This is a genomic window from Acidisphaera sp. L21, assembly GCF_009765685.1.
Taxonomy (GTDB): domain Bacteria; phylum Pseudomonadota; class Alphaproteobacteria; order Acetobacterales; family Acetobacteraceae; genus LMUY01.
Genome location: NZ_LMUY01000043.1, coordinates 1 through 55426, shown reverse-complemented (window position 1 = coordinate 55426; position 55426 = coordinate 1). Strand labels below are relative to the sequence as shown.

Annotated in this window: 56 protein-coding genes and 1 tRNA gene; 24 read left to right on the top strand and 33 right to left on the bottom strand. The window is 61.8% G+C overall.

The features are described 5' to 3' along the window. The first annotated feature begins 55 nt into the window (after positions 1-55). From araD to GSQ76_RS09565, 3 genes are read left to right on the top strand one after another with little or no spacing between them, the layout of a single operon-like run. A complete protein-coding gene (gene araD / locus GSQ76_RS09575; RefSeq protein ID WP_158743689.1) occupies positions 56-1813 on the top strand; it encodes an L-arabinonate dehydratase in 1758 nt (585 codons plus the stop codon). Positions 1814-1823: 10 nt separating this feature from the next. Continuing rightward, positions 1824-2543, top strand: coding sequence for a ribonuclease activity regulator RraA (locus GSQ76_RS09570; RefSeq protein WP_158743688.1), 720 nt, complete (start codon positions 1824-1826; stop codon positions 2541-2543). After that, positions 2519-3286: a GntR family transcriptional regulator gene (locus GSQ76_RS09565; RefSeq protein WP_158743687.1), complete on the top strand. Its 768-nt coding sequence runs from the start codon at positions 2519-2521 to the stop codon at positions 3284-3286. The genes GSQ76_RS09570 and GSQ76_RS09565 overlap by 25 nt, the downstream gene beginning before the upstream one ends. Positions 3287-3294: 8 nt before the next feature. Here GSQ76_RS09565 and GSQ76_RS09560 read toward each other — a convergent pair whose 3' ends face one another. From GSQ76_RS09560 to GSQ76_RS09545, 4 genes are all read right to left on the bottom strand, one after another. Further along, positions 3295-4092 carry an anti-sigma factor gene (locus tag GSQ76_RS09560; protein WP_158743686.1) on the bottom strand — a complete coding sequence of 266 codons (798 nt, stop codon included), beginning with the start codon at positions 4090-4092 and terminating at the stop codon, positions 3295-3297. Next, on the bottom strand, positions 4089-4598 hold the full coding sequence (locus GSQ76_RS09555) for an RNA polymerase sigma factor (protein ID WP_158743685.1): 510 nt from the start codon (positions 4596-4598) through the stop codon (positions 4089-4091). Before GSQ76_RS09555 ends, GSQ76_RS09560 begins: the two co-directional genes overlap by 4 nt. A 16-nt stretch (positions 4599-4614) precedes the next feature. Beyond that, on the bottom strand, positions 4615-5004 hold the full coding sequence (locus GSQ76_RS09550) for a hypothetical protein (RefSeq protein WP_158743684.1): 390 nt from the start codon (positions 5002-5004) through the stop codon (positions 4615-4617). An 82-nt stretch (positions 5005-5086) separates the two neighbouring features. Beyond that, positions 5087-6517, bottom strand: a complete 1431-nt coding sequence (locus GSQ76_RS09545; RefSeq protein ID WP_158743683.1) for a PLP-dependent aminotransferase family protein — start codon at positions 6515-6517, stop codon at positions 5087-5089. 97 nt (positions 6518-6614) lie between these two features. On the opposite strand from GSQ76_RS09545, the gene GSQ76_RS09540 reads away from it, so the two are divergent. From GSQ76_RS09540 to GSQ76_RS09530, 3 genes are all read left to right on the top strand, one after another. Then, positions 6615-7271 carry a pyridoxamine 5'-phosphate oxidase family protein gene (locus tag GSQ76_RS09540; RefSeq protein ID WP_158743682.1) on the top strand — a complete coding sequence of 219 codons (657 nt, stop codon included), beginning with the start codon at positions 6615-6617 and terminating at the stop codon, positions 7269-7271. Next, positions 7268-8101 (top strand): isocitrate lyase/phosphoenolpyruvate mutase family protein, encoded by an 834-nt coding sequence (locus tag GSQ76_RS09535; protein WP_158743681.1) that lies wholly within the window; start codon positions 7268-7270, stop codon positions 8099-8101. Before GSQ76_RS09540 ends, GSQ76_RS09535 begins: the two co-directional genes overlap by 4 nt. Before the next feature lie 70 nt (positions 8102-8171). Further along, positions 8172-8477, top strand: coding sequence for an NIPSNAP family protein (locus tag GSQ76_RS09530; protein WP_158743680.1), 306 nt, complete (start codon positions 8172-8174; stop codon positions 8475-8477). Position 8478: 1 nt separating this feature from the next. Here GSQ76_RS09530 and GSQ76_RS09525 read toward each other — a convergent pair whose 3' ends face one another. Further along, positions 8479-9195 carry a helix-turn-helix transcriptional regulator gene (locus GSQ76_RS09525; RefSeq protein WP_158743679.1) on the bottom strand — a complete coding sequence of 239 codons (717 nt, stop codon included), beginning with the start codon at positions 9193-9195 and terminating at the stop codon, positions 8479-8481. A 27-nt stretch (positions 9196-9222) separates the two neighbouring features. Next, positions 9223-10473, bottom strand: a complete 1251-nt coding sequence (locus GSQ76_RS09520) for an MFS transporter (protein ID WP_158743678.1) — start codon at positions 10471-10473, stop codon at positions 9223-9225. 165 nt (positions 10474-10638) lie between these two features. Here GSQ76_RS09520 and ada point away from each other — a divergent pair, with 165 nt between their 5' ends. Then, positions 10639-11703, top strand: a complete 1065-nt coding sequence (ada, locus tag GSQ76_RS09515; RefSeq protein ID WP_254070322.1) for a bifunctional DNA-binding transcriptional regulator/O6-methylguanine-DNA methyltransferase Ada — start codon at positions 10639-10641, stop codon at positions 11701-11703. Here the strand turns inward: ada and GSQ76_RS09510 are convergent. From GSQ76_RS09510 to GSQ76_RS09500, 3 genes are all read right to left on the bottom strand, one after another. Beyond that, positions 11700-12128 carry a GNAT family N-acetyltransferase gene (locus GSQ76_RS09510; protein ID WP_216850974.1) on the bottom strand — a complete coding sequence of 143 codons (429 nt, stop codon included), beginning with the start codon at positions 12126-12128 and terminating at the stop codon, positions 11700-11702. The two genes, ada and GSQ76_RS09510, sit on opposite strands and share 4 nt — an antisense overlap. Positions 12129-12336: 208 nt before the next feature. Further along, positions 12337-13038 carry an SDR family NAD(P)-dependent oxidoreductase gene (locus tag GSQ76_RS09505; RefSeq protein ID WP_158743676.1) on the bottom strand — a complete coding sequence of 234 codons (702 nt, stop codon included), beginning with the start codon at positions 13036-13038 and terminating at the stop codon, positions 12337-12339. Next, the gene (locus GSQ76_RS09500; RefSeq protein WP_158743675.1) at positions 13038-13400 is read right to left on the bottom strand and encodes a hypothetical protein; all 363 of its coding nucleotides are present in this window, start codon (positions 13398-13400) and stop codon (positions 13038-13040) included. Before GSQ76_RS09500 ends, GSQ76_RS09505 begins: the two co-directional genes overlap by 1 nt. Positions 13401-13524: 124 nt before the next feature. On the opposite strand from GSQ76_RS09500, the gene GSQ76_RS09495 reads away from it, so the two are divergent. The 3 genes from GSQ76_RS09495 (at position 13525) to GSQ76_RS09485 (ending at position 16612) form a co-directional block, all read left to right on the top strand. Then, a complete protein-coding gene (locus GSQ76_RS09495; protein ID WP_158743674.1) occupies positions 13525-13938 on the top strand; it encodes a response regulator in 414 nt (137 codons plus the stop codon). A gap of 205 nt (positions 13939-14143) precedes the next feature. After that, complete coding sequence (locus tag GSQ76_RS09490; protein ID WP_158743673.1) at positions 14144-15277, top strand: helix-turn-helix transcriptional regulator; 1134 nt, start codon at positions 14144-14146, stop codon at positions 15275-15277. Between the two features lie 57 nt (positions 15278-15334). Continuing rightward, entirely contained in the window at positions 15335-16612 is a 1278-nt protein-coding gene (locus tag GSQ76_RS09485) for a cation:proton antiporter (RefSeq protein ID WP_158743672.1), read from the top strand. Positions 16613-16672: 60 nt separating this feature from the next. Here the strand turns inward: GSQ76_RS09485 and GSQ76_RS09480 are convergent, their stop codons facing one another. Continuing rightward, positions 16673-18058 (bottom strand): methyl-accepting chemotaxis protein, encoded by a 1386-nt coding sequence (locus GSQ76_RS09480; protein ID WP_158743671.1) that lies wholly within the window; start codon positions 18056-18058, stop codon positions 16673-16675. 86 nt (positions 18059-18144) lie between these two features. Next, on the bottom strand, positions 18145-18924 hold the full coding sequence (gene tam, locus GSQ76_RS09475; protein ID WP_158743670.1) for a trans-aconitate 2-methyltransferase: 780 nt from the start codon (positions 18922-18924) through the stop codon (positions 18145-18147). 95 nt (positions 18925-19019) lie between these two features. Here tam and GSQ76_RS09470 point away from each other — a divergent pair, with 95 nt between their 5' ends. Together GSQ76_RS09470 and GSQ76_RS09465 are read left to right on the top strand one after the other, a co-directional pair. Beyond that, on the top strand, positions 19020-19967 hold the full coding sequence (locus GSQ76_RS09470) for a LysR substrate-binding domain-containing protein (protein ID WP_158743669.1): 948 nt from the start codon (positions 19020-19022) through the stop codon (positions 19965-19967). A gap of 140 nt (positions 19968-20107) precedes the next feature. Further along, a complete protein-coding gene (locus GSQ76_RS09465) occupies positions 20108-20497 on the top strand; it encodes a hypothetical protein (protein ID WP_158743668.1) in 390 nt (129 codons plus the stop codon). Between the two features lie 7 nt (positions 20498-20504). Here GSQ76_RS09465 and GSQ76_RS09460 read toward each other — a convergent pair whose 3' ends face one another. Continuing rightward, positions 20505-20699, bottom strand: coding sequence for a hypothetical protein (locus GSQ76_RS09460; protein WP_158743667.1), 195 nt, complete (start codon positions 20697-20699; stop codon positions 20505-20507). Positions 20700-21344: 645 nt separating this feature from the next. Then, positions 21345-23270, bottom strand: a complete 1926-nt coding sequence (locus GSQ76_RS09455) for an SPFH domain-containing protein (RefSeq protein WP_158743666.1) — start codon at positions 23268-23270, stop codon at positions 21345-21347. Between the two features lie 302 nt (positions 23271-23572). Here GSQ76_RS09455 and GSQ76_RS09450 point away from each other — a divergent pair, with 302 nt between their 5' ends. After that, positions 23573-23782, top strand: coding sequence for a hypothetical protein (locus GSQ76_RS09450; protein WP_158743665.1), 210 nt, complete (start codon positions 23573-23575; stop codon positions 23780-23782). 105 nt (positions 23783-23887) lie between these two features. Here GSQ76_RS09450 and GSQ76_RS09445 read toward each other — a convergent pair whose 3' ends face one another. After that, a complete protein-coding gene (locus GSQ76_RS09445; RefSeq protein WP_158743664.1) occupies positions 23888-24085 on the bottom strand; it encodes a hypothetical protein in 198 nt (65 codons plus the stop codon). Between the two features lie 146 nt (positions 24086-24231). Between GSQ76_RS09445 and GSQ76_RS09440 the strand changes: the two genes are divergently transcribed. The 3 genes from GSQ76_RS09440 (at position 24232) to GSQ76_RS09430 (ending at position 25365) form a co-directional block, all read left to right on the top strand. Continuing rightward, positions 24232-24558 (top strand): hypothetical protein, encoded by a 327-nt coding sequence (locus GSQ76_RS09440; RefSeq protein WP_158743663.1) that lies wholly within the window; start codon positions 24232-24234, stop codon positions 24556-24558. A gap of 100 nt (positions 24559-24658) precedes the next feature. After that, a complete protein-coding gene (locus tag GSQ76_RS09435; protein ID WP_158743662.1) occupies positions 24659-25069 on the top strand; it encodes a carboxymuconolactone decarboxylase family protein in 411 nt (136 codons plus the stop codon). A gap of 65 nt (positions 25070-25134) precedes the next feature. Next, complete coding sequence (locus GSQ76_RS09430; RefSeq protein WP_158743661.1) at positions 25135-25365, top strand: hypothetical protein; 231 nt, start codon at positions 25135-25137, stop codon at positions 25363-25365. A gap of 15 nt (positions 25366-25380) precedes the next feature. Here GSQ76_RS09430 and GSQ76_RS09425 read toward each other — a convergent pair whose 3' ends face one another. Next, entirely contained in the window at positions 25381-28656 is a 3276-nt protein-coding gene (locus GSQ76_RS09425; RefSeq protein WP_158743660.1) for a Hint domain-containing protein, read from the bottom strand. Between the two features lie 210 nt (positions 28657-28866). Between GSQ76_RS09425 and GSQ76_RS09420 the strand changes: the two genes are divergently transcribed. Then, positions 28867-29133 (top strand): hypothetical protein, encoded by a 267-nt coding sequence (locus GSQ76_RS09420; RefSeq protein WP_158743659.1) that lies wholly within the window; start codon positions 28867-28869, stop codon positions 29131-29133. On the opposite strand, the gene GSQ76_RS09415 is transcribed toward GSQ76_RS09420, so the two are convergent. Beyond that, positions 29110-30297, bottom strand: coding sequence for an acyltransferase (locus GSQ76_RS09415; RefSeq protein WP_158743658.1), 1188 nt, complete (start codon positions 30295-30297; stop codon positions 29110-29112). The two genes, GSQ76_RS09420 and GSQ76_RS09415, sit on opposite strands and share 24 nt — an antisense overlap. Positions 30298-31848: 1551 nt before the next feature. Next, positions 31849-32115 (bottom strand): hypothetical protein, encoded by a 267-nt coding sequence (locus GSQ76_RS09410; RefSeq protein ID WP_158743657.1) that lies wholly within the window; start codon positions 32113-32115, stop codon positions 31849-31851. A gap of 90 nt (positions 32116-32205) precedes the next feature. On the opposite strand from GSQ76_RS09410, the gene GSQ76_RS09405 reads away from it, so the two are divergent. Next, entirely contained in the window at positions 32206-32391 is a 186-nt protein-coding gene (locus GSQ76_RS09405; protein ID WP_158743656.1) for a hypothetical protein, read from the top strand. Between the two features lie 867 nt (positions 32392-33258). Here the strand turns inward: GSQ76_RS09405 and GSQ76_RS09400 are convergent. The 5 genes from GSQ76_RS09400 to GSQ76_RS09380 all read right to left on the bottom strand — a co-directional run bounded on the left by GSQ76_RS09400 (position 33259) and on the right by GSQ76_RS09380 (position 35471). Next, on the bottom strand, positions 33259-33831 hold the full coding sequence (locus GSQ76_RS09400) for a hypothetical protein (protein ID WP_158743655.1): 573 nt from the start codon (positions 33829-33831) through the stop codon (positions 33259-33261). 34 nt (positions 33832-33865) lie between these two features. Next, positions 33866-34237 carry a hypothetical protein gene (locus tag GSQ76_RS09395; protein ID WP_158743654.1) on the bottom strand — a complete coding sequence of 124 codons (372 nt, stop codon included), beginning with the start codon at positions 34235-34237 and terminating at the stop codon, positions 33866-33868. Beyond that, positions 34227-34490: a hypothetical protein gene (locus tag GSQ76_RS09390; RefSeq protein WP_158743653.1), complete on the bottom strand. Its 264-nt coding sequence runs from the start codon at positions 34488-34490 to the stop codon at positions 34227-34229. Before GSQ76_RS09390 ends, GSQ76_RS09395 begins: the two co-directional genes overlap by 11 nt. A gap of 350 nt (positions 34491-34840) precedes the next feature. Beyond that, on the bottom strand, positions 34841-35017 hold the full coding sequence (locus tag GSQ76_RS09385; protein WP_158743652.1) for a hypothetical protein: 177 nt from the start codon (positions 35015-35017) through the stop codon (positions 34841-34843). Positions 35018-35222: 205 nt separating this feature from the next. After that, the gene (locus tag GSQ76_RS09380; RefSeq protein ID WP_158743651.1) at positions 35223-35471 is read right to left on the bottom strand and encodes a hypothetical protein; all 249 of its coding nucleotides are present in this window, start codon (positions 35469-35471) and stop codon (positions 35223-35225) included. Positions 35472-36416: 945 nt separating this feature from the next. On the opposite strand from GSQ76_RS09380, the gene GSQ76_RS32610 reads away from it, so the two are divergent. Further along, a complete protein-coding gene (locus GSQ76_RS32610; protein ID WP_158743650.1) occupies positions 36417-36914 on the top strand; it encodes a topoisomerase DNA-binding C4 zinc finger domain-containing protein in 498 nt (165 codons plus the stop codon). Between the two features lie 687 nt (positions 36915-37601). Here GSQ76_RS32610 and GSQ76_RS09370 read toward each other — a convergent pair. The 4 genes from GSQ76_RS09370 to GSQ76_RS09355 form a co-directional block, all read right to left on the bottom strand. Next, positions 37602-37967, bottom strand: coding sequence for a hypothetical protein (locus GSQ76_RS09370; RefSeq protein WP_158743649.1), 366 nt, complete (start codon positions 37965-37967; stop codon positions 37602-37604). A gap of 160 nt (positions 37968-38127) precedes the next feature. Then, positions 38128-38778: a helix-turn-helix transcriptional regulator gene (locus GSQ76_RS09365; protein ID WP_158743648.1), complete on the bottom strand. Its 651-nt coding sequence runs from the start codon at positions 38776-38778 to the stop codon at positions 38128-38130. Between the two features lie 214 nt (positions 38779-38992). Continuing rightward, entirely contained in the window at positions 38993-40534 is a 1542-nt protein-coding gene (locus GSQ76_RS09360) for a hypothetical protein (protein ID WP_158743647.1), read from the bottom strand. A gap of 154 nt (positions 40535-40688) precedes the next feature. Then, positions 40689-41006, bottom strand: a complete 318-nt coding sequence (locus GSQ76_RS09355) for a hypothetical protein (RefSeq protein WP_158743646.1) — start codon at positions 41004-41006, stop codon at positions 40689-40691. A 263-nt stretch (positions 41007-41269) separates the two neighbouring features. Here GSQ76_RS09355 and GSQ76_RS09350 point away from each other — a divergent pair, with 263 nt between their 5' ends. Then, entirely contained in the window at positions 41270-41632 is a 363-nt protein-coding gene (locus tag GSQ76_RS09350; protein ID WP_158743645.1) for a hypothetical protein, read from the top strand. 111 nt (positions 41633-41743) lie between these two features. Here the strand turns inward: GSQ76_RS09350 and GSQ76_RS09345 are convergent, their stop codons facing one another. The 3 genes from GSQ76_RS09345 to GSQ76_RS32605 form a co-directional block, all read right to left on the bottom strand. Beyond that, the gene (locus GSQ76_RS09345) at positions 41744-42916 is read right to left on the bottom strand and encodes an MBL fold metallo-hydrolase (protein WP_158743644.1); all 1173 of its coding nucleotides are present in this window, start codon (positions 42914-42916) and stop codon (positions 41744-41746) included. Positions 42917-43445: 529 nt separating this feature from the next. Continuing rightward, entirely contained in the window at positions 43446-44114 is a 669-nt protein-coding gene (locus GSQ76_RS09340; protein ID WP_158743643.1) for a hypothetical protein, read from the bottom strand. 594 nt (positions 44115-44708) lie between these two features. Continuing rightward, complete coding sequence (locus tag GSQ76_RS32605; RefSeq protein WP_158743642.1) at positions 44709-45068, bottom strand: ASCH domain-containing protein; 360 nt, start codon at positions 45066-45068, stop codon at positions 44709-44711. Between the two features lie 426 nt (positions 45069-45494). Here GSQ76_RS32605 and GSQ76_RS32600 point away from each other — a divergent pair, with 426 nt between their 5' ends. Both GSQ76_RS32600 and GSQ76_RS09325 read left to right on the top strand, forming a co-directional pair. Then, positions 45495-45674, top strand: a complete 180-nt coding sequence (locus tag GSQ76_RS32600; protein ID WP_158743641.1) for a helix-turn-helix transcriptional regulator — start codon at positions 45495-45497, stop codon at positions 45672-45674. 377 nt (positions 45675-46051) lie between these two features. Continuing rightward, positions 46052-47539 carry a methyl-accepting chemotaxis protein gene (locus GSQ76_RS09325; protein WP_158743640.1) on the top strand — a complete coding sequence of 496 codons (1488 nt, stop codon included), beginning with the start codon at positions 46052-46054 and terminating at the stop codon, positions 47537-47539. A 139-nt stretch (positions 47540-47678) separates the two neighbouring features. On the opposite strand, the gene GSQ76_RS09320 is transcribed toward GSQ76_RS09325, so the two are convergent. Then, positions 47679-50636 carry a carbohydrate-binding domain-containing protein gene (locus GSQ76_RS09320; protein WP_158743639.1) on the bottom strand — a complete coding sequence of 986 codons (2958 nt, stop codon included), beginning with the start codon at positions 50634-50636 and terminating at the stop codon, positions 47679-47681. Between the two features lie 612 nt (positions 50637-51248). Here GSQ76_RS09320 and GSQ76_RS09315 point away from each other — a divergent pair. Together GSQ76_RS09315 and GSQ76_RS09310 are read left to right on the top strand one after the other, a co-directional pair. Further along, positions 51249-51908 (top strand): recombinase family protein, encoded by a 660-nt coding sequence (locus GSQ76_RS09315; RefSeq protein ID WP_158743638.1) that lies wholly within the window; start codon positions 51249-51251, stop codon positions 51906-51908. A 31-nt stretch (positions 51909-51939) separates the two neighbouring features. Further along, positions 51940-52557 carry a hypothetical protein gene (locus tag GSQ76_RS09310; RefSeq protein ID WP_158743637.1) on the top strand — a complete coding sequence of 206 codons (618 nt, stop codon included), beginning with the start codon at positions 51940-51942 and terminating at the stop codon, positions 52555-52557. Between the two features lie 28 nt (positions 52558-52585). Here GSQ76_RS09310 and GSQ76_RS09305 read toward each other — a convergent pair whose 3' ends face one another. The 3 genes from GSQ76_RS09305 to GSQ76_RS09295 form a co-directional block, all read right to left on the bottom strand. Next, positions 52586-54292 carry a site-specific integrase gene (locus tag GSQ76_RS09305; RefSeq protein WP_335904894.1) on the bottom strand — a complete coding sequence of 569 codons (1707 nt, stop codon included), beginning with the start codon at positions 54290-54292 and terminating at the stop codon, positions 52586-52588. 85 nt (positions 54293-54377) lie between these two features. Continuing rightward, a tRNA-Tyr gene (locus GSQ76_RS09300) sits at positions 54378-54464 on the bottom strand. A 36-nt stretch (positions 54465-54500) separates the two neighbouring features. Then, a partial coding sequence (locus GSQ76_RS09295) for an enoyl-CoA hydratase-related protein (RefSeq protein WP_335904893.1) occupies positions 54501-55426 on the bottom strand: 926 nt, incomplete at its 5' end.

Sequence of the window (55426 nt, the reverse complement as noted above, 5' to 3'; positions counted from 1 at the left end):
TGTAGGACCAGTGAAAGACCGCGCCAACGGCGCCGCAGAGTCGAGGAAACAAACGATGGCAGATCAATCCCCCCCATCCGCCGGCCGCAAAACGCCGGAGACCTTGCGCAGCCGCCGCTGGTTCGGCCCGGCCGACCTCCGCTCCTTCGGCCACCGTTCCCGCGCCATGCAGATGGGCTACGCGCCGGAGGAATGGACCGGCAAACCCGTGATCGCCATCCTCAACACCTGGTCGGACCTGCAGCCCTGCCACAGCCACTTCAAAACCCGGGTCGAGGACGTCAAGCGCGGCATCCTGATGGCCGGCGGTTTCCCCGTGGAACTCCCCGCCCTCTCCGTCTCCGAAAGTTTCGTCAAGCCCACCACCATGATGTACCGCAACATGCTAGCCATGGAGACGGAGGAGCTTCTGCGCTCCCACCCCGTCGACGGCGCCGTGCTGATGGGCGGCTGCGACAAGACCACGCCGGGCCTGCTGCTAGGCGCCACCAGCATGAACATCCCCGTCATCTTCATGCCCGCTGGCCCGATGCTGCGCGGCAACTGGGGCGGCAAGATCCTGGGCTCCGGCTCTGATAGCTGGAAATACTGGGACGAACTGCGCGCCGGTAAAATCACCGAGGAAGACTGGCTCGGCGTCGAGGGCGGCATAGCCCGGTCCTACGGCACCTGCATGACCATGGGCACCGCCTCCACCATGACCGCCATCGCCGAGGCCGTCGGCATGGTGCTACCCGGCGGCTCGTCCATCCCCGCCGCCGACGCGGGTCACATCCGCTTGGCCTCCGAATGCGGCCGCCGCATCGTCGAAATGGTGTGGGAAGACCTGACCCCGCAGAAGATCCAGACCAAGCCAGCCTTCGAAAACGCGATCGCCGTCGCCATGGCCATGGGCTGTTCCACCAACGCCATCATCCACCTCATCGCCATGGCCCGCCGCGCCGGGCAGGAGATCGGGCTGGAGGATTTCGAGCGTTACAGCCGCCGCGTCCCCGTCATCGGCAACGTGCGCCCCACAGGCTCCACCTATCTGATGGAAGATTTCTTCTACGCCGGCGGCATTCGCGCGTTGATGGGCAACATTCGCGACCATTTGCATCTCGACTGCCTCACCGTCAGCGGCCGCACCATCGGCGAGAACATCGCCGGCGCCAAAGTCTACAACGAGGACGTCATTCGTACTACCTCAAACCCCATCTACGGCGAAGGCTCCCTCGCCGTGCTCACCGGCAACCTCGCCCCCGACGGCTGCGTCATCAAACCCGCCGCCATGGACCAGCGCTTCCTCAAACACTCCGGCCCGGCCGTGGTGTTCGACGATTACCCCTCCCTGAAAAAAGCCGTCGACGACGAAACCTGGGACATCACCCCCGACCACGTCCTGGTCCTGCGCAACGCCGGCCCCCAGGGCGGCCCCGGCATGCCCGAATGGGGCATGCTGCCAATGCCCAAGGCTCTGCTGAAACAAGGCCATCGCGACATGCTGCGGATGAGCGATGCGCGTATGAGCGGCACCAGCTACGGCGCCTGCATCCTGCACGTCGCCCCCGAATCCTACATTGGCGGCCCGCTGGCCCTGCTGCGCACCGGCGACATCGTCACCATGGACGTCGACGCCCGCACCATCCGCATGGAGGTGTCGGACGAAGAACTCGCCACTCGCCGCGCCGCCTGGATCCCGCCGGAAAAGCGCTTTGAACGGGGCTACGGCTTCATGTTCACCAAGCACATTCAGCAAGCCGACGAAGGCTGCGATTTCGACTTCCTCCGCACCGATTTCGGCGCGCCGGTCACCGAACCAGTCATCTATTAGGACTAGCCAAATGACCTTGAAGACAGAAACCCGCGACAAGCTGAAGCGCGTCAGCACCGCAACCCTCGCCACCGCCCTCTACAAGCGCGGCTTCCGCAACCAGATGATCCAGGGCGTGCAAGCGCTCTCCCCACCCAAAGCCGATTCCATGGTGGGGGAGGCGTATACGCTGCGCTACATCCCCGCCCGCGAAGACCTCAACGACATGAGCGTATTCCGCAACCACGCCCATCCCCAGCGCAAGGCGGTCGAGGAATGTCCGCCCGGCGCCGTCATGGTGATCGACAGCCGCAAGGACGCCCGCGCTGCCTCCGCCGGCGGCATCCTGGTCACGCGGCTCATGGCCCGCGGCGTCGCCGGCATCGTCACCGATGGTGGCTTCCGTGATTCGGCAGAGATCGCCGGGCTGGACATCGCGTCCTACCACAACCGGCCCAGCGCCCCCACCAACCTCACGCTGCACCAGGCGATCGACATCAACGTGCCGATCGGCTGCGGCGACGCCCCGGTCTTCCCGGGCGACGTCATCGTCGGCGATGCCGATGGCTGCATCGTCCTGCCCGCGCACCTGGCGGACGACCTCGCTGCCGAGGCCACCGAAATGACCGCCTACGAGGATTTCGTCACCGAACGCGTCCGTGCCGGCCACCCCACGCGCGGCCTGTATCCGCCGACGGACGAAGCCAATCTGGATCTGTTCAAGACATGGCGCGAGAAGAACGGCCGCTGACCGAGCCTCGCATCGCGGCTGCCCGGCGGCGCACCACCGTCGCCATGGAGGTGCGTAACCATCTCCGCGACTCCATCGTCGCCGGGCGTATGCTGCCGGGCCACCCGCTCTCCGAGAACGAGGTCGCGGCCAGGCTGGGCCTCAGCCGCACCCCAGTGCGAGAGGCATTCATCAAGCTAGAGGAAGAGGGCCTCATCGCCATCTATCCCCAATACGGCAGCTTCGTCGCCCCCATCCGCGTGGCCGACATCTACGACGGCCAATTCGTCCGCGAATCCCTGGAATGCGCCGCCCTGGCCAAGCTGGTGGAAATCCTGCAACCCGCCGACGCCACCGCCTTGGAGGCGGCCGTCGCCACCCAGCGCCGGCATTTGATGGGCGAGCCCGACCCGTTCTTCGAAGCCGACGAACATTTCCACGCCGCCCTCATGCAGATGGCCGGCCACGAACGCGCCTGGTCCGTCGTCGAAACCGCCAAGCGCCAGCACGACCGCGTTCGCCGCCTGACGGTTCACGACCCGCTGAAGCGCCGCGCCGTGTTCAAGGAGCATAGCGAGATCGTGGACGGCATCCTCCGCCGCGACCCGGCAGCCGCACTGGACGCGATGCGCCGCCATTTGCGCGGCGTGTTCGTCTCGGTGGAGGCCGTGATGCAGCGCCACCCCGAATTCTTCGCCCTCACCGCCGAGAGCGCCGCAGCCCTTCCCAAACGCCCCGCCAAGCCACGGCGCGCCGTGGCATAAGCCTATTCCTAATGCGTCAGCATCGTCCCGCTCGGGTCCAGTTGGCGATACGTCGCCTCGGCCAGCGTCAATAACACCGGCCGCTCCACCGCCGCGACCAGTGCGAAACTCAGCGCGTCGTCATTCCAGGAAAACGCCGCGTATCCATTGGATTGCAGGAAGGCAAATCGTGCCGGCCCAGCTTTGCCGGCCTTCACGAACAGCGTCAGCCGGCCGCCCGCGCCATCCTGGAACATGAATTGCGCCGCTGCTTCTCCCGCCTCCGGGATCAGCCGCCCGCCCATCAATTCGTATCCCTGCGCCGACAAATCCGGCACCTTCAGCGTGTGCCCGACCCGGCGCGACAGCCATTGCACCAGATGCGCCTCCTGCGCCGCGGCGACCTCCACCGGATGCGCCTTTTCCACGACGAACACGCGATGTGCCTCGATCGCATCCACGGCCGTCGAGGCCTGGCCGGCTTGGCGAACCGGCGCGTTCCACCCCCGCGCCTCCCACCCGGCGCCTACCCCAATCGCCAGCAGCAACACCGACGCCGCAACCGCGCTCAGGCTGCGCCGCAACCGCGCCCGTCGCCGGCCTATCAATGTCGCAACGCGCAGCCGCGATGGAAGAGGCTGCTCCGCAATCGGCGCCAACCGCTCGCGCAGGGCGTGGCGCAGCGCCAGGTCGGCATCGACGCGCGCCTGCAACGCCGGGGCGTTCGCCAGTGTTGCCCCGACAGCGTCCCGCCGTGCCACCGACAGCCGGCCATCGACATAGGCTTCGATGTCGTCCTCGCCGATGGGGCGCCCGTCCTCGCTCACTTCACCCTCCGCAACATCACGCGTTCACCGCCCTCCACCAGGCGCCGCAATTGGGCCCGTGCCCGGCTCAATCGCGACATGATCGTGCCCTCGGGCACGCCGAACACGGCGGCCGCCTCTGCGTAGGACAGGTCTTCAACACCCACCAGCAATAGCAGCGATCGTTGGTCCTCCCCCAAACTATCCAGCGCGGCCAGCGCGTCGCGGGCCATCAGCCGACGCTCGCCATTGGCGTCCTGGCCCTCATGCCCATGCGCCTCGGCCAGTTCCACGTGACGGCCCTGCCGGGTGCGGCGGCGTATGTCGTTCAGGAACAAATTGCGCAGGATTGTCATCAGCCAGGCGCGCGTGCTGGCGTCCCGCCGCCGCAAATGCCAGCGCCCGATGGCCCGTTCCAGGCAATCCTGCACCAAATCGTCTGCCGCCTCCTGATTGCGCACCAGCGCCCAGGCATACCGGCGCAGCGCCGGTATGTGGGGTTCTAGCGCCGCTGATAGATCGGTCACGGAGGCGGCTGGATCGTTACGGCTTGGCCAGATGCCACGCGCCGTTCAGGAAGCCATCACCCTTGCTGTCGGCCGGCATGGTGTCCTTGGCGAAGGTATACAGCGGCTTGTCCTTATACGCCCACTGCTTGCTGCCGTCGTCGCGGGTGATGACGCTCCAACCGCCGGATGCCGTGGCAGAGGCCGTGGCCATCATCGCCGGCCAATTCCCTTGGCACGGGCCGTTGCAGACGGACTTGCCCGCGCTGTCTTTGTCGAACGTGTACAGCGACATGCCCTTGGCATCCACGAAGGCTGGCCCCTTGGCGGTGGTCGCCACCGTGGCGGGCGCCGCGCCCTGGGCCATCGCGCAGCCACCCATGGCAAGGCTCAGAAACCCGGCAAGTAAGACGAGATTTTTCGGCATCGGTGTCTCCCATGCAAATCGGCGCTGATGTTGCGCGCCATCATCAAGACACTGCCCGCAGTGGTTCATTCCATCCTTGCTGCTAATTCCTCGCCAGCGCCAGCGCGGCGCGCAACCGACGCACCGCCGCATTCATCTCCGCCACTGGCAACGCTGCATACCCCAACAGCAAGCCATGACACGCCGGCGCGCTCGCGTAACAGACCGACAGAGCACTGGGTGCCAAATTCATCGAGGCCGCCGCGCGCACCGCCGCCGCGTCATCGAACTCACCTAGCGGCCGCGCTACCAAATGCATGCCGCCAGGATCCGCCACGATCGTCAGCCTATCGGCGCAATGCGTCCGCATCGCCTCGATCATGGCCGCCTGCCGTTCCGCGTAAATTCGACGCGTCCGTCGCAAATGCGCGGCGAAATGCCCCTCCGCAATGAACCGCGCCAGCGCGCCCTGGCCCAGCATCGACGCGCCGCCCCCCGCAAGCGCAACCTCTGCCGGCCCAGCCAGCGCCCGTGGCAGCACCAGGTAACTCAGCCGCAACGCCGGAAACAGCAGTTTCGAGAAGCTGCCCACGAACGCCACCCGTCCGCTCCGATCCAACGCCCGCAATGGCGACAACGGCCGGCCGGAATAGCGGTATTCACCGTCGTAATCATCCTCCACGATCCACCCGCCCGTCCGCTCCGCCCAGGCTAGCAGCGCCAGGCGCCGCTGCAGGCTCAGCACGATGCCCAGCGGGAAATGATGCGCCGGCGCCACCACCGCCAGCCGCGCACCCGGCGCCAAGGCCATCGCGCGATCCGGCACGAACCCGGCCTCGTCCACCGCCACCGCCACCGCGCGCACCCCCGCCGCTTCCAACGCCAACCGAATGCCGGGATAACCCGGTTCCTCCATCCACGCCTGCTCCCCCGGCGCCAACAGCAGCCGGGCCAGCAATGTCACGCTCTCGCGGATCCCCGTGGTCACCACCACCTCCGCCGGGTCGCAGCGAAACCCGCGCAACGCCCCCAAATGGTCCGCAATCGCCGCGCGCAACCCGGGATGCCCGAACGGATGCGGCATGCCCGCGATTGCCCAGGACGGCCGCCGCCACTCCGCTTCCAGCAATTTGGCCCAAAGCGGGAAGGGAAAATCCCGGTCCGGCTGCCCAATCCGCAACGCCGCATCTGGACCGGCCCGCATCGTGGCCGCTTGCCTCGGCGGCCCCTGGATCGCCGGTGCCGGTGCGGCCAGCATCTCGTCCGGCAAATCCGCCGCGACCGACATGCCGGAGCCAGGGCGGGCCACGATGTAGCCCTCGGCAATCAACTGCTCCAGAGCCAGCAGCACCGTGCCGCGGGCGCAGGCCAACTCGACCGCCATCAGCCGAGACGACGGCAGCTTCATGCCCCCCGCCAACCGCCGCTCCAAGATCGCCCGGCGCAACTCCGCCCCGATCTGCCGATGCAGCGGTTCCCGCCCGGTTGCGTCCAGCGCCAGGCCCAGCGGGGCGGCCTTGCTCGGGTTGCGCATCGAACTGGTCCAGTCATTTTCTACCGAACCGGTTCTTTCGCCTGAGCCGGATAGAGTCAATCCTCCACCCCGCCAAACCAGATTAAGGATCATGACCATGGACGTAGCCCCCAGCGACCGCACCCGGGTTCGCCGTATGCCGAAGCGTGGGGCCTACGACCGCGCAGCCATCGATGCGATCCTCGACGCCGGGCTGCTGTGCCATGTCGGCTACGTCGTCGAAGGCCAGCCCTATGTCACCCCAACGGCGCATTGGCGCGACGGCGACTACGTCTACTGGCACGGCTCCTCCGCCAGCCGCATGCTGCGTACCCTGGTGGGCGGGGTGGAGGTGTGCGTCACCGTCAGCATGCTGGACGGCCTGGTCCTGGCCCGCTCGGGCTTCCACCACTCGATGAACTACCGCGCCGTCATGGCCCTTGGTCGCGCCGAATTGGTGGAAGGCGACCACAAACTCCACGCCCTCAAGATGTTCAGCGACCGCCTCGTCCCTGGCCGCTGGGAAACCCTGCGCCCACCCACCACGCAGGAACTGAAGGCGACCACGATCCTGCGCCTGGAACTGACGGAGGCGTCGGCCAAAATCCGCACCGGCCAACCCGTCGACGACGACGAAGATTATGCGCTTCCGGTTTGGGCCGGCGTTCTGCCACTCTCCGTCATCGCTGGCGCCCCGATTCCGGACCCGCGCCTGGCCCCCGGCACGCCGCTGCCGGCCAACATCGCCCAGTTCACGCCCGAAGGAGTGACATGACCACCATCTACGACAAGGCCGAACGCTTCGCCGCGCTGCATCGGGAGGGGTGTTTCGTCATCGCCAACGCCTGGGATGCGGGCAGCGCGCGCATCCTGGCCGGGCAGGGGTTCTCCGCCATCGCCACCACCTCCGCCGGCCTCGCTTTCATGCTGGGCCGCCGCGACGGTCGCGCCAGCGTGTCCCAGGCGGAGGCGCTGGCCAATGCGGGCGACATCGCCGGGTCAACGGATTGTCCTACGTCGGCCGATCTGGAGGACGGCTACGGCGCCTCCCCGGAGGATTGTGCCGCGACAGTGCGTCTGGCCGCGAACGCTGGCCTGTGCGGCTGCACGATCGAGGATACGACCGCCGACCCGGCCGCCCCGATCCACGTGTTCGACACCGCCGTCGCCCGCATCCGCGCCGCCGCCCGCGCCGCCCGCTCGGTCACGCACCCGTTCATCCTCACGGCGCGCGCGGAAAACTTCCTGCACGGCCGCCCCGACCTCGATGACACGATCCGTCGCCTGGTCGCCTTCGCCGAGGCGGGTGCCGATTGCCTGTACGCCCCCGCTCTCCCCGACATGGACGCCATCCGCGCCGTCGTTGCCGCAGTGTCGCCAAAGCCGGTGAACGTGCTGTCCGGCCCACGCGACGGGCTGGTGCCGCTCTCCACCCTAGCCGCCGCTGGCGTACGCCGCATCAGCGTCGGCGGCGCATTGGCGCGCGCGGCGTATGGCCAGGTGATGGCCGCTGGGCATTTGCTGCGCGATGGCGACCTCCCCGGCGCCCTATACGGCGTCGCCTCCCACGCAGCGGTGGAAACCGCGATCGTTGCCGGCGAATAGTTCGGCCGCCGCCGAAGCGTGGCGCTCCTGGTTGGGCCTATGCCCATGCATCCAACCAGGAGGATGCGCCGTGATCACCTGCTTCATCCGCTACGAAATCGACCCGTTCAAGAAGCCCGCGTTCGAGGAATATGCGCGCAATTGGGGCCAGGCGATCCCACGTTGCGGCGCCGACCTCATCGGCTATTTCGCCCCGCACGAGGGCTCCGCCACCACCGCATACGGCATCTACAACATTGAAAACCTCGCCGCCTACGAGGCGTATCGCGAGCGCCTGAAACACGACCCGCTCGGTCGGCAAAACTACGAGTTCGCCCAGCGCGAGCAATTCATCCGCAAGGAAGATCGGATTTTCCTACGTCTCGCTTCGGGCTGATCTAACCCGGCCAGCGCAGGTCGAATGCTTGTAGCAGTTTGGCCTGCCCAGCCGGGCTCACCCGGATGGCGCGCGTGCCGTCTACCCGGCGCACCCAGCCCCGATCCAGCCAGCACGCGCACAGCGCCGCACCCACCGCCCCGGCGATGTGCGGGCGACGTTCGCTCCAATCCAGGCAAGGGCGGCAGAACACCGGGCCGCCGCCACGCTTGGCCGCGCGCGCGGTGGCAGCATCCAGATCGACCCCCATGCCGCGAAGAAACGTCACGCCCGCCGCCGTCAGTGCGCCACATTCATCGGCGAATTCCAACTCGCCGCGCTCGATCATCCGGTCCGCCATGGCAACGGCCAGTTCCCCGGCCAAATGGTCGTAACACGTGCGCGCCCGCTTCATCGCTTGGTCCCGCGGCCCGGTCGACACCCGCCGCGGGGCGGACGCCACGCCGGACGCCACCGACATCATACTCTCCAGCAATTGCGCCACCGCCGCCGAGGCCAGCCGGTGATAGCGATGCCGCCCCTGCCGCTCCTGCGCCAGCAACCCGGCCTGCGTCAGCCGCGCCAAATGCCCGCTGGCAGTCTGCGGCGTCACCCCCGCTACCCGAGCCAACTCCCCCGCCGTCAGCGCCCGCCCATCCAGCAGTGCCGTCAGCATGCAAGCGCGCGCCGGGTCGCCCACCAGGGCCCCAGCTTCGGCAAGTGCAGCGATATTGGTCATGGTCTGGTTCCTCGGCAGGCGCCCAGTCTACGCCGGACTGCGCTCCGATGCTTCGGCCAACGCCGAACTATCCGGCAACCGCGCCAGATGCGGTATGGGGGAGGCGGCGATCACCAGCGCCTGCACCCCGAACCCCACCGCCGCCAGCGCCAGGCACGCCACGGGACCAGCCACCGATCCCACCCAACCGCCCAACGCCGCGCCGATTGGCCGGGCGCCGAACGTCGCCATCATGATCAGCGCCGACACCCGCCCCAGCATGCCCGGCGGCGTCACCGCCTGGCGCAGCGTGGTCTGCCCGATCGTCCACAAAATCGGCCCGGCGCCAAACAGGAACAGCGCCACCGCCGGCACACCCCAACCCGGCACCCAGGGCGATGCCAACATCACCAGCGCCGCAATGACGGACACGACCGGCCCCGCCGCGATCAGCGTGCCGAACCGCACCCGCCGGCCCAGCCACGGCGCCCCCATTGCCCCCGCCAACATCCCCACGCCGTAACATCCCAGAGTGATCCCCACGGCGGCGGAGGACAGGCCCAGCGTGGTCAGCGCATACGGCATGTACACCGCCTGCAGCACGAACCACGCGATGTTCCAGCCCACCGCCGTCAGCAAGATCGGCCGCAGCAGCGGATGCCCCCAGGCAAATTGCGCCCCCTCCCGCAGATCATGCAGCACACCCTTGCGTGGGGTCGCCGGTCGGGCCGGTTCGCGCAGCCCCGACAGCAGCAGCGCCGCCAACAACGACAGCGCCGCCGCCGCCGCGAAGGTAGCCGGCACCCCGGCCCACCCGACCAGCGCCCCTGCCGCCGCCGGCCCGGCGGTGAACGCCATGCTGCGCACCAGTTCCAGCCGCCCATTCGCCAGTGTCAGCGCCCCTTGCGGCACCAGCGCCGGCACCAGCGACGGCGCCGCCACGCTGTAGGCCACGGTGCCCGTCGCCGCGACACACCCCAGTACCGCCAGCCAGCCCAACGACACATGGCCTGACATCGCTAACAGGGGAATCGCCATCAACGCCGCCGCGCGCGCCAGTTCCGCCCCGGTCATCAACCGCCGTCGGGCCGTGCGATCGGCCAGCATCCCCAGCGGCAGCGACAACACCAGGAACGGCAATGTCTGCACCGCCGCCAGCATCCCGGTCTCGCCCGGGCCGGCCCCCAGCGCCAGCACCGCCAGCATCGGCGTGGCCGCCAGTGCGATCTGGTCGGCCGACTGCGCCGCCAAATTGGACCAGGCGAGGCGACGAAACGCAGCAGGCAGGGTGGCATTCATGCGACACGACTCCAACGACCCCCCCAAGCTGCCGGCCTCGCCCGATGCCAACACTCCGCATCTTGCTCCCCAAACCCGCGCCCCCCATTTCGATTGCGGCGCAAGACCCGGAGTGTCCGTTCGATGCTTGCCCGGCATGGTCCGATGCCTGAGAAGGAGCACGCCATGAACGCCATCGCCCCCGCCACATTCGACACCGAAGCCGACCGCTGGACCGCGCTCCGCAACCGCGACAAGCGTGCGGACGGCCGGTTCCTCTACGCCGTCGCCACCACCGGCGTGTACTGCCACCCCTCCTGCGCCGCCCGCCCGGCCCGGCCCGAAAACGTGAGCTTCCACGCCGACCGCAGCGCCGCCGAGGCCGCCGGCTTCCGCCCCTGCAAACGCTGCAAGCCCGACCAGCCGCCCCGCGCCGAACGCGAAGCCGCCCTGGTCGCCGACGCCTGTCGCAGCATCGAACAGGCGGAGGAACCCCCGGCGCTGGACCAACTGGCCGCCGCCGCCGGGCTCAGCCCGTTCCATTTCCACCGCCTGTTCCGCCGCATCGCCGGCGTCACGCCCAAGGCCTACGCCGACGCCCGGCGTGCCGATCGGGTGCAATCCGGCCTGCGCGCCGGCGACAGCGTGACCGAGGCGATGTACGACGCCGGCTTCAACTCCTCCGGACGATTCTACGCCGCAGCCGCGAACATGTTGGGCATGGCGCCATCCATCTTCCGCGCCGGCGGGGCAGGGGAGACGATCCGCTACGCCACCGGGCATAGCACGCTAGGCCCGGTGCTGGTCGCCGCCACCGAACGCGGCGTCTGCGCCATTCTGCTCGGCGAGGACACGGCCGCCCTGCAATCCCGCTTCCCCCGCGCCCAGCTGGAGGCCGCCGAAGCCGGCTTCGGCGACTGGGTCGCGCAAGTCGTGGCCCATGTCGACGCCCCGCGCGACAGCTTTACGTTACCACTGGACATCCAGGGCACTGCCTTCCAGCGCCGGGTCTGGGAGGTGCTGCGCAGCATCCCACCCGGCGCCACCAGCAGCTATGCCCAGGTCGCCGCGCAACTCGGCAACCCGAAAGCCGTGCGTGCCGTGGCCGGCGCCTGCGCCGCCAACAAACTCGCCGTCGTCGTCCCCTGCCACCGCGTCGTCGGCTCCAACGGCGCGCTGTCGGGCTATCGCTGGGGCGTCCAGCGCAAACGCGCCCTGCTGGATCGGGAGGCCGCGGGCGGCGCGGACTAGGGCCGTTCACCCATCCACAAAGCCATCCCGCGCGCCTCTGGCAAAACCGATGCAAAGCCGAGTTGCTCATACAATCGATACGCCTCGCCATTCGCCATCAGGCTGACGTAAACCTCCGCCGGTACAACCGCCGCGACATGCGCCAGCAACGCCGCCATGATGGCCTTCCCAAGCCCGCGGCCCTGATGCTGCGGGTCGACCGCCACATCGACGATATGCAGAAACAACGCCCCATCGCCGACGATGCGGCCCATGCCGATCGTATCCTCGCCGTGCTGAACGCAAACCGCGAAAAACGTGTTGGGCAGACCGCGATCGGCCGCTGCTGTACTGCGGGGCGCCAGACCGCTGACCCGACGAAGCCGAAGATAATCCGCGGTATCGGGCGTCGCCTCGTGCAGCATGTAGTCAATCGGGAGTGTCACAGGTCTTCCTTTCGTGGAAGCCGCCGTGACCGGATTGCCTACGCCGTATCGACCAAAGCACACCGGGCGACGGCGGCAATGGTCATAGACGATGACGACATGCCGCTCCCTACTGGAAGCGCCACCAATTCGCCCGGACCGGGGTTATGACCGTCATCATCGCCGAAATAGTTATCGTGGCGATGCCGCGCCGGCAAGGGTGCCGGGTCTAAAGCGTGTCCTCGTGCCGGCAATTCACCAGCAACTCGGCCACGGACGCGTTATTGGGCAGATGCAGCACCGCCTCCACCAGCACGGCCAGATCTTCCGGCTGGGTCATCTGGTTGCGTGCCATTTGGGCGGTGGGCACGTGTGCCGTCATGTCCGTATCCACGAAGCCCGGCGCCACCGTGGTCGCACGGATGCCATGTGCCCAGCCCAGCCGCCGCACCTCCTGCGTCAGCGCCACCACCGCGAACTTGCTCATCGCGTAGGCCAGATTGTCATTGCGCACCCGCTTGCCCGACAGCGACGATACGTTCACCACCCGCCCGGTGCCGCTGGCGACCAGATGCGGCCAGGCGGCGCGGATCACCCGCATCGGCGCCATGGAGTTGACGTTCCAACATGCCTCGAACGGCGCGTCCGCCCCATCCAACAGCGTGCCCTTCGGATTGATGCCAGCCGCGTTCACCAGCGCGTCGATCCGCCCGTGGCGCTGCATGGCGGCGGCGGCCCAACTCGCCGCGGCTTCCGGCTGGCTGGCATCGTAGCGGTGATGCGACAAATTCGGGTGCTCCGGCAGCCGCGCCGGGTCGCGCACGCCGGCGCTCACCAGGCACCCGGCGGCCAACAGCCGGTCGAGCACCGCCCGGCCAATGCCGCGTGTGGCGCCGGAGATCATGACGACGCGGTCTTTCGGGTTCAGCATCAGGGCACCTCGGGTTGGGCGGACAGATCCCCACCGGACAGATCGAGCGGCTCGAAGCTATTCAGCACGGTCTGCACCTGGCCGGCCTCGTCTTCCATCACGCGGACGCTCAGCACGGTGCCACCCCTTTGCACCGCTTTCTTATAGGTTGCCAGCCGCGCCCCCTCGGCCTCCTCACCGAATAGCCAGGTCCACAGCCCGCTCTGTTCCGCCGGGGCGGCGGCCACGTCTTCTAGGCTGGACTGGTCTACCGGGTGGCGCCGGATGTCGCTGGCCGGCACACCCATCTCGCGCAGCGCCCGGACCGCGTTATTGGCGCGTTTGCCGCTGTCATACGCAACAATGATCGTCTCGTATGCCATCCAGCTGCCTCCGATGCCGCCACGGTTGTAGGGCCAAGTCCGGTTGGCTGGCCAGATGGCCCAACCTACGTGGTCACGGTCAAGGGAGCCCGGAACCAACGGGCATCGAACGGCTTATCAGACCATGGGAACGTTGCAGTCTGTTTCAGCCAAGCCAGTCGTCGTCGTGCTGGTAGAGGACGAGTTCCTTATCCGAGCCCTCATGGCGGACGTTTTGTCGGATGCCGGGTTCGACGTGCGGGAGGCCGCGGATGCACATGAGGCGCTCGTCATCCTCCAGGCGCATCAGGGCGAGGTAAGCCTGCTATTCACCGACATCCACATGCCGGGCACCATGGACGGCCTGGCCCTCGTCCACCACGTTCACGAAAACTGGCCATGGATCCGCCTCCTGATCGCGTCCGGCAAAGCCAGGTTGGAGCCATCGGACCTGCCGCCCGGCGCCCACTTCGTGCCGAAGCCCTATGACCTTAAGGACACGGTGGATCGTGTGCGCCGTATGGCGATTCATCATACGGCACCGCCGACAATGCAGTAGTAATCCTGTTTTGCAACCGTAATCAGGCCGTCGCATCGAATAAGCAAATACACTTGGGGCCGCGACCATAGTGGTACGCATGTCAACAAAGCTCGCGATTACGTGATGTCGGCTAAAATCGAGTCGCAGCCGCTGCCGAAACTGTTAAACTAGCGGCCAGCCGGCACTTTATGTCCCCCGGCGGGTAGGGCGCACTCGGCGGACCATGCGGATTACGGAGTCTGACTACCTCTCAACCATTGGGCTCATCCACGACGCGGCGCTGGATAGTGCCGCGTGGGACCCATTGTTGCGTCAATTGGCGCGACTGCTGGGCTGCGTGGCCGGCGGATTGACGGTCGAGGACCCGGCGACCGGCCGCGGCAATCCCATCACCTATTTCGGCTTCGATCCACAGCATGTCGCGCGCACGTTCGACCGCTATCTACCGATGAACCCGCTATTCGGCTGCGCCCAAAAGATGCAGCCCGGCGCCATCATCGCCAACGGCGACGTCATCCGCACGCAGGATTTCCGCCGGACCGAGTTCTATAACGGCTGGGCCAAGCCGCAGGGCCTGTGCAGCCCGCTCACCCTGGTCGTACACCGCATGGGCAACACGGTGATCCCGCTGACGTTGGTGCGCCCGGATGGTACCGGGGAGGCGACCAAAGCCGATCGGAATTTCCTGCATCGCCTGGCGCCCCATCTCATGCACGCCATCCGCGTCTCTATGCGGGTGCAAAGCCACGAGCACCGTTTGCAGGCCATGTTGGAAATGCTCGGCGCCATGTCCGGCCCGGGTTTCCTGCTGGACGGCCTGGGTCACGTCATGCTCACCAGTCCGGCCGCGGACCAGATGCTGGCCGACCCGGCGACCGATTGGCTGTCTGTCACCGCTGGCGCGCTGCAGATCCAGGACGCATCCAACGATGCCAGGCTACAGCGCGCCGTGTCCCATGCGCTGGGCCGCCACAGCACGGCCACCGGCACCGTGATCGAGGTAGCCCGCCCTGGTCGTCGACCCATCAGCATCACCGTGACACCGCTCCCGAGTGCCCAGACCCGCTGGTCCGAACTCGGCATGGACGGCGCCGGCCGCGCCCGCTGCCTGGTGCAGGTGGAAGGGCTGGAGGGTGACGATTTTGCCCGCCGCTTCGACCTCACCCCGGCCGAAACGCGGCTGCTGGATGCGGTGTTGTCTGGCAACGGCCTGGCGTGGTCGGCGCAGCAACTCGGCATTTCCCGCGCCACCGCCAAATCGCATCTGGACCGGGTGTTCCAGAAGACCAACACCTTCCGCCAAACCGAACTCATTGCCCTTGCCCGCCAGCCGGGTGCCCGCCGTACTCAGCATTAGAGCCTTGTTGCAGGGATCGGTGATTGTTATGCCCTCGCGACGTACGAGGGTGGGACAATGACCGCGTCGGCATACGCGACCGAGCATCTGCTGCTGCTCGTGCTGGGCCAGTTGATCGTGATGATCGGCGTGGCCGCCCTGGGTAACGCCGCCGCCCGCCGGCTGGGCCAGCCCGGTGCGGTGGGCGAGATCCTGGCCGGCCTGGCACTCGGCCCATCCCTGTTCGGTCATGTGTTCCCCACCGCCTCGGCGGCCTTGTTCGACCCGGTTGCCATTACCGCCATCACTGCCATCAGCCAACTCGGCCTGTTGCTGCTGATGTTCCAGGTCGGGACCGAGTTCGAGTTCAGCCGCCTCCGCCTCCCGCAGGAGCGTGGGGCCGTGCTGCGGGTCGCCCTGGCCTCCATCCTGGTGCCGTTGGCACTGGGCTGCGGGTTTGGGTTCGCCTCGGCCGGCACGTTGGCGCCGGGTGCCAGAGTTGTGCCCTACAGCCTGTTCTGCGGCGTGGCGGTGGCAATTACCGCCGTGCCGATCCTGGGCCGCATCCTGCGCGAATACGGGCTGACCCGGAATCGCGTCGGGCTGATCGCGATCTCTGCCGCGGCCATCAACGACATCGTCGGCTGGATGCTGCTGGCGTGCATCACCGCCTTCACCATGCAACAGCTATCGGCCGCATTCTTGCTCTGGCGCGCTGCGGCACTCGTCGGTGGCGGCCTGCTGCTATGGTTCGTTCTGCGGCCCATGGTGCCGCGGGTGCTGGCCTACTTCCCAGTGCGGGCGGGGGCATTGCCCCCCGGCCTGCTGGCCTGCGTGCTGTGCCTGGTCATGATGCTCGGCTGTGCCAGCAACATGATCGGCATCTTCACCATCTTCGGCGGTTTCGTCGGCGGCCTGCTGTTCCATCGGCACGAGGCATTCGTCGCCGCCTGGCAGACCATGGTCGGCCGCTTCGTCCTGGTTTTCTTCTTGCCGGTGTTCTTCACCTTCACCGGGCTGCGCACCAACCTGCTGGGCCTCACCATGGCGGACATGCCGTGGCTGGCCTTGATCCTGGCCATCTCCATCGGCGGCAAGGTCATCCCGGTCTTCGTCGCCGGCCGCGCCTCCGGCTTCGATGGCTGGCAGGCGGCCACACTCGGCGTGCTGATGAACACGCGGGCGCTGATGGAACTGATCGTGCTGAATGTCGGCTACGATCTGGGCGTGCTGCCGAAACGTGTGTTTACCATGCTGGTGATCATGGCGGTGGTGACAACGATCATGACGGGGCCGCTGCTGCAGGTGCTACTGCGCCGGATCGGTTACGCGAAGATCGTCCGCGTCGCCGCCTAGATTTCGTCGGCCCTGGGTTTCATACGCCCTGAACTTCATACGCCCTGGGTTTCATACGCCCTACGTTTCATAAGCCAGGCAAATCGCGCCCCAATGCCGGCCCCGGATCGTCACCGGGCCAGATGCATGCTTCACCACCGCGAACACGCCGCCGCCCATGTTGCGACGGTAGGTCTGCAGCAGGAACGGCAGGGTATCGTTGGCCGAGGCACGGATGTTGGTGCGGTCCCGAAAGGTGCGACGCTGGCGGCAATTGGCATGGTTCCACACCGGGTCGCTGCTCTGCGGCTGGGAATATGCTTGGGTGTGCGTCGGCAGGTAGCCGTTGCGGTCCGTTGCAACGCAGTACACCACGCGTGGATCGAACTTCAACGCGGCCTCGATCAGCGGCGGCATGATGCGGTCGGCCGTCTTGGTGTAGCGGGCCATCATCTGGACCGGGTTGGTGCCGGGGATCGCCTGGTAATCCTCGTCGAACATATCGTCTTCGGTCAGCCGGCCGGCATCCAGTTCCCGCGTGAACAACGCGCTCACCTGAACCGCGACGCGCTGCACGTAATCGATGAACGGCGTATCGTCGGTGACGCCGCCGCCCTGCAGCACCGCGCCCACCATTTCCTCCGAAATGGTGACCAGGCCCAGGATCGTGTCACGCGCGCGGCGGATATCGCTATCCGAGCCATGCATGTCGCGCGACATCTCCCGCATCGCCTCCCGCAACTCGGTGCAGCGCCCGCTGACCTGCTGGGTGTGATCGGCGATGTGGTCCGTCCGCTCGGTAATCTCGGCCATGCGCTGCTTGGTCATTCCCACCAGGCGCAGCACATCCGTGCTCTGGGTGTTCACCAGATTGGCCTGCGTGGCACTGGTCTTGGCCCGGCCGATCATGATTTGCGCCCCTGCGCGCAATCCCTCCACCGTAGCGCGGATGCCGACCGTCGCCTCGGCTGTACGGGCGGCTAGCGTGCGTACCTCGGCGGCAACGACCGCGAAACCGAGCCCGTATTCGCCTGCCCGCGCCGCCTCGATCGCGGCATTCAGCGCCAGCATCCTCGTCTGCGCCGCGATGGAACTGATCTGGATCGCAACGGCATCGATACTGCGGAGCGCCTGTTCCAGCGTCGCACCATCCGCTCCCAGGGCAGCCACATCGGCGGCAAGCTGCGACACCCCAAGTGCGGCCAGTTCCAGCGACGCATAGGATCGGTCCATGTCGGACCGCGCCGTCACGGCATGCCGTCGCGCCTGTTCCGCCGCTGCGGCCACCGCGATATTGTCGTTGGACACGAGAGAGGTGAACACCTGTAACTGATCGAGCGCCACGACTCCCTTCGTCACCCGCGCCGACACGTCCTCGACCGACCCGGCGACATCGGCCACGCCCAGGCTCAGCAGGCCAGCCTCGCGCGCCATGCGCATGATGATCGGGTCGGACGGCGGCTTCATACCATTTTGGCAGTCACACAGTATTTCCCCAAAACCATAATCACTCGAAGTTTCGCAATGCTTAAGCTTTGGGCGCTCGGTCGGTGCTAACCCGGTGTGGTGGCGACGAAGAACAGGCGAGGGAACGGCAGCAACACCGTCCCATCGGGTTGCGCCGGATGGGCTTCGGCGATGCAAGCCTGGTAACGCGCCAAGAAAGCCTCCTGCTCCGCTGCATCCAGGCGTTGCAGGAAGGGGCGCAACGAACTGCCCTTGAACCACTCCACCACCGCCGCAGCCCCGCCCGCGAGCGGGTGGTGGTAGATGGTGCGCCAGATGTTCACCGCCGCCCCCGCCCCGTGCAGCGTGCGATAATACCAGTCGGGGCTGTGCCGGCTGTCGGTGCTGCGCGCGGCGCCCGCCAGCTTGGCCGCCCAGGCGCCATCCTCGGCGACATCCCGCATCAGGATATGCGCGGGCTCGGCCAGATTATCCGGGATCTGCACCGCCAGGCTGCCACCCGGCGCCAATCGGCCAAGCAGCGCCGGCAGCAGCGTGGCGTGGTCCGGCACCCATTGCAGCGCCGCGTTGGCCAGGATCACGTCGACCGGCTCGCCGCTGCCGCTCCACGCCGTGATGTCCGACACCTCGAACCGCACATCCGGCAGGCGGGCCCGTGCGGCGTCCAGCATGTCGGCAGAACTATCCACGCCGCTGACCACGGCGCCAGGACACCGGTCCCGCAGCAACGCGGTCGAGTTGCCCGGTCCGCAGCCGAGGTCGACCGCGACGCGCACCGCCGCCGCCGGCAACTGTGCCAGCAGGTCGCGAACCGGCCGCGTCCGCTCGTCTTCGAACTTGGTATATTGCGTTGCCGACCAGGCCATGTCGTCGCTCCATCATCGTTGGGGCAGAGCCTACGACCGGCGCAGCCCGTCACCTATGATGCGACCTGACGATTTGTGATACCCTGAAGGTATCGATGATCGACCTGCACCGCCTTCGCGCCTTCGTCGCCCTTGCCGAGGAAGGCAACGTCACCCGCGCCGCCGAGCGCCTGGGCATGCAACAGCCGCCGCTGACCCGGCTGCTTCGCGGCATGGAAACCGAACTCGGCGCCATCCTGATGCACCGCCTATCCCGCGGCGTGCGCCCCACCGAAGGCGGCAAAGCCCTGCTGGCCGAAGCGCGCCTCATCCTGGCCCGCGCAGCCAAGCTGGCGGACATCGTGCAGAAGGCCGATCGGGGGGAGCAAGGCAGCCTCGCGCTCGGTTTCACCAGTTCCGCCGCATTGCATCCCTTCGTGCCCGCCGTGCTGCGCCGCTTCCGCGAAACCCTGCCCGGCGTCGCCGTCACCCTGGACGAAGCTGGCACCGCCGAGTTGGTGGACGCGCTGGTGCATGGCGCGTTGGACGCCGCCTTCGTCCGCTCCCCAGTGAAGGGCCAGCCTTCCTTGCAACTCGACATGGTGTTGGACGAGCCGATGCTGGCGGCCATTCCCGCGGGCCACCCTTTGGCGATGACGAACCAGAAGCTACCACTCGCCGCCCTGGCCGCCGAACCATTGATCCTGTATCGCCGAGCCAGCGGCCCCGGGCTGCACGATGCCATCGTGACCGCCTGCCGCACGCAAGGTTTCAGCCCGATCATCGCGCAGGAGGCGCCGCGACTGCCCGCCACGCTCAGCCTGGTGGCCGCTGGGCTGGGCATCTCCATCGTCCCCGCCTCGATGCAGCGGCTGGGTGGCGACGACATCGTCTATCGCGGCTTGTCACGCAGCGGCGGCCTGTCGGCGCCGATCCACATCGCCACCAGGCGCCTCCACCCCTCGCCAGCGCTAACGAGGTTTCGCCAGATGGTCGACAGCCTGCGCCGTGCCGCAAGCGGAAAGCAAGTAAAGGACAATCCTAAGGAGCGTAACGCTGGGTAAAATTCACGAGGAGTTGGCTGCCCCTGTCTGAAACCAAGACCGTAAAAATAAGGCTAGTCTCAGATGTCGCCGAGTGGTTAACAACTGCCTGCAGCCAGTCATTTCATCTTTCGCCGCCCTCTACCTTGAGACGAGAATCTTTGATGCGGGTGCCCATTCTGTTTCTGGCCATCGTCCTGTGTCATAGCGCCGCGGCCGATGGGACCACGCCGGCCTGGCTCGTCGCCCTACGCCCTGATCTAGTGATGCTCGGCCACGACGCGGAAATCGCCTCTCTCTGCCAGCACTATCGGCGTCACGAGGATGGGGCCGCCGTGCTGAATTCGCTCGATTCCCTCGGCGAGCGCGAGTTGCAGGGGCTGGACGCGAGCTTTGCCGAAAATGCCATTCTAGAGGGCCGTGCCGCGGCGCTGCTGTCGATCCAGCAGACCGGTCTACAAGGCTGCCCCAAGCGCCGCCCCGACCGGCTGATCATCATCCAGCGGCAGAGCAGGACACCCATTCGAAAATGGCCTCAGGTCAAATCCTAGCCAAGCGCTAATGCGCCTTGTCACCCTTCTTGTCGCGCGGCGCCAGCGCGCCCGGGGAGAGCGGCCATGGCGTGGGAGTTCGCGCCTTCTGGCCCTCGCCGGCCGCGATGCGCAGGGCCTCCTCAGCTGCCTTTGCCGCCGGGTCTTGCATCAAAGCCAGATCCAACTGCGTCGGACGATACATGGTCTTCGGTGTGCGCACGACAGTATGCCTCCTGGAAGGTGCGCCTATCCTGTCCGTAATTACGGCACAATACCGTAATAATACGGGCTTCATCACGTACTGCCAGTCCAACCGACCTCGCTATGGCTGATCCCGGCGTGAAAGTTACTCGCCATAGGCTAGCGAAGTCTCTGACACAACGCGACCTCTGCAATGGGCTAATGTCCTTCACGAAGATCACTATGACAGTAGGGTGCCGCTGCGGTGCCAAAACAATGAATTAAGTATTTCCGCCCAACAGTTCTGTATAGTCACTCGTTGGCACGGCTGCGGTCGCGCCCCGTGACCGTCTGGGCTTCCGGGTTATCGGTCACAATTCGAGACGAAACTATCCCATGATGCCGGCGTTCCCGTGGCATACAACAATCCGGTCCCGATCATGTCAGTATCTCAAGGCCTTCTGTTCGCGGCAATTCTGTGCGGCATCGCGGCATGCAGCAGCGCGCCGCCGAGTGCGTTCTCACCGGCGGTCCGGGCCGATAGTGGTCTCGCCGCGACCGGGTCGGCCGGGGCGGCCGGCGGCGCTGGCGCCCCTCTGCCCGGCACGGGAAGCGTGACGACGGCGGCCCACTAGGATGATGCTGGCGTCCACCGCGCTGCTGCGCGGTGGACGCCAGCCATCGATCAGGCCGTGGGCGTCGCGCCGATCGCCCGGCCGACATCGCCCCGCGCCAGCGTCAACGCCATCAGCAGGTCTGGAATACTGGACCCGCCGCCAGCCATCGCGACGCCGGGCACCATTGGCTGCGCTGCATGCTTCACGGCGTCGGCCAAGATCTCAACCATTACCTTCTTCAACGCCACCTCCGCACCGCCATAGGCATCCACCTGAGCCCGCGCCGCGTTCGCATTCGCGGTACCGACGGCTTCGATCTTGTCGGCCTCCGCTTGGCCAGTCAGCCGCACGCGCTGCGCCTCTGCCTCCGCCATCAACACCGTGGCCTTGGCATCGCGGGTGCGCTTGGCCACTTCCGCCTCGCCCTGGTTCGCCGCAACTTCGATCGCGACCTTCGACGCCGTCAGCGCCGGTTGCTGCGATGCAATCGCCTCGGCCTCCCGCAACTCCCGCTCCTTGCTCGCCGCAATTTGCTGGCTCTCATACGTGGCGACCTTTTCCCGAGCGACCTGGCGGGACCGCAGCTGTTCGAACACCGTGTCGATATGCTTGTCGCCGACTGAGGCCCGCGGCGTGCCGATCATCACCTCCATCACGTTCAGCCGGTATTTCTGAAACCGCGCCCGCATCTCCTCCAGCGCCTTCGCCTGCAACTCGCTGCGTCTGTTCACCAGCTCGATCAACGTCATGGACTGCGCCGCGTCCTTGAACCAGGCGCTCACCATCGGGTCCAATGTCTGGTCCACCAGCTTGCCGATTTCGGCGAATTGCTGGACCACATAGGGCGCGTCGGTCTGGCCGATATGCACCACGATCGACAGCGGCAGGATCGGCTCGAACGCATCTTTGGTGATCAGCACGATCTCCGACAGATTGGCGTCGAAATTATGCGTGTCCGTGCTGCCCTGGATCCAGCGCAGTTGGAAGTTGGTGGTGGGAACCTCCCGCACCTGCACCGCGAACGGGTTCATCGCATATTTGCCCGGCTGCAGCGGTTTCTGCCAGACGCCGCGCTGGCCCTGTTCCACCAACTGCCCATGCTTGTAGTCGTCGCCAGACAAATCCACCCCCTGCGGCCCGGTATAGGACACCACCACGCCGACATGGCCGATCTTGACGACAGTCTTCTCCGTCATCTCTACCGTCGCAAACAGCCGGTTCACGTAGTACGTCCCTTCCACCAGCACCTGTTCCTGCCGGCCCCGGCGACCGCCGGCCGCCAGGAACCGCTCGATATCCTGGAAGCTGTTGTGGAACATCGCAGGCTGCTTGGCATCGGTGCCTACGGTCGGCGCAATGATCTCGCCGTGGTCCAGCGCCGGGCCATCCTGGACCGTGACGACGGCGATCTGGTCCCCGGTGATGGTCACCGGCTCGAAGGCATTGCGGCTCTCCAGCATGGCGTGCAGTGAGTCCGCCTTCTCCGCGTCACCCAGCGGCACGGCATGGGTCGTGCTTTCGGTAAAAACCACGAACAGGGCGGTGTTGATGGCGTAGGTGCCCTGCCGCAGCATCTTGCGCTGCGGGCCTTGCTGGCCGCCCCTGCCCAGGAAGCTGCGTGCATCCTGTGGGTCGACCCCATCCGGCCACGCCGCCAGCGCCTGCCCATTCGGCAACGGCGCACCGTCCCGCGCGAACAAATAGCCGATGGACCGCACGGTGATCAGTTCCTTGCGGTGGATCCGGTATTTGCCCGGAAAGAACACGTGCCAGCCACCGCGGATTACCTCCGGTATGAAGCCGGGTGATCCGGTGAGCGACATGAAGCTGCTGCTGTCCTGGTTGCCGCGCACGGTCCATTTCCGCTCGACCACGCCGTAATGGTCGTTCGGGATGAAGACGAGGCAGGCACGCAGCAGCAGAACCAAAACGAGTACAGCACCGATCAAGCCTATGGCTGGAAGAGCCATGGAGACGATGGGGTCGAACGGCATTGAAACTGTGTCCCCTGTGTGAGGCGAATGGAGCTAGGCGCCTCAGCGGCAGGATTCGCCCTGCAGAACGCGACGAGGATCATACAACCCCGAAACGAACCCGGCGCAGCGATCGGCGTGGCGCAGCAATGCAACACCGGCATGGCACTGGGGTCCCTCCAACCGAAAATGAGCCCGTAGAGCCGCCGACCCGCGGCCGAAGGGATGGCAGTAGGAAACTCTCCTACCCGGTGATACAGTGGTGTGCAGCACCCGGCGTCGCCGGGCCGGGACGCGTATGAGGGGGGAATTGTTGAAATTCCATGTGGCATGTCGTGTTCGAGGACAAGTCTGGCCGGGTTGAGTCACAGGTAGCGCGCTCCCGCGATGCCGCGATCCAGACCGCTTGCGAGTTGATGAAGCTGTCGTTCGTCGTGCGACGGGCACTTGGCCCCAATGACGTGACGATCGAGCGGCCGGAACTTGAAGAGCATTACGACGAGGGCCGCTTCCCCGGTCTCCGCAAGACATAGGGCTTCGCAAGACATAGGTCTTCGCAAGGCATAGGTCTTCGCAAGGCATAGGTCTTCGCAAGACTTAGGTCTCGTAACCCTAGGTCCTTGTAGAGCCTGGGCCAGCTATCTTACTTGCCGCAGCTTTGCAGCACCCTGCGCGTATGTGGCGTTGTGATGCAGCCCGAGCGAGGCACAAACCGCGTCGGGCATGATGATCTCGCACTCCGCCACCCGATCCGGATTGGCCAGCGCATATCTCTCCGCCAGCACGGCATCGATGAACCTCTGCCGGTCCGATGGCATGGATGTATCGGTCGTCATATTCCACCTCTCAGAACACCTAGCACGGTTCCTGGTTCCACGCTGCCTCGCCGCCGATGGCCGGTCGGCTGACGCCGGGGTTGCATTGTCCACCGCCCCAAATCTCGCTACGTTGCGGAGATCGGCCAGAGACAACCGCACACGCCATGAAGCATCCCGTCCATAAAGTCGCCGCTCTGGCTGCCGCCCTCCTAGCGGCAGGCTGTGCCATGACATCCGGCATCGTGGCGATCGGGCCGGACACCTACGTGCTGTCGGAAATGCGTGCCCCCGTTCGCGGCGGTGGTGCCGAGGCGCAGCGCGCCGTGCTGGATGAGGCCGCGGGCTTCTGCCAGCAGCAGGGGCGTGCCATGGCAATGTTGGACCTTCGCCCGGACGGCGATCCCCGCGGCTATTACTGGCCCACCGCCTTCGACGCCACGTTCCAATGCCGACCCATCGGCACCATCGCGTCATCGGCCGCCCATCCATAGGGCTAGCCTAACCGTGGCATGAACCGCCTGGGCAAAGTTCGGCGTTTGAAAGCAAGCCGGGCCGTGTTGAAGTGGCACTAGCGGCAGCGGGACAACCAGCATGAGCGACGACACGACGGACGCGGCGGTGCAAAAGGGCCTCGCCAGCTTCATGGCCACCTTCGGGCGCGTGCCCGAGAATTTCACGCTACTCGCCCAGCATGCCCCGGCAGCCTTCGCCGGCTACGGCCTCATGCGGGATTTCGTGATGCAGGACACAGCGGCCGGCGGCGCGCTACCGTTGAAAACAAAGGAACTGATCTTCGCGCTGTTGGACACGTTGGCCGGCCAGACCCGCGGCGCCAAGAACCACGCCGCCGCCGCAATGAAACTGGGCGTTACGGTCCCTGAACTGGCCGAAGGGCTGGTGCAGGTCATCATGGTCGGCGGCATCACCACCTGGAATGCAACGGGCGCCGAGGTGCTGCGCCATTGTGCCGAGCTATCCGCGGCGGCCGACCCGGCTACGTAGCCTTGCCCATCCCGTCCGTTCGTGCCCGGCACTAAACCCGGTGTCACCTTAGGCGTTTGCTGGTGATGCCCGACATCAACCAGAGCCTGAACCACCGTGCCGTGCATTTCTCCATCACCCGGGAGAGCCTGCCCGACGAGCCCCCAGTGTTCCGCTGGATGGTTCATCCGGGCGACGACTCGGCCCCGCAGCCCATCACCGGTGCGGTCGACGGCCCCCGGGCTTTCGCGCGCGCCCATGCAGCAGCCTGTAGCGCGATAGACACCTGGCTGGACCATGGGTCAGGCACACCCTAAGCCGCGGAGCCACGCCTAGGCGGCTGACTGACTCGTCGCACGAGCCGGGCTCCTGTCAGCCCGGACCCAGGCCCGCAATTCCTGGATCAGTTCGATCCGGACCAGCCGCCCGCCTTCCGGCAGCCGGCCGCGCCCGTTGGTCCAGCGCGCCTCACCCGCAACCTTGCCGCGAGCGACCTCCAGCTTATGCCAACCCTCGTCCGGCAAGTTCGCGAGCGGCACTCTGGTTCCGTCCACCCAAAGGCCGGACAGCCGCACACCCAATCGGCGCAAGTCGGTCATATTCGGCCGCATCTGCGCCGGAACGAAGTGCGAAGACGCCAGCCAAGCCTCGCCATAAGCCGGCGGTAGCTCGAACACGAAGGCATTGCCCTCGACCCGGCTCGGCGCGAGGGCAACGCCGTCGACTAGGATGTGCAGCGCGACATCTGCTGTCAGCGCGTATCCGAGCAGGCCTGCAACCCCCAGGATCTTGGCCCGCGCCGCCGTCGTCGCCTGCTTCGACACGGGGAAGGTCTTGCGCAGCGCCATGTCCGCCGTGGACGAAAAATCCGGATGCAGTGCCAACGCGTCGCCGCCGTTTCCGAACGCGGACCGGTTGCCGGTATCGAGGTAGCTCTCCGCCGCGGCGCCGTTGGCGAAGATCACGTCGTGCCGATCCAACTCCACGTGCCAATACGTTACGCTATCGACCGGCACGGATGTGACGGTGGCGCCGTTGATCAACCGCTCCACCGGCAGCAGAGCCCCCTCGATCAACACGGCATGGCCGGGGCTCAGCCATAAATCATGGTGCGGCAGGCCACGGCCGAATGCGCCGGCCTCCACCCGCACCGGCCAGACTGTCGCCGGGCGCGGATGGTTGCGGCAGTCGAGTCGCCGATGACCCATCCAGATGATCGGGCGGTGTGCACCGTTGGCGGTGACCGCCATGTCACCCGGCGCCAATGCCTCCACCGCAACCTCGCCGCGAACCGTCAAGATCTGGGTACCGGCTACGTAGCAAGCAATCCCCTCCGCCAGGGCCACGGCACGATCCGCCTGGATCAGGCCCGCCCCCTGCGCCGCGGGGGACAAACCCAGGCTTATCGCCGACCCGGCCAAATCGTCCGAGACTTGCGCGGTGGTCAGCGACGGCTCGGCCTGCAGCATCAGCGCGGCCACCGCCGCCGCATCTGGCGCTGCGGCGGAGGTCCCGAAGAACGAGGCGAGTTCGGGAACGGTGGTGTTCACCCCGTCAGGCGCCACGAAATCGACCTTGCCCGCGCTCTCCGGCGTGGCGAGGGGTGTACCATCGCTGGCATACAGCAACGTGCCGGTGCCACTGTCGGAGTAATACTCCGTCGCGTCCGGCGTCTGCCCGAAGGCGGCGCTGTCCCCGTAATACGTGGCCCCGACCGTGTTGACGCCCGGGATGAGTTCCTGCCCCCGTATATCGCCCGAGCCGCTTGCGGCCTGTGGGTCGTCGATCACGCCGCCGGGTCCGGATCCGTTGCCGGTGGCCGATAGCACCAGCTTGAAGCCGCTCGGCTGGACCTGCCCGCCATTCAGATAGACGGCAAGTTGGTATGGTGTCGCCGCGCCGGATGTTGGCAAGGACGCGGAGATGTCGGTTGTCAGCGCCCCTTCGCTCGCCTGCGTGGACGTCGCCACCAATGTACCCGAGGCATCGAAGACCTTGAACGTCAGCGCATCCGGCGCGCCGGTGTCGCCCAGCCCTTCATAGGCGGCCGTCCATTGCAGATCGATCTGGGTCGACGTCGAGGCAGGCACGGTGATGGACTCGTAGGCCGTGCCGTTGCTGAACACATGCTCGTTCGCCACCGTGCCATCGTGCAGGGTCGTCGTTGCCGGGGCGAAACTCTGGTCGAGGAACGAGTCGCCAAAATTGCCGGCCGAGGTGAAGTAATCTACGCCGTCGCCGATGGCGTTGCTGACCGCGGTGTCCAGCGTCCCGTCGACCTGGTACATGGGTGTGTCGAGAAAGCTGATGTCGTCGACGATGATGTTGCAGCCCGCCGCGACGAGGCCGTTGATGGAACTCGCCATCGCCGCCTCGCTGTCGCCGGCGGCGGAAAAATACAGCTGCGCGCCGGGTGCCGCCTGGTAGATCAGCTCGGCCATCGCGCGGCCTTCGTCCGACGATCCAGTCCCGCCTTCGGTCAGGACGGTAACCGCCGATTTGCCGCCCGACTCGGGTAAATAGCCGTTGGCGGCGTCGGTATTGGCGCTGCCAGGGCTCGCCTCGTCGAAACTGTCGGAAATGATGCCGATCTTCACCCCGGCGCCCGTGATCGGCGTCGTCGTGCCCGGCACCGTCATCGTATCCCGGACGACGTTGGATCGCATCGCGTCGTCCGCACCGGCGTTCTCGTAGCGCTGCCGGGTGGACGTGTCGGTGTAGCTGACCAACGTGCCGCCATTGCCGTCGGATGTCGCGACCATCGTGCCCGCGGCGGCCGTCACGTGGTCGATCGTGGCCAGCGCTGGGCTGCCAGTGCCATTGTTCAGCGTCAATGTGCCCGTCGCGGCATCGTAGCTGACGTTGCTGGCACTGATGGTCGTGAAGTCGATCAGGTTGCCCGGCGTGAAGCCGCCGATGGAGCCATCGAATGCCGTCGGGTCGGCAAGCCGAAGCCGCCCATCCAACCCGAAGGTGAAATCCTGGCCGGCCGAGACGCTCCCCGCCAGCAGGAGGCTGGTCGAGAATGTGAGCTCCCACGTGCCGGTTCCCGCCAGGCTGCCATCGATCGTATCGGCGGCGCCGATCTGGCTGACGGTCCCGTTGTTCACCACGTTGACTGTGGACGGGGTTATGAAGCCGGACCCGGCCTCAACCGTGATGTTGCCCTCGAGGTCGAGTGTCTCGGTGCCGCTGATGGTCAGGCTGGAGCCGCGGGTGAACACCAGATTGCCCGGCTCGCTGCCATTGGCCACGCTCGCGAGCGTGAAGGTGGCGCCTGCAACACCAGCCGTGATGCTACCCTCGATGATGGACTGCCCAACCGCCAGAATGGTGGCAGACCCAGCGGCGGTGACGGTGAAATTGTGGTTCAGGATCGCATCGATCGCGGTGAGCGTCGTCTCCAGACCACCAGAGGTGCCGAGCGTCACCGCATCGGCGTCGAATGTCCCGTTATCCTTGGCCTCGCTACCAATCAGATCGATGTCGCCGCTGGCGATCGTGACGGTATCGCCGGGGAGGGGATAGTTCGCCGGGCCGGAACTGGTCAGCCAGTTGCTGGCGTCATACCAGTCGCCATTTCCGCCCCGCCATATACGATTTGCCATCGCCTCCACCCAAACGGTTGCGGGGCCATCGAACGTTGCGAGGTCGAACAGAGTCAATCAATTAAATTTTCCGCAATACCATTGCTGGGAAATAGCTGCCTGATTGCAACATTTGATGCTTCGGCATTGCCTCACTACGAAGTGACCCAGCAGCCGCTGCGATTGCCCAGCCGGCTACGTTCGCGCCCCAAGTGAATATGTGAGGCTGCCATGACCGAGGCAGATGTGCTCGACAGCTTTGGCCAAGGCTGTGCCACTTGCGCCTCACTTGTCCGCTATCAGGCCTTGCGGCAAATGTTCCACGCGCTGGAAGCGCTGGTGCCGATCGCACGCGGTGAATTCGATTGGGGCGCCATCGACGCCCTCGCCGACGAAGCCCGCTTCCGGCCCCGGCGACGGATCGCCCTGGTTGGCTATTCGAAGGGAGTGAGGGGGGCGGGTTCGGACCCTGTCCTAGCCTGTTTCGGCTTGTCTTAGGCTTCGATGCCGGCGCGAGCGCGGGGCGTCGATAACACTTCCCACGGCCGCCACGATAAATCGGTTGATGACGGCAGTGCCGCGCTCGACCGGCGAAAATCCCCAGGCGCACAAAACGCAGAGTGTTATCGTGGCAACTGCGATACCCAGGTGATCGGCCGACGTCTCGAACCCGTGTTGCGCGGCCCAGATGACCATCCACGACATCGGCCCAAGTATCATCGGCAACTGCACAAGATAGAGCGGAAAGGCAATGTGGCCGAGAAACCGCGATACGCGACTGCGCGCAAGAACGGCGCAAAGCGGTCGATTATTGATGATTCCGGTGACGACGAGGACGCCGACGGTCGTGCTCCAGCGCGTTCCCCGATGATCTCCGCACATCGCCCATTCACTGAAAAGCATTCCCACGACGATCAGCCCGATAGATCCTAGAAATCGCCGAGTTGAATGTCGCTTCAGCCGTCCCTCACTACGGGCCTGCGCGATCAAAACCCCTACGAAAAAGGCCGCTAAGTAGCTACCAACGACATAAAGGCAAACCGCGATGGCAGCGCAACATGTCTTTTTGAAAGCAATCGGCCGCTGAGCGAGCGCATACAAGATGACTGCCGCTGACCCAAACAACTCTGTCTGCATAGTCCACAGAAATGGCATGTACTGCGGCTCAGTTGGCGTCCACCAGTAAACATCGGCGAATGAATACGTAAAAACCGTTGCCAACGTCGCCTTGTCGGCAGAGGTAATCCTGAACCAATTTTCCCGATGAAGCAATGCGCTTGCACTATCCCACGAGTACAGCCCAGACTTCAGCAAAACGAAAATCATCATAGACGATACAAATATTGGTAGACTCAACCTGAGGTATCGCCTGAGCGCAATGCTTTGAACAATCGTTGAATTGCCGGTAGCCAAGTATTTGTAAACGATGACGTCGCCGGAGAGGACGAAGAATATCGCAACATCTGCCGAACCATTGATGAATGGCGCCGTCCACGAATTCCGAAAGTTTGGCTCGACGACCCCGAGTGCTTCCCAGAACACGTGAAACATGATGACAGACAATGCGGCCCAACCTCGAACAGCATCCATCTCGAGAAGGCGCAAACTCGTCTGGGTTGCTACGTTTCCGACGGAGTTGAAGTCGATTGCCTTGTCGAACAAACGAAAACCTTCACGTGAAAGCAGCCAACACCAACAACCTCAGCTCGTGCTGACGAGTGCCAACCCGATTCCAGAGTTCAACGCCCCATCAGCCCAAGGCATGAAACCCACCACGAGGTCGCGGGCCGTCTTCCACCGAACAGACTGGGCCGTGCGTATTAACGGAGTGTGACCATGTGTTGCTTGACCCCGATCAAGATCGTCTCCTCCGCGTTATAATACCGTAACTCTCTGTAAACCCACGTCGAGCATCGTCTGAATGGGGTCAGGAATTGTCAGTTGTCGCGGAATACCGTGGACTTGCCGCCGCGCCGATGCCCCACTCGTGACGGGCACCGCGCGGTGCCCGAGAGGATAACCGGCATCTCGCATGTTTAGTCGCCGAGGAAGCCACGGGAGCACTATGATGACTGTCGACGTCGACGATGCAACGGCGATTGAGGCGCGGACCGAGATCAGCGATCGCCGGCGACCCGGCCGACGCCCCGTATCGCCTGAACTTGTCGCATTGCTCCGCGCACCCACCAAGACGGAAAGTAGCGGGATTGCGCTAGCCGTAGCGCTATCGATTCCCATCTGGGCCCTGATCGGCAGCATAATTTATGTCCTGCTGTAATGGCCGATCAGCGATGGCTTGATCGACACCAAATTGAGCGGCCATGATCGAGTGGCGAGACGGTGAGGGGCATTGCAGACTGCTCTCGTATCATCGGACCCACGAACCATCGCGGATAATGACCGAGCTGAAGCGCCACCTAAATCCTTTTTGGTCGCGGCTGCTATCGCAGCTTCCCTCCATCCCTCGGCTAGGCTGACGGTCGGAAGGGTCCAGATCCCGGAATGGTGGAGGGGGTTGGACCCTCCACCACCTAGATTTTAGGAAGTTCGATCAGACGTTTGTCGCTTGCTGCATCCCAGCTTCGGACTGAGCGTGTAGCAGATTGTGTTACAGAGCAAGGGTCGCCATCAGGTGCCAATTTGACAAGCCGGCAGGGCCGTTCAGCGCGGCTGTGGAACATGTGATGAGCACGGATGTTCTTTTCTCGCCGTGCAGTTCGACAACTTCCCGAGCAATCGCCGACGTAGCCCGAGACCGCGATCTAAGGCTTGGAATGACCAAGATGGTATTCGGTGGACGCCTTCCGCCACTGGACTGTCCCGAGACGACGCATCAGAGACTCGCTGGGCGCCCTTGGAACGCTTCTAGGCGCGTCTTGAGCCTTGTTTCGGCAAGACTGCCGTTGTGGGTGGCTCTCCCCAACCACCGTTCGTGCCAGTGAGTAAGGAGTGGACCAACTCAGCTGCGCTTGAGCATCCTCAAATCGAGTTCCACTGAATCAACGACAAACCTCACCACACTGCCAAGCGAGAGACGCCTGGATGATAGATGGTGTTGCCCCCGTTTCGCTCTGGCCTTCCCGTGGGGAATGCCCCTACTAACCTTGACAATCAGAGTGACGACTAACCACAGTAGGAGCTAATAACGCTTCTCCATCATCACTCTCCTGGATTGACGGCAGGGCTCATTCCCCGTCGTCAGCTCGAGCTCAATCAAACTATTTCAGATCGGCCGCCAGTCGCGTTTGGCAATTTCGGCTGAACGTATGTCGGGGAATATGACGTGACACTGGAGCGATCGGCGCCATTCCACATCGGGTCGGCATAGGACCAGGTTTTGATCTTGGCACGGTCCAGGTGTCGACGTAGCTCCCGCAGGGCAGTGGATAGGCTGATGGGGTTTTCAGGGGCGCCCAGGTGCAGCGCAAAGCGGCCTTTGATGCCGCTAGGTTGGGTTGGCGTGGGCTTCTTGTCGGACATACACGCTCCATGTGGTGGAGCCGGTATATGGTGCAGGACCAGGCTGACTTTCAGGCTTGCGCAAGAACGCCAACAACTGGAGAAACGCGCATGACCGAACCCAAATCCTCAGACGACACCCACCGCCAGCAGGACGACGCAGCGCAGAAGCGGGTCAAGGACACCCACGCCGAAGGCGGTGGCAAAGCGGGGACCGGGGAGGCGATGGGGTCTCCTGACAACGACCGCCAGGACACCGAAAGAGCCGCAGAGGGTAAGCCGCATCGGAAGCAGTGACGAGACGACCTGATATTCGCACCTAAGCCTCGGATGGTTCGGCTCACTCGGCCGTCGATCGCTTCACATGCCGCGCATGGGCCGTCGGAGGCTACCTAGGGGTGCTCAGGGCCTCTGATGGAGCCTGTGTCCTCGTCATTGACGACGATGGAGGTGGTTCTATCTTGGCTGTATGGGGCGGCGCGATAGTGTGAACATCGATGTGCTGTGGACCCTAGAGCTTGCGAGGAGTCTGACGTCCGAGGCAAAGGCGCGCATTGCTCAAACCACTCACGAGTGCGCCGAACTAAGGGCACAGGTGATGCGCTCCCACCTTGCGGTTGAGCGATCCGCGAAGACGCTATCGATGCTTACCACCGACATCAGAGGTCAATGACCGCGAGGTGCCTCATCGAACACAGCATCCACCAAGCTCAGTAGGCGGGTGGCGGTCTCTCTGAAGCCGGCACGGTCAGCATCCTGAGCCATGGATATGAGGCGGTCTGCCAGCACTAGAGGGCTGACACGGGCGGCGGTGTTGTAGGTCTTTGAGTGGTGCATGTTTTTGCTCTCGAGGGCGGCCTTTAGTGGCCTGAGGGCGTCATGCCTATCGTGGGTTGCCATAGCGTTAACGACGCTGGGCGCGAAGTATGAACTCAACGCCCCAACCCAGAAGAGCGCGGCGCGGTCAATCGGACCAGGGTCTGGCTGTCAGGCGGGTTTGATCTTCTTCACGACGAGCCTAAGCACAGTGCTCTCGATAAGCAGAGGGTTATACCAAGTCTCAGTGATCACAATCGCTCAGCTTGCGAGGCCAGCCCAGCGACATCAAAGGTGCCAAGGCCGACCGCGGACCCTCGGATAGGTTCTAATCAAAGAGCCTTAGTATTAGTTATGATTTTCCTGGTCAGGATCGTGTCTTGGAGTAATGGCGTAAAGGATGCCATTCATTTCCTTCAGGGCATATAGCATCTCGCAGGATCCCGCCGGGCTTTGCTGTGTCATGAGCTTCACAGCCTCACTCTGCGAACTTGCCCATGTAACGTGGTAGCACGCTGATTTAACTTTGAAGGTGTATCTTGCTTGATCGCCTTCTTGAAATTCAATTTCAGACATCAGCAGACGGTTTCCTAGTTGTAATATCATGAAGGCACCTTCAACTAGGATGGGAGCCACATGTTTACCTTCTGCCGATAAATATTTGGTTACGGGATCAATGGTGCATGATCCAGAACAGTGTTCTGCCAGGCTCCGTGGGCCGACTGGCGATGGGATCCCGTCGATAACCTCCCAGCACGCCGGCTTAGCTGCGCTTGAGCTTCTTCCAGTCGAGCTCAACCGAGTTGACGAGAAACAACACCACGCCGATCGCCAGGCATTCAAGATGGTAGAAAATGCTATCACCGCTCCGCTCTGCCTCAGCAGCTTGGCGCGTGTCAGCTTGCCGAGATAGCTGGACATCGTGCTCTGAGGGATGCCGGTGTAGCCGTAGGTGTCAGTCGAGCTTGCAACCCTTCAATCTGCCCGTGAGAAGCATTCGATCTCGATGGTCATAAAGACTCTGCTTCTGGTCGGTGGTCATGGTGTCCTTGCGGATCGCGGCAACCGCCACAGCCCCTCCAAACACCGCACTCACTTGGTCGCCTACTCGATGGCTTGAGGTGTCAGCAGCCATTTGAGCGAGCTGGGTGTCATCACCCGCGATTGCCGACGTGATCTCAGGGCAAGTGAGACGCTCCTCGGCTGTCGACAGCGTGGGACGAGCTGATGCGTTGATTGACGAGGTGTCAGGAGGAAGACGAAGTTCGGCAGGCGCACACGCCGTGAGCGCCGTCAAAAGTGCCAAGTTGGGGATATTACGGAACAAAACGAACCGCCCTGCCGGCTCCTTCCATGGCGCCATAGGAGGTCAACGTCATAGTCACCGCTCCATACCTTGCAAACACCACCGCGTTGGCGCCCAAATCCGCTGCTTTTTCTCTGAGCGCTTCTTCCACCTTTGCCTCGGTCGGGTCGCTATTGAAGACAGTGGTTTTTGAAACCGTGACGTGAATGTCTCCAAGTGCCTGATAGCGACGATCTGTTATGTCATTGGGTGTGACGATGATCCCAGAGACCATGTCCACACTTGACGAGGTTCGGGTCGCACAACCAGTGGTCAGGATTGCCAGGCAGAGACACAGCGTTCGGAGCATGGCAAGTCAGTAACGTGGATTAGACCGTCAGGCTAGTGCCAACTGTCGGGTGAAGTTCCGGCTGACGGCGCTGGCTGCAGCGTGCGTCATTGCATGGAGACTGCCTCGGCAAAGGTGTTCCTTCAAAGAAGCGTTTGAGGAGCGCTGAAGGGTTCGAAGAGTCCTGGTGCTGGTGGGGGGACGGAACCGGGGGAGGCGCTCAATAATGCCCTGGGACTCGCTGTAGGCGCTTTGGGCTAGGGGCCTCTCCCGACACATTGCCTGGATGCCTAGGATCACTTCACCAGAAGGATGGTCTTGCGGCCTGGTAGCGCCTTGTTTGCCAACCGAAGGGCGAGAGCCCCGGAGAATACGACCGTGAGCGTCAGCTTCATCTTGAACTGGAAGTCCACATCGTCAGCAGCCGGCACGATCGCGACAGCGGTGTTATGCAGAGCAACGGGTTGGTCCATGAGTTCGATCCTCAATGTCGACAGGTTGGATCCTACACTTCCTGGCGTTCGCCACAGTATCCCGCGACGAGCAAACTAGGACGAGGTGCCTAGTGGATAAGCCTGACGCCTGGTCCCCCACGGGCTAGGCCGCTCACAACCATCGATGGCCTTAACCGAGCGGCGCGGGAGAGCCCGAAAGTCGACGTTCAGCGTGGTGCAAAATTCAAGATTTCTGATGTTCGGAATCCCCTTTTTTCTTCCAAGCACCCAAAGGATCGAGCCACGTGGCAAGACATCCAACCCCAACGACCTCTATACCTGTAAACACAAGATGCACGGAGCCAGCATAAATAAGTGTAGAAGCAGCAACGATGGTAAGTCCATAAGATAGCCATTGCCAGCGTAACCGACTTGCAAGGAAGTAGATAAATACGGCGACGACTACCGCAGGAACTAAGGTGGACACCAACATACGCCATTTCCATCATCACTGATTGTCTCGTGCCGAGATCTGGTTTTTCGATTAGCACCCTATGTGGGTCCGTCACAGATCACAACTCCGGTTTGATCGCAGTCACTGTTTCGATCGTCGGTGCCCCAGTTGGCGTGAACGGCGCAGTCGCGCGACGCATCATCAAGTAGTCAGGGGCTGCTGACGTCAGCGCCTGGGTGAGTGCTGCTAGCACATTTTCCGTCAAGGCAGGTGCCAAACTATGCGCCCCGGCTGGCGCTCACGGGTGCAAGGTTCAAACGTTGCAAGCTTGCATGGTTACAACCATGTGCCCAGACAAACCTGGTTGCACGTTTGTAACCATGCAGCCAGCATGAAGACCGAGCTGATGCTGAGGAATAGGAACACGTGTGTCGCGGTGGGGCTTGAACGCGCATAATCATCGCGCCGCTGAGCGATGTGGTTCAGGTGGCAGATGGTGTTCTGCAGGGCATCATTCACCAAGTGCAGGAATAGTGCGGGCCTCATCTCGTGTGGAATGGTCCCACTGACCTTGACAATCCGAGTGACGAACAACCAAGGTGGAACTGATGGTGCATCATTACTCTCCTGGTTTAATGGCGGGGCCAATTCCCCGTCGTCAGCTTGGCCCCACCCCAGGCGACGTTAGCTTTTCTGCCTGTTGCGATTAGCAATTCTAGCCTGATTTCAGGTTCAAGTCAGACAAGACCGAAGGTGTCGTCGTAGGTGAACAGAGTGGATTGGCATTTCTGCTATTGCCCCTCCACCAATCAACGCCGGGAATGGGATTGTGCCCACCCCTGGCACCGCAAATGCCACCAATGACTCGCTAGAAACTCGCTGAGTGGCATTTGTAGCGCGAGTGCCTCTATCCCTGCTTTGCTGGGAAGGTGACCCATCAGGACGTGCACACAGGAAGGTCGCTTTGGAGCCGGTCACAAAATCATGAAGCCACACAAAGCTCTAGAGTTTTTTAAGGCACGCCCGATCGTGACCAGCATCCTTGCTGGTCTGCTGGTCATGATCCTTTCGACCTACGCTCTGTCCTGGTTTGTGCCAGATGCCGCATGCAATGATGGGTATCTATCGCCGTCGATTGGCAGGCAAGGTGCCTGCTCTCACCATGGTGGCGTGCATCACACACTGTGGGGCTTGTTGCCACTGATCGCCGCCGTTGCCACCGGCATCTACGTCTTCACCCGCTACGTCACACCACCGCCCAGCGTCACAGGGCCAACACCGCAAGCACCCATTACTCTTACAGCGGCACCCATTCCTTCTACGCCAACTACCTCCGCTATGAAAGCCGCCGTTCTATGTCCGCGATGCGGCGGCTCAATGCGAAAGAGGCAAGCTCGGAAGGGCAGGTATGCTGGAAGCACCTTCATGGGATGCTCCAACTATCCGATTTGCAAAGGCATCCGTCCCGTTCTTCCTGGCTGAAGGACAGCTGCTGGCACTATCGGTCCGTTCACCCACTGGTCATCCATCGCCTAACGATGACATCCCACCAGCAGCAGCTGCGTCAATTAGCATGGCCACCGTTCTACTATAGCGACGGCAGGTCGGTGGTCTGTCCGCCGAGTCCATTTTGCTACTGGGTTAGCAGCCTCAACACTCCAACGTCGAATTACATGTAATGCAACGTTGAGGCATTGCATGAGAGGTTGCAACTTTGACGTAGTGAAGTAGTGATATCAGGTTGCACGCCTTCTTCGCTGAGATGCAATTGGTGCTGACGCAGACGATCAAGGTTCGGCGTGCAAGCGCTTCGATCCGGGGGCGCACCTTTTCCCGATCTGTAAATGCGGCTGTCGTGTGATCCTGGGTTGCGTTGATAGTGACCTCCTGCGACCTATGGCGAAACGGAGTGACGAAAGAATGACCGCTCGATCAACCTGCATACTGCGACTAGCTCTAATCTTCGCGTGTGTTGGTCCGCTTGCTGCCTGTAACCCGCCGCAGCCGATGAACTTCTCGGTGCTGAACGTCCAACCCAGCGCCAGTGTCCTTGATGAGGACCTGAGAGGCGTGACGGTTACGACGGGAGCTCCCAATGAGCGCACAGGCCCACTGCCCCCAGCCGTCGCGGAGCTTACCGCCCCGTGGAAGGAAGCGACCCAGGAGGCGCTAGCTCGCGCGGCTATCTTCAATGATGACAGCCACAGTCACGTCAGCCTTGAGGTAAAGATCCTGAAGTTTGATGCGCCGTCTGCCGGCATAACGTTCCCGACGCAGACAGATGCTCGTTACACGATCATCAACCGGGCTAGCGGAGAGATCCTTTTCTCTCAAATAATCTCGGCTGAGGGCAAGACTCCAGGAGACTTCGCGTTCCTTGGCGTAATCCGTGCCCGCGAGTCCATCAACCGGGCGGCTCAGAACAACATTGCTGCGTTCATCGATGCTCTTGAACACAGCCCAGAGGTAAAAGCCCGCATCCATCAGGTAAACTCCTAGTTGGGAGAAGGCGTCGACCGGCGTCAGGGCAGGCAAAAAGGTCGTTCCCATTGGCGGTGGCGGTGGCGGTGGCGGTAACGGCCGCAAGCATCGGGGCAGCTCCCCTGCGGCGAGCCCATCTGGCTCCTTCCAGCAGCTGGATGATGTCGATGCGGGTTTTCTCCAAGATCATCGCAATATAATATACTGGACTCCTCTACAGATCTGCGAGAAGCAGATCTAATTCTCTTGAACTGTTTCGTTCGATCAGTTGATCGCTTATATAAACTTTCATCCTGGGATCTTCCATGAGAACACTAATCTCCATCTCCAGTATGCGTTTCTTTTCCTCCGTTACGCCTTTGCTGATCGTTGCCTCCAAGGCCACAGCCTTCATTCTGTTGGCCGTTTGAAATTCGTCTAGTTCATCTAACTCCTCATCAGAAAGCCAACGGCTCTTGTCATCTTGACGTTCGATTTCTCTTATCTCTGCCGCAATGGAAGACCGCCCGTCATTCTCGGCTGAAGGTTTATTTGGTGGAGCGATATTTCCGGGCGCGGCTTTAGCAACGATATCGGGAAAAAGCACAATCTCAGCCTGTGGACCTAAAAGCGATTTCAGTTCTGAAAGCTTGCCTGAATTAGCGTGATAGATCGTGGTGCGGCTACGGGGTCCCCTTGTGACCAATCCGGCGGTGAACAAGGTGGTTAGATACTTCGACGTATGCGGCTGACTTCTGTCGACGATTGTAGCAATCTGTCCAACAGTGAGACCATGAGGTTCGTGCTTAGCGAGGGTCTGGATAACCTCTAGGCGTCCTGAAAGGCTAAGAACGGCAAAGGCTGAGCGTGCGGTTTGAATATCCATCTTCATATTCCTGTATAAGCATGTCGACATATGCGTTCATGCGAACATTGGCATATGCCGTTTGGCGCATATGCTGAGCGAGGAGCTTGGTTCCTTGGTAAGCTGACGGCCTGCTTCAGTTCAGGCCGAACCGATGCAGCAATTGCCAGGCTGGCCAGGAGGGCGTCAGATCGGTATTTTTGCTCGTGCGTCCTGGGTGGCGTTGCGGCTGGCCTCATAAGCCCTCCATCGGGCACCATACTGCCCCAATACGACGCGCAGGAGAGTCGCTGAGCGGCATGTGACGCGTAGATGCCCCTACCCCAGCTGTGGACGCTAGGATGCCATCTGCGCCCTTCCTGGGGCTTGTTTCTGCAAGGGTATCGTCGCAGGACAAATCCGTCGCCATCGTATGCCGCGCAACGTAGTCACTGAGCTCATCGTCGCTGAAATCATATTCTTCGAAGAGCTCATCCACGTGTGCGGCTGCGTCACGGTTTTCGGCGTCTCCGGCGCTGGCTGCAATCGCCTCGAAGAGTTTTGTCAGCGCTGCATCGCGGATTGGATCCGGTTCTGACTTGCTGGTTGTCTCTGCGAGCTTTCTGGTTGGCAGCTCATTGCGCAGCAGGCGAGAGGCAGTCTCGCGCAACCGCTCCTGACGGATGCGCCGCGACAGTATCGTGAGATCGAATTTGCCATCCTTCCAACCGGCATTTTCCCTGGCACCAGCGGCAATGCTTCTTGAAGAGCTGACCATTCGGTGCGTGTAAGTGTTCGTCGAGGGCCGAACGGTGGTATCTTCACCACAACCGTCATGGGAAATAATCTCGCCCAATGTCATTCGCTGCCCCTGGTAGGTAAGAACCTCGTCGGGGCTGAGTGACTTCACCAGGTAGCAGAACTTTCTGAACGTGTTGTCCTTGGGGTGGTCCGTGGGTAGGTGGACTTCCGACAAGTCGATCGGACGCAGACCTTCTGGGGCAGCATCCAACTCTCTCTGACTCCAGCCGCTAAACTTGCGAAGCAAATCGTAGAGCTTTTGGCGGTGTTGGTGCCACAATGGATCAAGAAGGATGATCTCGCCATCGGTCGGCAGGGTTTTGGGTGGAGCAGCTTCCGGCAAGTGCATCAAGACGTGGATATGCGGGCCGCGACCTGCTACGTTCTCAACAGCAGAGATCCAGGCCTGGGGGATGCCGTGCCGATTGCACCAACCTGCTAGGCAAGTCCGCAGTCTCTCACGCTGCTTCCGAACCTGTGGACCTGCTGGCTCGCCTGCGTGCCAACCAGAACTCCCATGCAGTTGAGGGAAGATGACGGTGAACCACGTGTTGAGGCGGCGACCTGTGCTGGCAGCGAACTGCATTGCCTCATATGCGCCACTGACCTGTTCGATCGTCGCACATTGGCTTGCATCTGGCGTCAGCGCTTTCGGCGTCCACGGGTAACGTCCCCTGGTGGCAGTCTGTATCTTCCTGCCGTGATATGCGTGCCCAGCTGCGTTCACCCTGCGGGTAGTGGGAGAAGGCGTTGTGCTTGGTGTTGATGTGGATCGTGATGTGGGTAACGGGACAGCTGTCATTGGAAGCTCATGGTTGTGGGTTGAGAGGAGGATGTTGTCAGCGATCTCGTTCCAGCTCTTCTCTTCTCTTCTCTTCTCTTCTCTTCTCTTCTCTTCTCTTCTCACAGGAGAGTAGAAGTCTTCTTCTTTACAGGCTCGGTCTTCCCCGCTGGATAACCCTGATCCTCGCTTTTGCGCGGGGTCCAGCGTCGTCAATGCGTTAGACCCTCTGCTGGACCAAGCATCGTCGACCAGGAAATTACTTTCGAAACGCCGACTTCTGAGGAATGGCATCGTCAGCTGTCGGGTGATATGCCAAGACATGTATGTCGGCATATTCCAAGATCGGAATATCAGAATATCGGCATATCTATGTGATGTAGAACGGGATGGATTGTTCATCATCTTTCTCTTCAACCAGCGTATTGCTCTTCGTTGTGCGGCGCCGGTGGGGCGTCTGAAGTGTCCTAGTAATGCTTGCGATGGCTTCCATCCCCGCCTCTAGTTTGGCGTGCCGAATGCGATGAACCCCCGTTGGATCCAGACGCACTAGAAGATCTCCAATGCCCTCGATTACCAGCGAGTCGACGTCGCAGCCGAGCGCATCGGCTAGTGTCGAAATCTGCACGTGCATTCCGCGCGGGATCATCGCTTCCAGTTTAGATGACCTGTATCGTGGCTTCAGCATTCTTCATCTCCTTCAAGGCTCATTCTGCCATCTCATAACGTAAGCGCTCGCTTAGTTTCAAGTCTTTTTCGAGGTTCCGCTCTTTGAAGGGCGTGTGGGAGAGGGAAGATACGAGTGCTGTTGACTCGATCGCACACGATCAGCTACGCTCAGTAAGCGCTCGCTTTAGGGGTGGACGTGATGCTTTGCAAGGGATAATTATGGCTCGTGTTTCCCGAACTCAGCCGCCGTTGAAGGAACCAGGGACGGTTAGCAATCCGTTCGTGGAAGAGATCAAGAGACTAATTAACGCCTGCCCCAAGACGCAGACCGAGATTGCATTCGAGATCGGCTACGGCAACCAGAACCTGATTACGATGTTCAAGCGTGGCGTCACGCGCGTTCCCGAGGATAAGATTGTGCCGTTGGCAACTGCGCTGGGTGCTGATGCCCCTCGCCTCGTGCGCCTTTGGTGCTCGGTCTACTCACCCAAGATCCTCGCGGTGATTGAAGGCATGATGAGAAACACTGTGCTGTCGGCGCAGGAGCTCTCATGGATTGAAGGCTTGCGTGAGGAATACGGCGAAGATCACGTGCCGATGTTCTTGCGCAGGCTGATTAAGCGCGCTCCAGCAAGCGTAGGGTGATCGCCGCTTTCCTTCGACGGGCATCAATAGGTTGCCTATCCAAACGGCGTGTTAACTGGATGATCGCAGGCTAAGCACATAGTCTGGACACAATCCTTGGAGGAGAAATCGCTAGGCAGTTAGTAAATTGATGATGTTACAAGCCCCGTCGAAGAGCTCGATGCACCATGCCCCATCTCTCCGATGGGGTGACGTGCGAAACCTCACCATTCCAAAGCCTTCATTTAAAGATCTGAGCCTTAAGCGCTGTTGGCGTAGATAGGATCGGACGATTGCGGGTTTTGAACTCGCGCTGTTCGGAAACGTTTTTGCTGTTGCAAACCCACCCTTTGTAAATCCATCAAGCCGTCGAATGTCGGCTGACGTGGGCAACCCCTTATTACGCGACCATGGCGTTAACGCAGCGAGCGAGCCTGGCTTAAGCTTCTTTTTCCATAATTCTGGGTGGTGCCCGTTCGACGAACCATGGTGAGACACTTTGAACAAATCAGCCTTTCCAACGGGCAAATTGTTCGCATCTAAAATGGCGCTCCAACCTCGCTCAGGATGCCCGGACTCTTCGAGATCTGCCCCGAGGAGAATTGCTCGATCTCCAACTTCAACCCAGAGTGCTACTGACGCGTCGTTTGGAGAAATATCCGGCGCAGCTTTTTTTGTTCTGCGAATACTGGGCATTTCTTCAGCTAGCCGCGCTAGGAAGTCACTCTCTGCGAGATCGGAAGGCGACAGCGCCGTCACACAACACTGGACGCGCGAGGTCGTAGATCCGGTTATTGTCGAAAGGAGCACACGACCTTGGCTTGCTCGCCGAACCTTTCGACGAGGTGTAGGTCCTTGTGTCAGTGCAGTAAATACTTGGTTGATTTCAGTTACCTTTGACCCAACTTTCGCGGTGGGGCGCTCGTCATATCCCGACGCGAATGTTGAAAACTCGTCACGCGACAGGACACTCGCCATCACGAATTGTGCAGAGCCAAATGCTTCGAGTGATTTTGACAGCCCACGACAATGATCGTCATGCCAATGAGTTGCAACAAGAAGCTTTACGGCCTGGCCGGGATCAACGCCGATACTGTTTAGGTAGGTGACAGATGCGGGCTCTGTGCTTCCTGAGTTGATGCAACTATCAACGACGATCCATTCTCCGGCACCAATATGGATGCAAACGCACTCGCCGTAGCCTGGGCCGATCAGAGTTACCTCGATTTGGTCTGGATGAGGTGGACTATCTTGGTTACTCCCATTCAATGAGTTTGGAGTAATTAGCGGCTTTTTCTCGAGCATTTTCTAAATCACTTCGTGTCCAAGCCGGCAGCCTTCGAACAATGAGTCTGACAAATTTCTCTCTGGATCCAGAATTGTATCTATGCCCGATAAGCCAAACAAATATCGAACCAATCCGAAGACTTTTTACATCTCCTAACTGAATCTCTTCATATGGTAACTCAATCTCTTCAGTCTCGATCTTATGCCCAGCTGTAACATCAACTAAAGATGCCGTAAATGTATGCAATCCAAGAGACGTTACTCTCCCTTCCCATCTCTGGATCACGTCCTCTCTAATCGATTGCGCAGGGAGATTTGCGCTCTCAGAGCTTGCTAGCGTTACGTCAGCCTTACCGGGGCTATCTTCGGCCTCACGCGTTCCAAATGCCGGCTTGTTTACCCGTGCTCGTGCAGCTCGTAGGACCTCTGCAACTCTTTGCGGAGGCTTACGTCTCGAGTCCACATAGTCCGTTACCCCTTTATGCAGAGTTGGGTTGCGTGGTTCTTGCGGGGCGATCGGCGTTTGGTAGGCAACTGAAGCGCTCATTTATGCCCCCAATACTTTGTGAGCAATTTGAGACAGTGTTGCCTCGCTCACCTCCCACCGTCTCTGAATAAGCTCCATAGCTCGGGCGCTGCTCCCGGGTAGCCCACCATCGACGATGTCGTAATGATCATTCACGTCGATGTAAATTCCCGGATTGTGCACCATCGATGGCTCAATCGTCACCCTCGTGCGCCCGGGAAGCTCGCTTTTGGGATCGCGAGGTCTTTCAAACGTCATGCTACGCAATCCGGACTTTGTCACGCCCTCCCCCTCAGCAAATTCTCCCCATGGGCCCTTTGGCGCGAGGCGATCACCGATTTCATGCCACTCCCTTGTGCCACTACACAGGAAATGAGCATTGCGATTGATGCCCACATGCAATACTGGGGTAAGCGGCATCAGCGTCAAATATGACAAGACAAGGTCATGAATGCGAATATAAGGCTCTTCTATTGTTGCAATAGAGAGTCGTTGAAGTTCTGCCGTCAACATCACCCACGACAATTTAAATTGAACGAATTCGGCACTTAGAATTGGATTGATTGCGCCATCAGCTTCTTCAGGCGTGAGAAACCCCTCGCGTGCAAGAAAGTCAGGACGGAAAGTCCAAGGCGCGAACTGTCCATTTAGAACTACCGACATACCTGTGCTAACAGGAGCTGAAACCACGCTAAACCTTCCCTGGCATGACGTCTGAGATCCTATAGGCGCTTCTTCGATAAAGGAAACGTTAAATCCGAGTGGCGCTACAACCGCTAGTTGGCGGATTTACCAGTCCCTCCGGCCGCGTCACGTCAAGCCCCCAAAGATCCTTCTAGACGGCAAGTTATCAACGGCTACTTGGAACACATCTCGCAGTGTTACAACCAGCACGGTTTTCTCAAAGCCCTAACACAAACGTTGCAATACAGTAGGACGCGCTAGCTTACGTTCATGACCACTGTTCTAAAGACTTTCGTCAATTGAGGAGATATCACCGAATAACTTATAAATAATCTATGTCTTCAACCACCGTCGTTACATAGCCATGCAGGTTATCTCTATACAGCTCCATGTCAGAAAGCCTATCACCCTATTACAACCGCATCTTTTATTTCCTCTAAGCACCGACTTCAGTTTGAGTCTGATCGAGCGGCACACAGATCATCAAGTCAAATTCGCCCGTGCTGACACATCGCGCTGAACCCGTTTCCGACGAATGTGTCGATCATCTGTATGTAGAGTTGATGCGCTTGCACAGGGCCCTCTCTGATGAAAGGAGGGTCACAGCTTTATCCAGCTCTGTGCCCCGTTAGGATGCCGGTAGGGCTGAGGCACGTCGAAGCGCACAGGGTCTGCGAAGTGCCAGGCGTGTCGCCACCGTGGCTTGAGCTGTCGTAGCTCACAGCTCACTCGGTGCATGTCCTCGGTGGTATCCAGTTGGTCCGTCGTCATAGGGCCGAAGCTACCGGTGATCACCACGCTGCCGATAACAGTGCCTGATCCTTTAGCGATGATGCCTACCCGTTCTCTCTTGTGGCAGGCGGTTGAACGCAGCTCCCACCGTTTGACACCAGAGACAACAAGTCCTGCCCAAGGTTGAGCGAGGATCAGGGCGCATGTGATATGTGGAATACTAGGCATAGAGCCAATTCTAACAGTCTACGTTGATGCTGTCGGGCAAAATTGCCTTGCGCAACCTTGCTTTTGCTGCGCGTTTTACGCGCATGTTTCGCGTTGCTGTGCAATGAGGCTGTAAACGGCACGAATACCGTTCCTGCGGCGTTTTTCGTCATTAATCTTGGCGCATGTGCGCAAATTCTTCTCAAGAATGTGCGTATTTTCGCATTATTTTTTTAAGCTATTGAAATACAACAACATCTAACGCACAAACGCTGCGATTAGGGTCGAGGAGCAGACCGTTGCCGGCTTGATCCCCAAGGCGTCCTACCGCTCCCAGCCCGCCAGCTAGCAGGTATTCTCTTGATCTCCGCTACTAGTGCCACCAACCCTGGTTCATTCTTGATTTCCCGTGCCGAAGGCTAGGAAGGCACTCTTGGAGATGTCACTGTGACTGGCGAGGAATGCAAAACAGCCCGAATAAAGTTGGGCTGGTCAAGAGAGCAGCTAGCAGCGAGTTGCGGCATGGCAGTCTCGACGCTGCTGAACTTCGAAACCAACCGCGTCCAACCGCGTCCATGGACTGTGGATCGTCTGAAAAGAGCGCTCGCACTCGGGAGACTGGATTAGCCGCGTGCCCCAGAAGGGGGGTCGCTATCGCAAATATGCAAAGCAATCAGGATTTGTGAAGTGCGATATCCATGGCGGTGACGGACCTTATGACTGAATAGTTGCTCGACGCCCCCACAAGGCAGCAATGCAATGACACATTGTTAACGGCTTTCTGACAGAACTTAGACGACCTTAAATTAGATGCCTGATGCTCTTGACCCATCGAAAAACCGCCTTCTCGCCTCTCTACCCAGCAGCTTCTGATGCTGAGTGCTTGCCCCCTGGGCGACAGGTGATGGATGCCACTCGCCCGATTTCGACAGTTCAGGTGTTTCAAAAATTGGCAAAGTTGCCTGATGTGAACACGAGTGAAGCCATTGTGGGAGAGTGGTGTGGTGTCGCTTAGCCCGAAGCTATCTTCTCACGCTAGCGACATTGAGCTTCAAACCATCCGCCGTCTCGCCAATCGCGGCCTGCAGGCGCTGTTATGGGCCCAGGTGCCGCTTTGCATCGCGGTCGCTCTGTTCCAGGGGATCGAGCCGATATCGGTTGGCTTGTCGAGCGCGGGGCTGGCAGTTTGGGCATCGCTTACCTGGGCAGTATTCGGGACGGGATTAGCAACGCGATTGACGGTCGCTGTGGCGTTGATGGGTTCGATTGCAGTGCTGCTCGGTGAAGCGGCAGCGCAACCCTGGCAAATCGACATTCACATGTATTTCTTCGCCGGACTTGCGCTACTGAGCGCCTATTGCGATTGGCGAGTCGTTGGGCTGGCATGTGTGACAGTGGCGTTGCACCATCTGACGTTGAACGAGTTCCTCTCAGCCCTTGTTTACCCCGGCGGTCCCAATATCATGCGTGTGCTACTGCATGCTGTCATCCTCGTTCTGGAGGCCGTAACGCTGATGTGGGCCACCCACAAGGTCGGGCAGTTACTGGAAAGTCAGACCAGCTTGTCGACGCAAATTCATCTTGCCGAACAGCGCGCCGCGTCTGCCGCATTGGAAGCCAAACGTCTGGCAATGCTGACGCGACAAGAAGTTGCGACTAACCTGGCCAGCCGCTTTCAGGATACGGTGACCAAGGTAGTCGGCGAGATGCTCGTCACCACCGTGGAAATGCAGGCATCCGCGTCCAACCTGTCCGGTATTGCTAGCGACACGTCTGAGCAGACGGCAGCCATCGCGGCCGCCTCGCAGCAAACCGCCATCAGCGTCATCTCAGTTGCTAAGGCGGCTGGGCGGCTTACGGACAGCGTATCTGGCTTGTCGGCGGAAATGGCTTCAGCGGCAACCGCAGCACGTGATACTAGCGTCGCCGCAGAGCAAACCCGCACCGCCGTTGCTGACCTAGCCGACGCCGCCAGCAGGATTGGCGAAGTCGTGAGCATGATCCACGGCATTGCGAGAAAGACCAATCTACTGGCTCTGAACGCGTCCATTGAGGCTGCACGTGCAGGGGAGGCGGGCCGTGGGTTTGCGGTGGTCGCTGGAGAGGTGAAGGCATTGGCGGCGCAAACGGCGCGGGCCACGATCGATGTGCAGGGCCACGTCGCGACCATTCAGGCCCGCACAGGCCCGGCGGTCGATGCAATCGGCTCCATCGCCCGGTCGCTGGCTAATTTAGGTGTTGTCACGGACCATGTTGCCGCATCGATCCAGGAACAGGGCCATGCCACGCGGGAGATAGCCTCCGGCGTGCAGCAGGCTGCTAGTAGCAGCGACGCCATTGCCTCGAATTTGGAGCGGTTGGCCCACAGCACGTCGCAGACTGACCATGCGGCGTCCAACGCGCAGCAGGCTGTCTCGCGCTTGTCAGGCCGATCGGACAAGCTGAACGAGGTGGTCAACCACTTCGTGGAAACGGTTAGAGCCGCCGCGTAGGTTCTGTCTGACAAAGCGAGGTGTTAGAGTCGCCGACATCTCGACTGATGTCCGTGCTGAACAAGCATCTTCAGCGTGTCTACGAAATCTTGGCGGTAGGATCGAGGAGCGTCCTCGTCCCACCGCCGATAAGGCCAATCTAGTGAGGCACGTTCACTGTGAAGTGGGTGGTCATGTCACCGAGGAGGGAAGCCGTAGAGTTCGGCACAACACTGCCATTCACGGCGATGCCGGTGACGTAGAGGTTCTTGTCGGTCGCCGCCGTTCCGCCGTAGGCGTCGTTGAGGAACGAGACCGCAATGTCATGCGAGCCCGCCGTCAGCGTGCCCAGGCTGAGCGCCTGGGAAGCACCCGCTGAGTGAAGCGCCGTCACGAAAGCCGGCATTGAAGCTGCCTTGCCGTCGATCGAGACCGTGTATTGCGCGTCACCCATGTAGGCATCCTCGGAGAGCCCGAGGATGGTGCTGGTGGCGGCGTTCGTCGTGTTCGACCCTGGGAACTGGAAGGTCATGGAACCATCGCTCAACTCGGTTAGGGGAGCACCGCTGATCGTCTTCCCGTTGATGGTTGCGCCGGTCTCGTAGAGATTGACGTCAGTTGCCGCCGTTCCGCCGTAGGCATCATTGAGGAAGGTGATGGTAGCCGAGCCTGGGCCTGCGAAGTTGCCCATGACGTTGAAGGTCTGCGACGCGCCAGCAAGATGGGACGCTGTTGCCGTCTGGACCCCGCCAATTTGGCTTCCGTTCACGGCGACGGTGAACTGCGGATCGCCCATGTAGGCGTCCCCAGACACCTGCAGCGCCAGTGTATCAGGCCCCGAGCCAATGGTGACGGGAGCAGACGTTCCGGCCGACCCGACCGAGAAGGACACCGAGCCAGAACTCAGCAGCGCCGCATTCGTGTTTTGAGTGACACCACCGACCGTTGTCGTGTCGACATAAAGGTTACGGTCAGTGGTAGCCGTTCCACCGTAGGCGTCATTCAGGAAATCGACGGTGACGGTGTAGGGCTGCGTGCCGAAGCTACCGGCCACCGTGAAGGCCTGATCTTGACCCATGGAGTGCAAGGCCGTCGTAGTTTGGGTTCCGCCGACCTGGGTGCCATTCACGGCGACCGTGAACTGAGCGTTCCCCATGTAAGCATCTTCGGACATGTTCAGAACGAAGCTCTGCGGCCCACTGCCGATCGTCACCGGGGGATTTGGACCCGTTGTAGCAGCCACCAGCGTGACGTTCTGTGTCTCCATGGTGACGGCGCCCGTGACGCTATCGGTCACGGAATACTTCAGTGCGTCCGAGCCGGCATTGGCCGCTGTAATCGTGCCTGGGGTGTAAACCAGATTGCCATTGGAGAGCGTCACTTTGCTTCCCGTAGCAAAGTCCGCATCCGAGGTCAGCGTCACCACCAAGGCATCGCCCGTAACGCCTGGAATGGCCGTGCCGAGAGTGGCTGTCGCGGTGCTGCTTGCAGACGGTGACGTGGCGAGGATCACAGTGGGCGCTGGCCCGTTGCCTAAGGTGACGGTCTGCGTCTCGTTTACGGAGGCTCCAGTTGTGGTGTCCGTAACGACGTATTTGATCACGTCCGACCCGGCCTTGGCAGCCGTGACCACGCCCGGCGTGTAGATCAGCTTGCCGCCGGTAATCACGATCGAGCTGCCCGTGCTGAAGTCGGCATCCGACGTCAGCGTTACGGTGATCGGGTCGGAAGCGGTGGCCGCATTTGCGGCGCTCACCGTGCCCAGGGTGGCTTTCACCACATTGGTCGCGGTCGGGGCGGTGGCGAGGGTGACGGTTGGTGCCACGGTGAGGACACTGGTCTGGACCGACTGGTCGCTGAACGCCAGCGTCTGCACACCGTTCAGGATATCGGTGATGCCCGACGCGATACTGGTGACAAGAACCTTTGCCGCGCCACCGAGCACCAGCAGGTAACTTGCCAAGGTCCCGGAGAAGTCGACGATGTTGCCGAAGCCAGTGTCGGTGATTGTGTCGGCATCGGTATTTGTGGTGACTTCGGTGCCACCCGTGCCGCCGACAAAGTTGTCGATCGCCGTGGCGAAAGCGATACCCAGGTTGTTAACCATGCCGTCAAAGCTGCTGAACGTGCCCGCATTTAGGTTCACCTTCTCGGCGGTGGCATAACCAGAGAGGTCGAGCGTATTGTTCGTGCCCGTATCGAACAGAGTAATCACTGGAGCAGTGTTGATCGTGAAATCGAAGAATTGCTGAATCAGGCCCGTGATATTAGTATTGAAGCCGAAAACCTGGCCCCCTGAAAGTGGAGTTGTTGTCGGTGCGCCGTAAAGGCGTTGGGCCGCCAAGATGTCGAGCATCTGAGGCGTTGTTGGGTCATTGTTGTTCCAGGAAGTGCCCGTGACCGTATAGCTGCCGTAATACTTGGCTGTCGTATCTTCCGGATCGATGTATGACATAATGCTATACAACCGGTTGTCGTATGGGCTGTATTGTTGTGTCGCGGAATTGACGTCACCATTATATGGGCCGCCATGATAGAAGCCGAGAAAATGGCCTTCTTCGTGGATTAGAGCGTCAATAGGGTATGTATCGGAGGAAAAGCTTATTGGTCCGAAGCCGCTCGCTGGCGAGTTTGTCGTCACGTTAATGCTGACGTTTGCTCCCTGACTGCCGCCCAACGTCGTAGCGCCGATCAGCTCTCCCGGGGCAGTGCCGCCGGTTTCAAACTCCGACCCGGTATTACCGCGGATGAAGTCAAGCGTGGCCGCAGAGCGATTTGTCGTCACGGCGAACTGAATGTTCGACTCTGCTGACCAGAGCGCAAGTCCTCCTGCCAGGATCGACTGCTCGGCTGGTGTCCAGTCGGACGCAGGATCGAAATAATACAGCTGCGTGCCGCCGCTTGTGCCTGGTGTCTCACTCGGACCCCATTTAGATGCTGTGGACATGGTTTGATTGTAGGTCGCCACGGCGTCTGGAGTGCTCGAGTCTGAGCCGTCGCCGTTCCAGGTTAGGCCACTAATCGCTGCAACAGTGCCCGTGTTCGTGATGCCGCTAACGTAAGTAACCTCATCTTCCATAGTCGACCCGGTGGGAGGCGCAGTCACATTGGTTGGCATGGCATTTTCCCCGAGACGGCGACCTTTGTCACCGTGGACGCGGCGACTTGGCATGAGACTGGCTCTTTAACAATCCATAAAGATTTGTTGACGTTTTTTGACTACGCCTGTGTAACAATTCGCCGCATCTACATACTTGAAATGGCCACCATTTTGGTTCGCGATAAAATTCCCACTTGCCTGACAATTCCGCGCATCAGCCGCTTGCATCTCCCAATCCGGGGGAGAGCGGTATGAGGGCAGGACATGAATAGACAATGCCTGAACTCGACAGCGGCCGCCCGGCTGTAACAACGCTGCTTCGCTCAGGGCTGCTGCTGGCTTGAGGGATGGAACCCAACCCTCGTCGTGTAGCCCGCTGGTTTGGGGCCGCGTCCAACAAGGCGTGGTAGTGTTCTTCTCCAAGGGTCTTGAAGCATGGCATGGCCCAGCCTGCGGTTCACCCGGGTCAAGAGTTCAGCTCGAACCTAGGACTTCGGTAGCTGCCCGACGCCCTCTGCCACCTGCCTGATCGTGCACCTGGTGCATGGTGGAGCTGTCGGGCCGGCATGCTGATCCACAGAGAACGACACGTATAAGATCTGACAACGAACGTCGTCAGGTTTGATACAAATGGCTGAGGGTCGCTGGGTTGCATACTATCGCGTGAGCACCGCCAAGCAGGGGGCCAGTGGACTAGGGCTGGAAGCTCAGCGCGAAGCAGTGCGCAGCTATCTCAACGGGGGTTCGTGGAGCCTCACTGCCGAGTTCACAGAGGTAGAGAGCGGCAAGAACAACGATCGTCCCCAGCTCGCCCGAGCCCTTCAGCAATGCCGGCTTACAGGGGCAACCCTGGTCATTGCCAAGCTAGATCGTCTGTCACGCGATGCCCACTTCCTGCTGGGTCTCCAAAAGGGGTCGGTGCCGTTCATTGCCGCCGACATGCCGAGTGCCAACGATCTGACCGTCGGCATTCTGGCGGTCGTGGCGCAGGAGGAGCGTCGGGCGATCTCGGCACGCACCAAGGCAGCCTTGGCAGCTGCAAGGGCACGTGGCGTGGTCCTGGGGGGCTGGAAAGGTGGTCCCAAGGTCGAGGGCCATCTTGGCACGCAAGCGGTGATGGCGCGGGCAGATGCCTTTGCAGCGCAAGTTGGACCGATTGCCGCTGAGATGCGCTCTGCAGGTCAAAGCCTGCGATCCATCGCTTCGGAACTCACGGAGAAGGGCATTCGCACGCCTCGCGCTGGGGCATGGACGGCAACGGCTGTGCGCAACATTCTACAACGTGTTTAGTCACCTTACAGCTGTTTGGAACGACGCAGGCATGGTCAGATCTCCCGCTACGCGTCGTTTCGTCGAGCAGGCTAGCGGTGAAGAGTTCATCCACAAAGCTGTGTGGCTAGTTGTGAAGCGACAGCTCGAGCATGCCGAGAAGCATCCAAAAGGAGCTTTGTTAGATCATCTAGTTTCGATGGTATTCTGCTCCCATGCACTCGAAGGTTACGCGAACTTCTTGGGCGAGAAAGTGGCGCCGGAGATATGGAAGGACGAACGGGAGCTTTTCGCGAGAACTGGCCTCATGGGCAAGTTGGAGGCACTGGATCAGATATGTGGTCTTCCGCACCTGCAACGCGGTCGGCGTCCCTGGTCGACCATCAGAGAGCTGAAGCGATTGCGGGATGGCATTGCGCATCCGCGAACCAAGGTCACACGAACCACCACGGAGTATATGGATGGGAAGGAGCCTCCCCTATTCCCGAAGAGCTACTTCGAAGAAGCTGTCAGCCTGGCTAAGGCCACGCGCGCGGCGGAGGACGTGGCGGCCATCGCGGACCGCCTCCACGCTGCGGCTGCGAACCGCTTTCCCAACGCTGGACTGCTCCCCGAGGCGCTGGAGGGCATCCTCTCCATGCGCAGCACGACCGCTTCCTTAAAGGAATAGCAGGGGAGAACACAGCTCAAGGTCAAGCCTATGGCCGAGCCGGTATTGCCTCGATGTCGCTGGGAAACCGGATGAGTTTCAAATTGGCGGCTGCCGTAGCCGGCTCGTATCGTCCATATCTTCCAGCAACATCAGGCGGTTTGTGTCCAAGCATTCGGTGTCCAACGTCAGTGCGGAGGTTGGCAGCCCGCATCTCAGTCTCGAAATTGTGCCGAAACGAGTGAAAGCCCAGCCCGTCGCGTGTTGACGTGGAAAGCACACCAGGTAGAAACTTTTCTCTTAACCACTTGCCCATCTTCGCTCCCCAGTCTCCATTGTTTGGTGTCGGAATATCAAATAGGGAACCCGGCGCGTCAGCAGCGTGATTGCGAGTGTATTCCAAGAAGCCAAGCCGTAGGAGTTGATCGTGTATTGGCACCTCTCGCACGGACTGCGGCGTTTTTAATGTCTTCCCGGCCTCAAGGTTGATGCTGATTAGCCAAACGCCATCAAGTTGCTTCACATCCTTGCTGCGAAGCTGGCAGAGTTCAGATACGCGCGCTCCCGTCAGCATTGCGACAAGTGGAAGCCAGAACCGACGATCGTTTAGGAGAAATGAGCCGGGCTGGAATGGCCGACCCGTCCTTTCGCATCCGTTGAACACTGGAGACTTAAGTATTGCGCTAAGTTCATCGGCTTTAAAACCGCGTTCGCTCTGAACGCTCTCAGTAACGAGAACGTGCTTACCTTGAAAAGGGTTGCTAAATACGAGACCTTGATCAATTGCCTCTTTAAACACGCCGCGATATGTCGTCATGTAGTTATTGACCGACTTAGCTGTCATCGGCTGAAGTTTGTCGAGGCGTGCGCGCTTCGCGGCGTCAAATAGCGTCAAGCCGCGCAGGCTAGTATGCTTCCGAAAGTTCGGAGGAAGCGATCGGAACGCTGTAAAGACCTCGCCAGCTAAGCGCGGCGTGAACTCTTCGACCGTAGTTGCACTGCCAACTTGTTCTAATAGCGTTGTGATCTGGCCCCTCAATTGACCGGCGTCCTTGGCTGATGTCCCGCGCTCGGCAAGGCGGTGAGCAACATACTCTTCCGCAATTTCCTTTAGAATGGTCCCGGCGCCGCGAACCTTCGCTGGGGTAGGCGCCGCAGCCTGTCCGACATCGAGCAAGGGCACGTAGCCATCATCGCCAGCCGCCCATCGAAGTCGTGCCTCCTCGATCTCTGCGAGGGCCTCCAAGATGCGTTTCGACAGTGCCGTGAACCGCTGATCATGTTCATCGAAAGCTCCGGGAAGGCTTGAGATTATGTCACGGGCAATGACACGGCCTTCGATATAGTCTCCGGCAGCATGCTGCTCGACGAGGGACGCGATGCGATGTTCGGCATCGTCCGCCAGATAAGCCCGCTGCAGCCTGTGGCGATCCTCTCTGCTGCTATCATCCGGGATCAACGCGCCGGCGTGTTCGCCAGTGCTATAGAGGCGCCAAGCCCGGTCAACCTCGGCTTTAAACCAGGCCTCGATCTTGGCCGCAACGGCGCTATCGAGCTCGGTCAGTTTAAGCGTCTCCCACAGGGTATACAGACGCATAGCTATCGTGACGGCGAGTAGTTGTGCAACCAGCGGGCGGCCCGTGCGCAGCGTTCTAACCAGCTCCGTGCGGCCAACGCGGGCTAAGATGTTTGCTGGCACGCGACAGCGGAACGAGTAGGTAGTCCCTCGACGGACGAGGTAAGCGCGAGACACCATGTGGCACAGCCTGTGTTACAAACAGGCTGGGATGGAGCGTGCGGTTCGACTAGATCGCTGTCTCGTAAGCACAAAACATGCTAGGTGGTGGAGGGGGTTGGATTCGAACCAACGTAGCCATTACAGCAGCGGATTTACAGTCCGCCCCCTTTAGCCACTCGGGCACCCCTCCAGCGGGATCGGACCTATTCCCGAACACCGGGCCTTGTCAACGCCCTCCAGCCTCGGATAGCCGGGGCGAGCTGGCTGCGCGTGGCTCAACGCGGGCGGCCAGGGCGTGACGCGCTTCGGGGGCGTGTAGCAGCCGGGCGAACACGGCGCCTTCCTCCCGCATCACTGCCGTCACCTCCGCACGGTTGCGGCGCAGCAGGGCGCGGGTGGCGCGTAGGGCCTCCGGCGGTTTGGCGGCCAGCGCTTCGGCGCGGGATAGGCCCCACGCATCCGCGTCTGGCGGGTCGGGCAGGATCGCGTTCACGATCCCGGCCTCGCGGGCCGTGGCGGCGTCGAACGGGTCGCCCAATAGCAATAGTTCGGACGCCCGCAGCAATCCGGCGCGGGCGGGCAGCAGCAGGGTGGACGCGGCCTCCGGACACAGGCCCAAATTCACGAACGGCAATTGGAACCGCGCCCCGGCGGAACAACAAACCAGGTCGCAATGCAGCAGCATCGTCGTGCCGACTCCCACCGCGGCACCGTTCACCGTGGCGACGATCGGCGTGTCGCAGGCGATCAGCGCCTCCAGGAACCCCCAGGCGGCGGAGGGCGCGCCGGGCATGGCATGGGCAAAGTCGCCAAGATCATTGCCGGCCGTAAAGCACTCGGCGCTGCCATGCAGCCAAATGGCTCGCGCGCCCACCCCTGCGGCGCCGGATAAGCCGTCGGACAGAGCGCGGTACATCGCCCGGGTCAGCGCGTTACGCTTGGCCGGGCGGTTGATGGCGATGTCCCGCAGGCCGGGGCGATCGGTGATCTCGATCTCGGACGTCAACGCTGCCTCCGTTCTTTTGCTTGTCGCAACGTGTAGCTCCCGGGGGGCGGGGGGGCTATACGGCAGCGATGTCACATCCTCCTCGCAAGCCCGGCGGTCCAACAGGCGGTCCAGGGACCGGCCGCGGCGGCGCTCGCCCACCCGGT

What these genes read in the sequence shown, in the direction of transcription:
- araD (WP_158743689.1), top strand. Translation starts at nt 56, where the DNA reads ATGGCAGATCAATCCCCCCCATCCGCCGGCCGCAAAACGCCGGAGACC.
- GSQ76_RS09570 (WP_158743688.1), top strand. Translation starts at nt 1,824, where the DNA reads ATGACCTTGAAGACAGAAACCCGCGACAAGCTGAAGCGCGTCAGCACC.
- GSQ76_RS09565 (WP_158743687.1), top strand. Translation starts at nt 2,519, where the DNA reads ATGGCGCGAGAAGAACGGCCGCTGACCGAGCCTCGCATCGCGGCTGCC.
- GSQ76_RS09550 (WP_158743684.1), bottom strand. Translation starts at nt 5,004, where the DNA reads ATGCCGAAAAATCTCGTCTTACTTGCCGGGTTTCTGAGCCTTGCCATG.
- GSQ76_RS09545 (WP_158743683.1), bottom strand. Translation starts at nt 6,517, where the DNA reads ATGCGCAACCCGAGCAAGGCCGCCCCGCTGGGCCTGGCGCTGGACGCA.
- GSQ76_RS09540 (WP_158743682.1), top strand. Translation starts at nt 6,615, where the DNA reads ATGGACGTAGCCCCCAGCGACCGCACCCGGGTTCGCCGTATGCCGAAG.
- GSQ76_RS09535 (WP_158743681.1), top strand. Translation starts at nt 7,268, where the DNA reads ATGACCACCATCTACGACAAGGCCGAACGCTTCGCCGCGCTGCATCGG.
- GSQ76_RS09525 (WP_158743679.1), bottom strand. Translation starts at nt 9,195, where the DNA reads ATGACCAATATCGCTGCACTTGCCGAAGCTGGGGCCCTGGTGGGCGAC.
- GSQ76_RS09520 (WP_158743678.1), bottom strand. Translation starts at nt 10,473, where the DNA reads ATGAATGCCACCCTGCCTGCTGCGTTTCGTCGCCTCGCCTGGTCCAAT.
- ada (WP_254070322.1), top strand. Translation starts at nt 10,639, where the DNA reads ATGAACGCCATCGCCCCCGCCACATTCGACACCGAAGCCGACCGCTGG.
- GSQ76_RS09505 (WP_158743676.1), bottom strand. Translation starts at nt 13,038, where the DNA reads ATGCTGAACCCGAAAGACCGCGTCGTCATGATCTCCGGCGCCACACGC.
- GSQ76_RS09500 (WP_158743675.1), bottom strand. Translation starts at nt 13,400, where the DNA reads ATGGCATACGAGACGATCATTGTTGCGTATGACAGCGGCAAACGCGCC.
- GSQ76_RS09495 (WP_158743674.1), top strand. Translation starts at nt 13,525, where the DNA reads ATGGGAACGTTGCAGTCTGTTTCAGCCAAGCCAGTCGTCGTCGTGCTG.
- GSQ76_RS09490 (WP_158743673.1), top strand. Translation starts at nt 14,144, where the DNA reads ATGCGGATTACGGAGTCTGACTACCTCTCAACCATTGGGCTCATCCAC.
- GSQ76_RS09485 (WP_158743672.1), top strand. Translation starts at nt 15,335, where the DNA reads ATGACCGCGTCGGCATACGCGACCGAGCATCTGCTGCTGCTCGTGCTG.
- GSQ76_RS09480 (WP_158743671.1), bottom strand. Translation starts at nt 18,058, where the DNA reads ATGAAGCCGCCGTCCGACCCGATCATCATGCGCATGGCGCGCGAGGCT.
- tam (WP_158743670.1), bottom strand. Translation starts at nt 18,924, where the DNA reads ATGGCCTGGTCGGCAACGCAATATACCAAGTTCGAAGACGAGCGGACG.
- GSQ76_RS09470 (WP_158743669.1), top strand. Translation starts at nt 19,020, where the DNA reads ATGATCGACCTGCACCGCCTTCGCGCCTTCGTCGCCCTTGCCGAGGAA.
- GSQ76_RS09455 (WP_158743666.1), bottom strand. Translation starts at nt 23,270, where the DNA reads ATGCCGTTCGACCCCATCGTCTCCATGGCTCTTCCAGCCATAGGCTTG.
- GSQ76_RS09450 (WP_158743665.1), top strand. Translation starts at nt 23,573, where the DNA reads ATGTGGCATGTCGTGTTCGAGGACAAGTCTGGCCGGGTTGAGTCACAG.
- GSQ76_RS09445 (WP_158743664.1), bottom strand. Translation starts at nt 24,085, where the DNA reads ATGACGACCGATACATCCATGCCATCGGACCGGCAGAGGTTCATCGAT.
- GSQ76_RS09440 (WP_158743663.1), top strand. Translation starts at nt 24,232, where the DNA reads ATGAAGCATCCCGTCCATAAAGTCGCCGCTCTGGCTGCCGCCCTCCTA.
- GSQ76_RS09435 (WP_158743662.1), top strand. Translation starts at nt 24,659, where the DNA reads ATGAGCGACGACACGACGGACGCGGCGGTGCAAAAGGGCCTCGCCAGC.
- GSQ76_RS09430 (WP_158743661.1), top strand. Translation starts at nt 25,135, where the DNA reads ATGCCCGACATCAACCAGAGCCTGAACCACCGTGCCGTGCATTTCTCC.
- GSQ76_RS09425 (WP_158743660.1), bottom strand. Translation starts at nt 28,656, where the DNA reads ATGGCAAATCGTATATGGCGGGGCGGAAATGGCGACTGGTATGACGCC.
- GSQ76_RS09420 (WP_158743659.1), top strand. Translation starts at nt 28,867, where the DNA reads ATGACCGAGGCAGATGTGCTCGACAGCTTTGGCCAAGGCTGTGCCACT.
- GSQ76_RS09410 (WP_158743657.1), bottom strand. Translation starts at nt 32,115, where the DNA reads ATGTCCGACAAGAAGCCCACGCCAACCCAACCTAGCGGCATCAAAGGC.
- GSQ76_RS09405 (WP_158743656.1), top strand. Translation starts at nt 32,206, where the DNA reads ATGACCGAACCCAAATCCTCAGACGACACCCACCGCCAGCAGGACGAC.
- GSQ76_RS09400 (WP_158743655.1), bottom strand. Translation starts at nt 33,831, where the DNA reads ATGTCCAGCTATCTCGGCAAGCTGACACGCGCCAAGCTGCTGAGGCAG.
- GSQ76_RS09390 (WP_158743653.1), bottom strand. Translation starts at nt 34,490, where the DNA reads ATGGTCTCTGGGATCATCGTCACACCCAATGACATAACAGATCGTCGC.
- GSQ76_RS09385 (WP_158743652.1), bottom strand. Translation starts at nt 35,017, where the DNA reads ATGGACCAACCCGTTGCTCTGCATAACACCGCTGTCGCGATCGTGCCG.
- GSQ76_RS09380 (WP_158743651.1), bottom strand. Translation starts at nt 35,471, where the DNA reads ATGTTGGTGTCCACCTTAGTTCCTGCGGTAGTCGTCGCCGTATTTATC.
- GSQ76_RS32610 (WP_158743650.1), top strand. Translation starts at nt 36,417, where the DNA reads ATGAAGCCACACAAAGCTCTAGAGTTTTTTAAGGCACGCCCGATCGTG.
- GSQ76_RS09365 (WP_158743648.1), bottom strand. Translation starts at nt 38,778, where the DNA reads ATGGATATTCAAACCGCACGCTCAGCCTTTGCCGTTCTTAGCCTTTCA.
- GSQ76_RS09355 (WP_158743646.1), bottom strand. Translation starts at nt 41,006, where the DNA reads ATGCTGAAGCCACGATACAGGTCATCTAAACTGGAAGCGATGATCCCG.
- GSQ76_RS09345 (WP_158743644.1), bottom strand. Translation starts at nt 42,916, where the DNA reads ATGCTCGAGAAAAAGCCGCTAATTACTCCAAACTCATTGAATGGGAGT.
- GSQ76_RS32605 (WP_158743642.1), bottom strand. Translation starts at nt 45,068, where the DNA reads ATGCCTAGTATTCCACATATCACATGCGCCCTGATCCTCGCTCAACCT.
- GSQ76_RS09320 (WP_158743639.1), bottom strand. Translation starts at nt 50,636, where the DNA reads ATGCCAACCAATGTGACTGCGCCTCCCACCGGGTCGACTATGGAAGAT.
- GSQ76_RS09315 (WP_158743638.1), top strand. Translation starts at nt 51,249, where the DNA reads ATGGCTGAGGGTCGCTGGGTTGCATACTATCGCGTGAGCACCGCCAAG.
- GSQ76_RS09310 (WP_158743637.1), top strand. Translation starts at nt 51,940, where the DNA reads ATGGTCAGATCTCCCGCTACGCGTCGTTTCGTCGAGCAGGCTAGCGGT.
- GSQ76_RS09305 (WP_335904894.1), bottom strand. Translation starts at nt 54,292, where the DNA reads ATGGTGTCTCGCGCTTACCTCGTCCGTCGAGGGACTACCTACTCGTTC.